The organism is Meridianimarinicoccus aquatilis, assembly GCF_004358675.1.
In the GTDB taxonomy this organism is placed as follows: domain Bacteria; phylum Pseudomonadota; class Alphaproteobacteria; order Rhodobacterales; family Rhodobacteraceae; genus Meridianimarinicoccus; species Meridianimarinicoccus aquatilis.
The window spans coordinates 113085-170049 of sequence record NZ_SMZO01000001.1; the positions used below are offsets into that span (position 1 = coordinate 113085).

Here is a 56965-nt window from a genome sequence, read left to right on the forward strand (position 1 = left end):
CGCCAGTCACGAGTATGCGAACATCCATGTTCATTTGTTTTCTTCTCAAAACCGTCTGCGGCGATCTACCGTCACATTGATCGCTTTGCCCTGCGCGTTAGTAAAGCAGTCATATTTGGTCCCGAAACTACCCGACGCACTCACGATACCGCGCTGTTGCTCAAAGATGGTCACGTTTGTTATCCGTGCCCCGCCGCCACCGCGACGCCAAATTTCGCGTTCGCAATTGGCTTTTGCTGTGCCGGCAGGCGCAGGTGGGCCTGACGGGGCTGCGACCGGCTCGCACGCGGCAAGAACCGCCAGGAGCACGGCACAACATCCGTACAGACGCGCTCGGCCCGTCATAGAACGCCTGGCACAACTTGATCCGGTGGGCGATGCCCATCGGCGTAGGTCTTGATGTTGATGATGACCTTTTCGCCCATTTCGATCCGGCCTTCTTCGGTGGCTGACGACATATGCGGCAGCAAGACTACGTTGGGCAATTCACGAAGCGTCGGGTTCACATCGACACCGTGTTCATACACGTCCAGCCCTGCGCCCGCCAATTCGCCCGCACGCAGCATCCGCACCAACGCGTTCTCGTCAATTACCTCGCCGCGCGCTGTGTTGACGACCACGGCGGTCGGCTTCATCAGCTTAAGGCGCCGCGCATTCAGCAGATGGAACGTGTCAGGTGTGGAGGGGCAGTTGACCGACAAGATATCGACGCGTTTGATCATCTCGTCGAGGTCTTCCCAATAGGTCGCACCAAGTTGTGTTTCCGTCTCGGCCGCAACCCGGCGACGGTTGTGATAGTGGATTTGCATACCAAAAGCGGTCGCGCGTCGTGCCACAGCCTGACCAATCCGGCCCATGCCCAATATGCCCAACCGGCGCCCGCTGATCCGCCCCCCCAGCAAGGCGGTTGGCGCCCAGCCGCTCCATTGGCCGCGCTGCATCATTGCAAGGCCTTCGGGGATACGGCGCGTCACGCCAAGCATCAGGGCCATGGCCATATCGGCGGTGTCTTCGGTCACGACGCCGGGCGTATTGCTGACCAGCACACCGCGCTGGCGGGCAGAGGCGATGTCAATGTGATCAACCCCGGCGCCGTAGCTGGCGATCAGGCGCAACTGATCGCCGGCCTGCGCCAGCATTCCGGCATCAATATGGTCTGTCACCGTGGGCACCAGAACTTCGGCATCCTGCATCGCCGCGATAAGTTCGGCTTTGCTCATGGGGGTATCATCTTCGCGCACTGAGACATCGAACAAATCCCGCAGGCGGTTTTCCACCGGTTCAGGCAAACGTCGCGTAACAACAACACGCACGGGTTTCGCTGGCATTCGATAGCTCCTCGTCTTCACCTCAGTGGTCTTGTCTGGCAAAATGTCCTATAGTCATTGGGCGCACAAGCATAGGCGAAGAACAGCGACAAAAAAGCCTTATGCGAAGTGCAGATAGAGGCGAGCAGAGCTATGACGATGTCGATCCTTCGGCGAGCGGGCCTTTCTGGCCTGATTTTGGCCGCTGTTCTGGCCGCAGCGTGCGGCACAGCACAAAGCGTTCCAACAGACACCCCAGAGACCAAGCAGGCAATTGGCCCCTCCACCGGGCTTCCAATGCCCCGCTTTGTGTCAATCAAGGCAAGCGAAGCGAACGTACGGCGTGGCCCATCGACGACTCACCGGATTGATTGGGTCTTTCAACATCCGGGGCTGCCGGTCATCGTGACGGGCGAATATGGGCATTGGCGACGTGTGGTGGACCGGGATGGGCTTGGCGGTTGGGTACACTACGCCCTGTTGTCTGGGAATCGCACTGTGATTGTCGATCTCGACATGCTGAGCATCCGGCGCAAACCGGAACGGAACGCCGAAGTCGTTGCGCAACTGGAACGCGGCGTGATCGCGCGACTTGTCGAATGTGTCGACGACTGGTGCGAAATTCGCGCAGACGGATATGAAGGCTGGGCAGAGAGCGCCGCACTTTGGGGCGTTGAATTGCGCTGATATGCGTTCCAGCGCCGGACAGCTTGCGCGAATTTCACACGAAAACACGCCGGGGCTGTGGATCGACGACCCGCCAGAGCTTAAACCCGGATCATGATCAGCCGCCACGATTCCCGCCTGAACTTGTCTGCAACCGCCGCCTCTGTGGCTGTCGCCTTGGTGCTGAGCGGCGCAAAACTTTGGGCACTGTCACAAACCGGTGCCCTGTCCGTTGCGGCATCGCTCGCCGATAGCGGGCTTGATCTGATGATGTCGCTGGGCGGTTTGGCGGCCGTTCTTTATGCTGCGCGGCCCGCCGACGATGACCACACCTTTGGCCATACCTCGGTTGAGGACTTGGCGGCGCTGGCACAATCACTGTTCATACTGGTGGCCTCGGTGGTCATTGGCATTTCTGCCGTGCAACGGCTCACCGGGGATGCCCCCTCGCCCGTCACGGCAGAGGGCGCTGGGATCGCTGTGATGGTGTTGTCGATGGTCCTGACCCTTGCATTGGTGCTGTGGCAGGGACGCGTAGCAAGGCAGACCGGCAGCCGTGTGGTGAAAGCGGACCGTCTGCACTACCTCGGCGATCTGGTGCCCAATGTAGGGGCGATCGCGGCATTGGTTGCGTCGCGTTGGTTTGGGCTGGGTCTGATCGACGCGATTGTCGCTTTGGCGGCCTCTGGCCTGTTGGCGTTTGGTGGCGTTCGTATCGGTGCCGGGGCGTGGCACGCGCTGATGGACCGCGCCGCCGACCCGGACACGGTCGCAGGCATCGAACAGCTTGCGCGTGATTGGCCCGGCATTCAGGGATTTCATGACCTTCAGACACGGCAAGCGGGATCTAAGACCTTCGTCAATCTTCATGTGGAAATCGACGGGGACCTTCTATTACGAGACGCCCATGACATCGGTGCGGGGCTACGCGCTGCGATCCGCAAGAAGTACCCCCGCTGCGAGGTGATCATTCACAAGGATGTCGCCGGGCGCGGCAACCGCTAGGTCGCCGCCGCCCAGTCGTTTCAGGCCGCTGTGTCCAGACCACGCCCTTTGAGCAACGCGTCCACTTCGGGCAACTTGCCGCGGAACTTGGTATAAAGCTCTTTAGGGTCCTCTGACCCTCCTGCCGACAAGATGAACTTTTCAAGCTTGGCCGCCGTATCGCGATCAAAGGCACTGCCCGCTTCCTGGAACGCGGCAAACGCATCTGCATCCATGACTTCGGACCACATGTAGCTGTAATAGCCAGAAGAATAGCCATCGCCGGTAAAGACGTGCGCGAAATGAGGGGTCGCATGGCGCATCCGTATGGCACGTGGCATGCCCAAACCGTCCAGGATTTCGGCCTGCCGCGCCATGATATCCTTAGGGACCGGGCCGCTGTGAAATTCCAGATCCACCATGGCTGATGCGACATACTCCACCGTTGCGAAACCCTGATCTGCGTTCTGCGCCGCCAAAAGCCGCGTCAAAAGTTCTTCAGGCATCGATGCACCGGTATCAGCATGCACTGCAAATTCTGACATGACTTCAGGTACTTCCAGCCAATGTTCGTAAAGCTGGCTGGGCAATTCCACAAAATCACGTGAAACTGACGTTCCGGAAATGGATCCATAAGTTACGTCAGACAACATCTGATGAAGCGCATGGCCAAATTCGTGAAACAGCGTCCGCGCGTCGTCATAGGACAGCAAGGCAGGGTCGCCAGGCGCTGGCTTGGAAAAATTGCAAACGTTCACAACAATCGGCTGCACATCACCGCCCAGCTTTTGCTGGCTCCGCATGGCCGAACACCAGGCGCCAGAGCGCTTTGATCCCCGCGCGAAATAGTCCGCCACAAAAAGCGCCAGGGGCTTTCCGTCCCGGCTGACATCCCACGCACGGGCATCCGGGTGGTGCAGCGGCACATCCACGGGCTTGAACGACAGGCCAAACAGCCGGGTCGAACAGGCAAAGGCGGCCTCGATCATCTTATCAAGCTGCAAGAATGGCTTGAGTTCGGATTCGTCCAGATCATGCTCTGCCTTGCGGCGCTTCTCGGCATAGTAATGCCAGTCCCACGGCTCCAGATCGCCATTGATCCCGTCTTGGCGCATCAGATCGGTCAGGGCCACTGAATCAGCCTCGGCCTTGGCGCGGGCCGGGGTCCAAACCGCCGTCAACAAATCGCGCACGGCCTGCGGCGTCGCGGCCATTTCCGTTTCCAATTTATAGGCGGCGAAGCTGTCATACCCCAACAGGCGCGCGCGCTCTTGACGCAAGGCCAGAGTCTCAAGCGCGATCTCGCGATTATCGGTCTCGCCGCCGCCAGCTCCGCGCGCCACATAGGCCTCGAACGCCTTTTGCCGCAGATCGCGGCGCGGCGAGAATTGCAGGAACGGCGTGATCAGCGAGCGGGACAATGTGATGACTGGCCCGTCCAAGCCGCGCTCTGCTCCCGCCGCACGGGCCGAAGCCTTGACGAAATCGGGCAGACCTTCCAAATCGGCTTCGGCCAAGTCCATGTGCCAAGTCCGCTCGTCCGCGAGCAGGTTCTGACCGAACTGGGTGCCCAGCACGGCAAGCCGTTCCTTTATCTCGCTTAGCCGGTTTGCGTTATCGCCTTCCAGTTCCGCCCCGGACCGAACAAATGCGCGCCGCGTCAGCATCAGCACGCGGTCCTGTTCCGCCGTGAGATTCAACCCCTCGCGTCCTTGCCACAGCGCATCTATCCGAGCGAACAGCTTGGCATTCATCGTGATTTCAGACCCATAGGCCGCCAATTTTGGCGATATATCCCGCATCAGCGCCTCGCGCGCGTCGTTGGAATCCGTGCCGGACAGGGTGAAGAATGCCCCAAGGATCTTGTTAAGCTGCGTGTCGGCCAACTCAAGCGCCTCGATCGTGTTCTCAAAATCCGGCGCGTCGTCCTGCTCGGCAATCGCTGTGATCGCAGCGCGTGCATCGGTCAGCGCGGCATCAATGGCCGGGGCAAAATCATCATCCTTGATCTCTGCAAATGGCGGCAATTCATAGGCAGTCGTCCAGTCGGCAAGCAACGGGTTGGTCATGTCAGCTCCTGTCATTTCGCCTGATATAGGTATCAAGATGCCTTGCCGCAAACGGCACACTCCGGACGCCGGGCAACGGCAATGCGGCGGCTCTCTCCTTCGAGCGCGTCATGTATCAGCAGCGTTCCGCGCAATGACGTCCCTGCCCCGACAATGATCTTCAACGCCTCGGCAGCCATCATCGACCCGACAATGCCCGGCAGTGGGCCGATGACACCGGCTTCGGCACAGCTTGGCGCAAGACCCGGCGCTGGCGGCTTGGGAAAGACACAAGCAAAACACGGCGCGCCATTTGCCGGGTCATAGACGCTGATCTGCCCCTCCCACTGGGCAATCGCGCCAGATACCAATGGAACACCCGCACCCACGCACGCTGCGTTGACCAAGTAGCGCGTTTCAAAATTGTCGGACCCGTCGAGAACAAGATCATATTCCGACATCAGATCAGCCGCGATCTCTTCGGTCAGGCGGCGATTATAGGGCCGCACGAATATGTTGGGGTTCAATGCCATCATCGCCTCGCGGGCCGAAAACACTTTCGGCCTCCCGATATCGGCATCACGGTGGATCACCTGACGTTGCAAGTTCGACGCCGACACAACGTCATCGTCAATTACACCAATCGTGCCAAAACCCGCGCCAGCCAGATATTGCAACACAGGCGCGCCCAGCCCACCTGCCCCAATCACCAACACTTTTGACCGTTTCAATGCGCGCTGCCCCGGTCCGCCAAGCTCACGCAGAATGATGTGGCGCGCATAGCGGTCCAATTCCGCGTCGTTCAGCGGGGCCTCCGGGTCAGGCGCATCCCGTGTTTGAGTTGTTTGGTTTTCGGGTCTCACCCGGGTCTTGAGACGCCGCAGGAGAATTGAATATCCAAACCCAACAGCCCCAAGAACACCCACGGCCAGCCACTCTCGCGCCGATCCGCCAAGTGTTTGCCGAAGCGGCGCATCTTGCGGCAGTGCAACAAGCAGACCAATCACCAGCACATACAAAATGCCGATGAGCAATATGCGCGCTTGTGGAGGGGTCTTCATCAGACGGCCAAGGCCCCATATCAGCGCCGCCAAGACAAGAAACAGAACCATTATGAAACCCCGGTCGACCCAAACCCACCATCGCCGCGTGCGGTCTTGTCCAACGCATCCGTCATCTTAAAGGCCGCCTGTATGACAGGGGCAACTATCATCTGGGCGATCCGGTCCCCGTGGGATATGGTGTAAGGCATGTCGCCTCCATTCTGGATGATCACACCAAGCGGACCGCGGTAATCGCTGTCGATCGTTCCGGGGCTGTTCGGCAATGTCAGCCCGTGCTTGAGCGCCAGACCAGACCGCGGCCGAAGCTGGACTTCAAAGCCCATAGGGATGGCCAACCGCAGCCCGGTTGGCACCAACGCGCGCTCACCAGAAGCAAGCGTAACGCCATCAACGCGTTGGTCTGGCGGAAAATTTGCACGTAGATCAGCTCCGGCTGCCCCCGCCGTTTCATAGGCTGGCAACGGCAGACCCCGGTCTGCGTCGTCAGTCCATGCAAGTTGAACAATCGGCGCAGTCATGCCAGAGCCTCTGCAATGCGGGCGGCGAGTTGACGGGCAACGTCAGTCTTTGACATGTTCGGCCACGCTTCTGTGCCCTGTTCGGTGATCAGCGTGACTGTGTTGTCAGGCCCCCCCATGATCCCGGTTTCCGGGGAAACGTCATTGGCCACAATCCAGTCACAGCCCTTTCGCGCCCGTTTGGCCGTCGCATGAGCCGTCACATTTTCCGTCTCAGCCGCAAAACCAACCACCAGATCCGGGCGCCCCTGTGTCATCTGCGCGACGGTCGCAAGAATGTCGGGATTTTCCGCAAATTGCAGAACTGGCAAGGTGCCGTCGGGCTTTTTCTTTATCTTCTGCTCTCGCGACTCGGCCAAACGCCAATCTGCGACTGCGGCGGCAAACACCGCCGCAGACGCTGGCAACGCAGTTTGCACTGCCGACAGCATTTCATTGGCTGTTTCGACCTGCACAATGCGAACACCTTGCGGTGGCGGGACGCGTGCCGGGCCCGTCACAAAGGTCACGTCGGCACCCAGAGCTGACAACGCCCGCGCCAATGCAGTGCCCTGCGCCCCCGAAGACCTGTTGGCGATGTAGCGAACCGGGTCTATGGGCTCATGAGTTGGCCCCGATGTGACGATGATATGCCGACCCTGCAACGGTCCTTCTTTCAATATCGTAGCCGTCGCGGTGACGATCTCTGACGGTTCCGCCATTCGGCCCGGGCCAAACTCGCCACAGGCCATCTCACCGCTGTTTGGGCCAACCATGGCAATGCCGTCAGCGTCCAAGGTTGCAATATTTCGTTTCGTTGACGGATGATCCCACATGCGCACGTTCATCGCCGGGGCGATCAAGACCCGCTTGTCGGTGGCCATCAAAAGCGTTGTAGCAAGATCATTGGCCAGCCCAGAGGCCATTTTCCCAATCAGATCCGCAGTGGCCGGAGCAACAACAACGATATCCGCTGACCGAGAAAGCTGGATATGACCCATTTCCGCCTCGGCCGTTAAATCGAACAGGTCCGTGTGAACGGCTGATCCAGCCAGCGCCGACACAGACAGAGGCGTCACAAATTCTGCGCCCGCACGCGTCAGTACCGGCACAATAGCAGCGCCTGCCTTTTGATACTGACGGATCAGATCCAGCGATTTATAGGCGGCAATACCCCCGCCAATGATCAACAGAATCCGTTTCCCCGCCAAGTTGGATAAACCCATGAGCCGCACCTCCGCACCGCCTGATTAGGCGGCAGCGCGCCGGAACTCAACCGTTCTGACCACCACCACCGGCGAACCCGGCGCAAGGGTCAGGTCGCGGCGCGGGTTGCGTCGCCAACCAAAGGTCAAAAGGCGGGTCCGACGGCAACTCTCCATGATCTTCCAACTGACCAACGGATAAAACGCGCAGTTGAGGAGCGGCTTTGCGCAACGCCGCAGGAATACCCCAATCATTGCGTGCATGGCCTGAGCCGGTGATAACTGCAACAGGGCCGCCCACATCCGCAATCGCTTGAAGAATGGTTCGTGCAAATGAAGCATCGCGTAATCGCTGTGCATTCACCATGCCCGCGAGCATTTCTGTCGGAAGGGCGTTGCAATGCGCTTCCAGTTGCATCTGTTCTCGGTCCGCCTGTTCTTGGCCGCCCAGCGCCTGATCTAATCCATAGCGACCTGCATCTGGTCCGAAAACGCTTGCAGGCCCAGTCTTGAAAGCTTCCGTCACATCCCCGCGCGGGACGGCCATACCATATATTTGAGCCAGACCAGCCGCATCGAAAACGGGAAGGTACATTGAGAAGGGCGGCCATCCCCCATCGACCCACTTTAACGCCAGTCCTAACGCCTCACCAACCCGCGTGCGACGATTCGCGATAGCTGCCTGTTCTGGACTGAGCATCTCGAAAACCACCGCGGCCGGTTCAATCGCGCGCAAAGCCAGTGCTTGGTTGAGGTGATGGCGAGGGTTGTCATGCACTTCGCCCAAGATAACAACGTCCACAGGTGGCAACAAGGTCAAGGCTTCTTCGGTTATTTGACGCGCGGCGGCCGGGACTGCAGCGGCCCAACAGATGAGGGCCGCCATAACTTTAAACAAGGAACGACTGAACCTCAGTTGACTGATTGGAAAGGCTTTTACGCATCTTGCCAAACGCAGCCGCTTCAAGCTGGCGCACACGCTCTTTCGAGAGACCAAGCTCTTTTCCCAAACTTTCCAGAGTGCGCGGCGCGTCCCGCAATTTACGTTCCCGAACAATGAAGCGCTCACGTTCATTCAACTCCTGCATGGCAGATACGAGCCACCCGCGCAGTGTATCCATATCGCGGTCGTGTTCCACGATGTGTTCCGCCTGCTGACCGTCGTCTTCCAGTGTTTCGATCCATTCGCGCCCTTCGTCTTCTGACGATTGGGTGGCATTCAACGAATAGTCCGATCCGGACAAGCGCCCTTCCATCATCTCTACATCGTGAAGCGGCACACCCACTTCGATAGAGATCATCTGACGAAGCTGATGCCTGTCGAGCCGTTCGCCCCGACCATCCGCCTCGCGTTCCAGCCGCGCCTGAACGCGTCGCATGTTGAAGAAAAGCGACTTTTGGCTGCTGGTCGATCCGGTCCGAACCATCGACCAGTTCCGCATGACGTAGTCTTGGATCGACGCTTTGATCCACCAAACTGCGTAGGTAGAAAATCGTACTCCGCGATCCGGGTCGAACTTGTCTGCGGCCTTCATCAACCCCAGCCCTGCTTCCTGAACCAGATCGTTCATGGGCGCACCATAACGCTTGAACTTGGCGGCCATCGAAATCGCGAGGCGCATGTAGGCCGTTATGAGCCTGTGCAACGCCTCTTCGTCGCGCTGATCGCGCCACGCATATGCCAAACGCAATTCCGTCTCCGCGTCCAAAATTTCGGCCTTCATCGCGCGACGCGTCAGTGATTGATCTGCGTATCCGTCCAATGCCATAGGTGCTGCTCCCGGTGTGAACAAATGACGTCATTTTGTCGTCCTTATGCCGAGAGTTACGGGCGTCCTTAAAAACCGGATCACAGATAATGAATAATTTTTTCTTACCTGCCTTGACCCTTGTGACCGGAGGTGCAGCGTCTGGGAAATCACGATTTGCGGAAAAACTTATAACTGACAGTGAATTGCCGCGCGTTTACATCGCCACCGCGCAGGCTTGGGATGACGAAATGCGCGAAAAAATCTCACAGCACCGTGATCGCAGAGATGGTTGGCGCGACGTTGAGGCCCCGCTGGATGTCGTCAGCGCACTCGCCACTGTCGGCCACGGCGAGGCTGCTCTTCTGGATTGTCTAACAATGTGGCTGACCAACCACCTCTTGGCCGAAAGCGACCTCGGCCGCGAAACACGCCGCTTATGCGATGCGCTTACCAAATGTGCCGGGCATGTCGTTGTTGTGACAAATGAAGTCGGGCAGGGAATCGTGCCAGATAACGCACTGTCCCGGCAGTTCCGCGAGGCGCAGGGTCGCTTGAACCAACACGTCGCCGCACAGGCGCAAGCAGTGACTGTCGTGATGTCAGGCCTACCCCTTACGCTGAAGGCTCCGGTATGACCGAGACGACGTTCTGGTGGGTGCGTCACGGCCCAACGCACGCAAAAACCATGATCGGCTGGACTGATTTACCGGCGGACCTGTCGGACCGGGCAGCAATCAAGCGGTTATCAGATTACCTTCCGGCAGACGCTCCCGTCATTTCGTCCCCCCTGAGCCGTGCTGTGAAAACCGCCGACGCGCTGCAAGATGGACGGGGTCGACTCACTCATGATCCTGACTTGCGCGAAATACACTTCGGACAGTGGGAAAATCGCACTTTTGCCGACATCGACGCATCCGAGCCTGCTTTGATCCGCGCATTTTGGGAAACCCCCGGCGCCGCGCGCGCGCCGGGCGGTGAGGGTTGGCACGATTTGTCAAAGCGCGTCTGCCGGGCGGCCGACCGGCTGTTGGGACATGCCCCAGAGGTCATAGTTGTGGCGCATCTCGGGGCCATCTTGACGCAAATCGAACGCGCGACCGGGATGACAACAACCGAGGTTTTCGGTCACAAAATCGACAACCTGTCAGTGACATGCGTGGTACATGGGCGATCGGGCTGGCGCGCAGAGACCATCAATCATTTGCCCTGAGTTCCACGCCCCATCGCGCATTAAGGAATCCTAAACCATATTTGGCACAGGCTGATCTGGGTAATTGGGGTTGAACTTGCATGATCGCGCGATCCTTCACGGTAGCGTTCGAAGGGCTCGAAGCGCGCATGGTCGAAGTGCAGTGCGCTGTTACGCCCGGCCTGCCTGCCTTTTCAATTGTCGGGCTGCCGGACAAGGCCGTCTCAGAAGCGCGCGACCGGGTGCGCACCGCCCTTGGGGCCATGTCGATCGCGCTGCCATCGAAGCGGATAACAATAAACCTTTCCCCCGCTGATCTTCCCAAAGTTGGGGCGCACTTCGATCTCCCGATCGCTTTGGCTTTGATGGCCGCTTTGGAAATCCTGCCTGCCGAGGAAATCGCAGACACCGTCGCGCTCGGGGAACTGTCTCTGGACGGAGTGCTGCACCCGGTCATCGGCGCACTTCCTGCGGCTTTGTCTGCCGCAGCAGAGGGTCGTGCACTGCTGTGCCCGCGTGCTTGCGGGCGCGAAGCGGCTTGGGTGGGGGCGGCCCGCGTGCTGGCTGCCAATTCTCTGGCAGAGGTCGTGCGCCATTTCACCGGGCAAACCCTGCTTGCCGATGCGCAACCAGGCGAAGTTCACGTTGCGGAAGACAGCGGCGATTTGCTCGACGTGAAAGGGCAGGAACGCGCCAAGCGCGCAATGGAAATTGCAGCTGCAGGTCGTCATCACCTGCTTATGACCGGGCCACCGGGATCAGGCAAAAGCATGCTAGCGGCGCGTTTGCCTGGCCTTTTGCCCCCGCTCAGCGCTTCAGAGGCGCTGGAAACATCAATGGTGCATTCTTTAGCAGGGCTATTGGACGAAGGGGGGATTTCGCGCGTACGCCCTTTTCGACGCCCACACCATACGGCATCTGTGCCGTCTATCATTGGGGGCGGAAAAGGGGCGAAACCCGGCGAAGTGAGCCTTGCCCATAACGGTGTACTATTCCTGGACGAACTGCCGGAGTTTCCACGAAGCGTTTTGGAAACTCTTCGCCAGCCAATTGAAACCGGCGACATCGTTGTGTCGCGCGCAAACGCCCATTGTCGATATCCCGCCCGGTTCTTGCTGGTTGCGGCAGCCAACCCCTGTCGCTGCGGGTACATGGCCGACCCGAACCAGGCATGCGCGCGGGCCCCCAAATGCGGGGCTGATTATATCGGCCGCATTTCCGGCCCGTTGATGGACCGGTTCGACATCCGCATCGATGTGCCAGCCGTCGCGTTCCACGATCTCGACCTACCGGCGTCGGGCGAGACAAGTGCGCAAGTGGGCGCCCGCGTGGCCCAAGCGCGCGCCGTGCAGTCCAAGCGTTTTGAAGGCATGCCCGGGCTTCGTGTCAATGCCGATGCCGAGGGCGAAACGCTCGAACAGATCGCCGCGCCCGATAGCGACGGGCGGGTCTTGTTGACACGCGCCGCCGACAAGTTCGGGCTAACCGCGCGCGGTTATCACCGGGTGCTGCGCGTAGCCCGCACTATTGCTGACCTCGACGGCGCCGACGCGGTGGAGCGCATCCACATCGCGGAGGCGCTCGGGTACCGGCTGACCCATACGGGTTAGTGACCCGACGCGGCGCGCTTGGCCTCGATCACCTCCCAGATTCGGGCAGTGACATTCGTCCCATCGAAACGCTCCATCTCTTGCAATCCTGTGGGCGAGGTCACGTTTATTTCGGTCAAACGGTCACCGATCACATCAATACCGACAAAGACCTGACCGTTTTCACGCAGTGTCGGACCGATTGCCGCGCAAATCTCGCGATCCCGCTCGGTAAGCTCGACCTTTTCGGCACGTCCGCCCACATGCATGTTCGACCTCGTTTCACCCGACTGCGGCACACGGTTGATCGCGCCAACTGGTTCGCCATCGACGAGGATCACCCGCTTGTCGCCCTGCGTAATCGCAGGAAGATACTCTTGCGCGATGATTGGTTCGCGGTTCATGGCCGAAAAGGTCTCGAACAGCGAATTCAGATTCCGGTCATCAGGTCCAAGGCGGAACACGCCCGCGCCGCCGTTGCCGTACAGCGGCTTGACGATGATATCACCATGCTCCTGCTTGAATGCCTTCAGTGCGTCCAGATCACGCGTGATCAGCGTCGCCGGGATCAAATCAGGAAACTTCAAGACCAGCAGTTTTTCAGGGAAGTTGCGCACCCAGAACGGGTCGTTCACCACGAGGGTCTTAGGATGCACGAGATCAAGAAGATGCGTGTACGTGATATACCCCATGTCGAACGGCGGGTCTTGACGGAGCCAGACAACATCAAAGTCGGTCAGATCGTGCGTTTCTTCCGGGCCCAGGGTGACATGGTTGCCAACCTCACGGCGCAGCGTGAAAGGCTGGCCCGTGACGCGCACGGTTCCATGCTCAAACCTAAGCCGATCCGGCAGATAGAAAAACAAGTCGTGCCCCCGGGCTTGCGCTTCTTCGGCCAAGCGAAAGGTGCTGTCTGCGTTGATATCGACTGTCTGGATCGGATCCATTTGAAACGCGATGCGCATGCGGATGCCCTCGTGATGCCTCGTTTGACGCCCTGCATGGCGCAAACGGCGGGGCACTTCAATCTGCCCAATCAGGCCAGCGCGTTCTCAATTACGTCAACACGGCCCAAATCATCGACCAGAGCAACGTCGAAACGGCATTCAGTCAAGGAACTGCCCCCCACAGAGCCAAGGTATTCTTCGGCCGCCTGCCACAGACGCATCACCTGCCTTGGACCAAGGCGCGCGGCTGCACTTGTGAAACTAGCGGATTTCTTTACTTCGACAAAAACTGCCGCGTCCCCATCGGCGAAAATCAAATCAATCTCACCGCCCTGCCCGCGCCACCGACTTTCCCTGAGTTTGCACCCCAGCCCTTCATAGTGGCGGGCAACGATGTCTTCAGCGGACATGCCCGCGCAATGGGCCATCCGGCCGCGATGCACCTTAGTCGCCGCCTGGCCCGGCCTCACGGTTTTTTCCGCGCAAAAGCGCCATTTGATAGACTTGCTTTCGTGGCACCCCGAAAGCTTCGGCTATCTGCGCAGCCGCGTCTTTCACGCTGTGTGTTTCCAGCGCTGTATCGAGCGCTGCCGAAAGCGTACCTTCCGAAACTTCGCGCACTCCCGGCGGCCCAACCACAATGACGCATTCGCCCTTGAGGGTTCTGTCGGAGAGCGCGTGCGAAAGCTCCGCCAACGGCGCGCGCAGGATCTCTTCGAAGCGTTTGGTCAATTCCCGGCACAGCGCAGCCTCCCTGTCTGGGCCCAAGACTGTCACGAGATCTGCTAACAATGCCTGAACTCTGCGCGGCGATTCGTACAAAACCAGCGTTGCCGGGGTTTCGGCGAAGGCCGCGATAGCCTTTTGACGCGCCGCAGATTTCGGCGGCGCAAACCCGAGAAAAGCGAATTTATCGGTTGGCAAACCGGCCAAGGTCAGCGCCGCGATGGCCGCCGACGGTCCGGGCGCAGACGTCACCAAACCGCCTTTTTCCGACACCGCACGCGCCAGATCAAAGCCGGGGTCAGACACCATCGGCGTTCCCGCCTCGGATGCATATGCGACGCTCCGCCCTGCCGCGACCTCGGCCGCGATACTGCCGCGCGCGCCTGCATCGCTGTGATCGTGATAAGCCCAGACCGGGCGCTCGCCGAGGGGCACGCCATGAATCGCCAAGAGTTTCTTCAGACTTCTTGTGTCTTCTGCCACCAGAATATCCGCGGATGCCAGAATATCGAGAGCGCGCAAAGTGATGTCCCGCGCCGTGCCGATAGGTGTGGCAACAATGTAAAGCCCGGGTTGAAGCGGAACGATCTGGTAATTCAAGGTTGGCCCCGCTTGCAGAGATGCGTAGGGTCTGCGTAGTGGAGCGGGGGAGTTCCCGCAAGACCGCGCCCTGCGCGGCATGGGTATGGATGGCACGTCTTCAGGAGTGCCAAGGCGACGGAAAAGGGCAGTCATGGCAAGCACCACGCGCAAAATCGGCCGCAGAGCAATGATCCGGTCCCTCGGGGCTTTCACCGCAGTAAGTGCACTCGCCGCTTGCGATCCCGGCGCGCTTGGCAATGTCGGCGGTGGCAGCGGGTCGGTGCAAGTCGCACTCTTGGTACCCTCCAGCGCAGGCGACGGGAATGTGCAATTCCTGGCACAGAACCTAGTGAACGCAGCCAAACTCGCGGTTGCCGATTTGGAAGGCGTCAGCGTCGATTTAAAGATTTACGACACCGCAGGCAGCCCGGAACGCGCAGGGCAAGTTGCGGCACAAGCCGTTGCCGAGGGCGCCGACGTAATCGCCGGGCCGCTTTTCGCCGGTGCCGCCAATGCCGCAGGACTGGCCGCAGCCCCCAAGGGCATTCCGGTGTTGAGTTTTTCAAACAATCCAACCATCGCAGGCGGCAATGTCTTTGTGATGGGCCCGACGTTTGAAAACACCGCGCGGCGGATCTTGGGCTATGCGCGTCAGCAGGGTAAATCCAATGTGCTGATTTTCTACGGCGAAACCGAAGCTGAACGTTTGGGCCGCGACGCCATCATGCGCGCTGCGCAGGATTACGGCATGTCGATTGCCGGAACGACGGGCTTTGCCATGTCACAAGAAGGCGTGGTTGCCGCAGTCCCGAGTGTCGCTCAACAGGCGCGTTCAACAGGCGCAGACTTGTTGTTCCTGACCTCGAATACGGACACGGCCCTTCCCATTGTCGCCCAGCTTTTGCCCGAGAACGGTTTGCCACCGGAGCAGATCCAATATGCAGGCCTGACGCGCTGGGACGTTCCCGCGTCTGCGTTGTCTTTGCCCGGCGTTCAGGGCGGATGGTTTGCGCTTCCCGATACAACGGCCGTCAACAGCTTCGGATCGCGTTATAGCGCAGCCTATGGACAAGCCCCGCACAGCATTGCGGGCTTGGGGTATGACGCGATTGCCGCAATTGGTGCCCTTGTTGGGTCTGGTCAGAAAATCACGCCCGCCAATCTGACGCAGGGGCGTGGCTTCGCTGGGGCCAGCGGGGCATTTCGTTTTCTCGCCAACGGCAGTAACCAGCGGGCCTTGTCCATCGGGACCATTGAGAACAAATCGCTGCGGATCATTGACGCGGCCCCAAGCAGTTTTGGCAGCGCCGGATCATAACCTGGCGCGGCCTCGTCCAGCAGGAGTGTAGATACGCTTGACCGAGCTTTACCTGCCCGAAAACGCAAGGGCACTCACGGACGGTGCCGGCGCATTGGCACCCGACCTTATCCGTCCCGCCGAAGATATTTTCGATTTTCCTGCGGTGATTGCAGACCTTGATCAAACTGCACGTGAGACCACGGAAGCAAAAGCGCTTCGGGCGGCGACCGTCGCGTGCCTGTCGGTGCATCGCAAAGCGGGGATGGCAACCATTGCCCGCGGCATTGCCGAGCATCCGTTTGAAGCCAAGCCCGCTGTGCATGCCTATGCCTATCTGACCGATTGCCTGGTCCGCGCGTGTTTTCACGTCGCGATACAACACCTGCACCCCGCACGTTCTGCCGGTACGGCAGAGCAAATTTCCGTTGTGGCGGTCGGCGGCTATGGCCGTGCCGAGATGTCGCCGCAATCCGATGTAGATCTGCTGTTTCTCACCCCTTGGAAAATAACCCCTTGGGCTGAAAGCGTGATTGAATCCATGCTATACATGCTGTGGGATTTGCGCCTGAAAGTTGGCCATGCGAGCCGCACAGTGAATGACTGTCTTCGCCTCGGCCGGGAAGATTATACAATTCGCACCGCGCTAGTGGAAAAGCGCTACCTCGATGGTAATGCCGCGCTGGCAGAGGATCTTCGCACCCGCCTTCGTGATGAACTGTTCAAAAATACCGCCGCCGATTTTATCGAAGCGAAACTAGAAGAACGCGCCACCAGGCACCGAAAGCAGGGCGGCCAACGCTATGTGGTGGAACCGAATATCAAAGAAGGCAAAGGCGGCCTGCGCGATCTGCAAACCCTGTTCTGGATTGCCAAATACGTTCATTCGGTTGATGATCCGGCTGATCTGGTGAACCTCGGCGTCTTCCGGGCCGAAGAGTACCGCTACTTCGAGCGGGCGCAGAACTTTCTTTGGGCTGCACGCAATCAACTGCATCTGGTGACCGGGCGGGCCATGGACCAGTTGACCTTTGATCTACAGGTCGAAGTGGCCGAAAGGCTAGGCTATGTGGACCGGGCCGGCCGCCGCGCGGTCGAGCACTTCATGCAAGACTACTTCCGTCACGCGACCCGAGTGGGCGATTTGACCCGTGTCTTTTTGACGTCGTTGGAAGCCACTCACATCAAACGCATGCCCACATTGCGCGGCCTTTTCACCCGCCGCAAGAAGGTCAGGCAGGGCTTTGAAGTCGTACAAAACCGCTTGTCCGTGCAAAACGAAACCGAATTTCTCGCAGATAAGCTGAACATCTTGCGACTGTTCGACGAAGCCCTGCGCACGGGATATCCGTTGCATCCAGATGCCACACGGATGATCGTCGCAAACCTGAACCTGATCGACGACACGATGCGCCGAGATCCAGAGGCGAACAAGATTTTCCTCAATCTTCTTCTGAAGCACCGGGAACCTTCACGCGCGTTGCACAGGATGAAGGAAACAGGGGTGCTTGGGGCATTTCTGCCGGAATTTCAGCCCATCGTGGCGATGATGCAGTTCAACATGTACCATCACTACACCGTGGATGAGCACACGATTGTCTGTATGAACGTGCTCGAACGGATTGAACGCGGTGAACTTGTCGAAGAGTTGCCCCTGTCCTCGCGGATCATGAAAGCCGGGGTCAATCGGCGGGTGCTGTATCTGGCCTTGCTCTTGCACGATATCGGCAAAGGACGACCCGAGGATCATTCGGTTCTGGGCGCGCGCATTGCACGGCGCATCGCACCACGGCTGGGGCTGAAACCGCAGGAATGCTCGACCGTTGAATGGCTTGTGCGGCACCATCTGCTCATGTCTGACATGGCCCAGAAACGCGACGTTGCCGACCCCCGCACGGTGCGGGATTTTGCCAAAGCCGTCAAAACGCAAAAGCGGCTCGACCTTCTGCTTGTGCTGACGTCTTGCGACATCATGGGCGTGGGCCCCGGCGTGTGGAACAACTGGAAAGCGATGCTGTTGCGCAACCTGTATCGTCAAACCAGCGAAGCACTGTCGAACGGGCTTGAGGACGTGAACCGTGAAGCCCGCGAAAGCGAAGCCAAGCGCCACCTCCGCGAGGCGTTGGAAACTTGGGACAAGGCCGCCTTGCGTCAAGAACTGTCGCGTCACTACGGCCCCTATTGGCAAGGCCTTCAAACCGAAACGCAGGTGGTTTTTGCCGGATTACTTGTTGATCTCGAAGACGACGAGATCCGCGTAGATCTGAAAGAAGACACCGATCGCGATGCGACACGTGTCTGTTTTGCGATGGCCGATCACCCGGGCATTTTCGCACGGCTCGCGGGATCGCTGGCTTTGGTCGGTGCGAACGTCGTCGATGCGCGAACTTACACGACAAAAGATGGGTATGCGACGGCCGTCTTCTGGGTTCAGGATGCGGACGGCGCCCCCTACGACTCGCACCGTATGGACCGCCTGAAAGCAATGATCCGCAAGACCTTGCACGGCGAAGTCGTGACAGGCGACGCAATGGTCCAGCGCGACAAAATCAAGAAACGTGAACGCGCCTTCCGCCATCCGACGACGATCGATTTCGACAACGAAGGATCGGATATCTACACCATTATCGAGGTGGATACCCGCGACCGTACCGGGCTGATCTATGATCTTGCGCGGACGTTGGCGGCAAGCAATATCTATATTGCGTCGGCGCAGATCGCGACCTACGGCGCACAAGCCGTCGACACGTTCTACGTCAAGGACATGTTTGGTCTCAAGATCATGGGTAAAGGCAAACTTGACACTCTGGATCGCAAGCTGAGGGACGCTATCGAACGCGGGGCGAACAAGGCCGCCGAACAATGAAGCCGATCAGATTGCTGTCTGGCCTGCTGACCGTGGGCGGTTGGACAATGGCCAGCCGTATCCTTGGGTTCGTGCGGGACGCAATGATTGTCGCTCTGCTGGGCACTGGGCCCGCCTACTCCGCCTTCATCGTCGCGTTTTCGCTGCCAAACATGTTCCGCCGCTTCTTTGCCGAAGGCGCGTTCAACATGGCCTTCGTGCCGTTGTTCTCGAAGCGGCTGGAGCAAGACGACCGACCACGAGAATTCGCGCAAGAGGCGTTCTCGGCTTTGGCTGCGCTGCTCACTGTGCTGACGATTGTCGCCAGTATAGCCATGCCCCTGCTGGTGACGGCGATGGCCAGCGGCTTTGTGGGCGGGCCGGAATTTGACTTGTCGGTCGCCTTCGGTCGCATCGCCTTTCCCTACATCCTGTTCGTGTCTCTGGCGGCAATGCTATCCGGGGTTCTGAATGCTTCGGGCCGATTTGCGGCAGCTGCCGCCGCACCGGTGCTTCTGAACGTGGTGTTCATTGGCATGATGGCAGGTGCACTATGGCTGGGCGGTGATGTGGCTCGTGCATTGATTTGGGCCGTTCCAATTGGCGGCGTCCTGCAATTGGCCCTGCTCTGGCGCGCAGCAGACCGCGCAGGGTTCACAATGCGGCTGAGCATGCCGCGCCTGACGCCGGACATCCGAACCCTTGCTGTCGTTGCGGCCCCCGCCGCGCTGGCGTCGGGCGTTATCCAGATCAACTTGCTGGTCGGTCGACAAGTCGCCAGCTATTTCGACCGGGCCATCGACTGGATGTACACCGCTGACCGTCTGTACCAATTGCCGCTTGGCGTCGTTGGCATCGCTGTCGGCGTCGTATTACTGCCAGATCTGTCGCGCAGACTGGCAGCAGGAGACGGTGCAGGCGGCCGGGCGGCCCTAAGCCGGGCCGGCGAAATTTCACTGGCCCTGACTTTACCGGCGGCGGTGGCCCTTTTGGTGATCCCCGAAGCGTTGGTTTCGGTTCTTTTCGAAAGAGGGCGGTTCACCCCGGAAGATACACAAGCCACGGCATTGGCCGCTGCGATTTATGGCGCAGGCCTGCCCGCTTTTGTGCTACAAAAGGTTCTTCAGCCCCTCTATTTCGCCCGCTCAGATACGCGCACGCCATTCCGATTTGCGCTTTGGGCGATGGTCATCAATGCGGCTTGCGCGCTTGGCCTCGCCCCGTTCATCGGGTGGCCCGCAGCTGCGCTGGCCACGACACTGGCCGGCTGGGCCATGGTGATTTTGCTGTGGCGCGGCGCACGGGCGATGGGCGACGTGGCCACATTCGACGACCGTTTCTTTCGCCGCGTACCGCGGATCGCGCTGGCTGCCGCTTCGATGGGGGCGGCGTTATGGGGCGGCGAGGCGTTTCTGGGCAACGCGTTGCACACACCCGGCTTACGCTATGGTGCGCTTGCCGTTTTGGTCGGCGGCGGCGGCGCGGTCTTTTTCGCAGCCGCCCATCTGCTGGGCGGGCTGCCCCTTTCAGATCTCAAGGCGGCGTTCCGGCGTCCCCGAAATGGCGCCGCCGGGTGACGCCGCGGGCGTGTTACCGCCCCTTTTTTGCGCTGGTCGGCCCTGTCGGGATCTTGCCCGCAACACCCGGTGGCACCGCCGGTGCTTTTGGCTTGGCAGTTTTCGGTTTCTTGACTTCGCGGTTTCCGCGTTGCTTGTCGCCCTTGCTCATATTCACGCCTTTCAGACAGGAGCTCCCGCAGGGCTAATGCCCAACAGGTCGGGAGAAGCGCCCACAGAGAGCGCGCCGGAAGCAGACTCGCATCACCCCGGCTGATCAGCGTTGCGCTTGTTCGGGCAGCCTTGCAAGAGCAATATGGATCAACGGTTCCGCAAGACGTCGCGCAAACGCGCCCAACCGCCGGGGACAAGCAAAAAGCACAGCGCAAATCCAACGGCGAACCCCGACAAATCGGCCAGCCAGTCGTTGCGCGAGCCAAACAGCAGCCCGAACAGCAGTTGCACCCCCAGCAGCATCCCGATCAACCGAAAGGCCATGACCTGGCTTTGCTGCAGCAACCGCGCCTGAACCCAACTCAGGAAGGTATACCCCCCAATGAGCCCGTAGACGCCCGGATACCCGCCAACCAACGGGAACTGATCGTTCAAGAGCAGCCCATACACCAGCGCCCCGCCAATGGACGACCCGAAGAAGATGGTCACCACGGCAAGATCGCCCAGTGCTTCGCCAACCATCTTGCCCATGGCCAAAACGAAGACGCAGACAAACAGCGCATGGGTGAAGCTGAAATGCAGCAGCGGATACGTCACGAACCGCACCAAAAGGTCCAACGGGAATTGACCGTTGGCCAACATCCATTTCAAAGCGTCGCCATAAAACCCGTAATCGCGGATTGCGCCTGCCCGCAGACCAATTCCAGATGCACCGCCCAGTATGCCGCGATCCGCAAGGTTGAACAGCAATTCGACCCCCACGATGACAACAGCAAGCGCGATCACCGATTTGGGCAACGGATTGACCGGCCCTTGCGGCGGGTTCGGGCGGATTGGCTGTGGTGTTGGCATGAGGCTCCCCTGATTGACGGCACCCAAGGCCCCGGTTAAGCGAACTGGGCCAGAACTTCCAGACGGAGAGACCAGATGACGGATGCGGTCCAAACGCACTCCACCCCAAGCGATGCCAACGCGGCGTTCAAACCGCGTGTATTTTCGGGCATCCAGCCAACCAATCACCTGCAACTGGGCAATTACCTTGGGGCGGTCAAACGCTTTGTCGACATGCAAGGTAGCGGTATTGAAACGCTGTATTGCATCGTTGATCTGCACGCGATCACTGTCTGGCAAGATCCGGCGGACCTGACCCGCGCCACGCGCGAGCTTGCGGCGGGGTACTTGGCCAGCGGCCTTGATCCGGCCAAATCGATTCTGTTCAATCAGGCCCGCGTACCAGAGCACACCCAGCTTGCTTGGGTTTTCAACTGCGTCGCCCGCATGGGATGGCTGAACAGAATGACCCAGTTCAAAGACAAGGCTGGTAAAAACCGCGAGAATGCTTCGGTGGGCCTGTTTGCCTACCCGAACCTGATGGCGGCTGACATTCTGACCTATCACGCAACCAAAGTGCCTGTCGGCGAAGATCAGAAACAGCACCTGGAACTTGCCCGAGATATCGCCATCAAGTTCAACAATGACTTCGGCGTTGATTTCTTTCCCGTGCCCGACCCGATCATTGAAGGTGTGGCCACACGGGTCATGAGCTTGCGCGACGGGTCCAAAAAGATGAGCAAATCAGACCCGTCTGATATGAGCCGGATCAACCTGACCGACGATGCCGACACCATTGCCAAAAAGTTCCGCAAGGCAAAAACCGACCCGGAACCCTTGGCCGAGACGGTCGAAGGTCTGGCCGGCCGTCCAGAGGCGCGCAACCTTGTGAATATCTACGCGGCACTTGGTGACAGCACCGCCGAGGCCGTGATTGCAGAATTTGGTGGGCGCAGCTTTTCCGAATTCAAGCCCAAGCTCGCCGATCTGGCCGTAGCCAAGCTATCGCCGCTATCGTCAGAGATGAGCCGCCTCATGCAGGACCCCACCGAGATTGATCGCGTCCTTGAGGCCGGGGCTGAACGCGCCCGCACTATCGCCGCCCCGATCCTGAAGCGAACATACGATATTGTCGGCATCGTCACCTGATTGCCGAAGCGAAACATGGGGGCGGTCAATGCGCACCGCCCCCACTCTTTCTGATTAGGACCGGAAATTCTGCAAGCCGCTTGCCTAAAGTGTCGGCGTGGTGTCATCGTAACGACCGGAGGGTCCAACCATGCGCACATTTCTTGTTGTTCTCGATGACACACTCGAATGCCTGAACGCCATGCGATTTGCCGCCATGCGCGCCGCTAAGACGGGCGGCGGTGTCGAAATCCTGTCCGTGATCCCGCCAGAAGAATTCAACCACTGGATCGGCGTTGGCGACTTGATGCGCGAAGAGAATCGGGAACGGATCGAAGCGCATTTTGAAGTGTTCGCCAAATGGATGCGCGACCGTCAAGGGATCAACCCCTCTTTGGTTATCCGCGAGGGCGATCTTTATCGCGAGGTCATGGCCCAAATTACTGACAACCCTGAAATCGGCGTGCTGGTTTTGGGCGCTGGGGCGGACAAGTCCGGCCCCGGCCCGTTGATAACGCAAATCACCAAATCTGCTGCTACTTTGCCCATTCCGTTTACCGTCGTTCCGGGGAACCTGTCGAAGGAACAACTGGAGCTGGTCACCTGATCACAGATTTGGAATCGTTCTAAATATTGACTTCGCCCCCTGCCATCCGCATATCGGTTGAAACGGAGGTTACCGCCATGTTCATCCAAACCGAATCCACACCGAACCCCGCGACCCTGAAATTTCTGCCCGGCATGACCGTACTGGAAACAGGCACCGCTGATTTTCCATCGTCCGATGTTGCGGGCAACTCGCCATTGGCCAAGCGGATCTTCGCGGTTGAGGGTGTGACCGGGGTGTTTCTGGGCACCGATTTCGTTACGGTTACAAAGACCGAAAGCGTGGAATGGGACCATGTGAAGCCCGCAATTCTTGGCGCTGTGATGGAACATTTCCAGTCCGGCGATGCGGTGCTGGATGGCGAAGGTCACTCTGCAGGACACGCAGATCACGACGGTCCTGATAGCGAAATCGTTGGCCAAATCAAAGAACTGCTCGACACGCGGGTACGCCCGGCCGTGGCGCAAGACGGCGGTGACATTACGTTCCACGGATTTGATCGCGGCGTTGTCTATCTGCACATGCAAGGCGCGTGCGCCGGGTGCCCATCTTCAACCCTGACCCTGAAAATGGGGATCGAAAACCTGCTGCGCCACTACATCCCAGAGGTGGTGGAAGTCCGGCCCGTCGCGGTTTGACCGCCTCGTGACGACTGACCCTGCGCCCATCGTTTTGGCGTTTGACACGTCGGGCCCACACGTAAGCGCGGCCATTCTGGCCGGTGATACCGTTCTGTCCCATCGCACCGAAGCTTTGGCGCGGGGGCAGGCAGAACGGCTGTTCCCGCTGCTTGAAGAGTCGCTTGCCGAGGCTGGGCTGTCTTGGGATGCAATTGATTTGATCGGCGTTGGCAAAGGACCGGGTAACTTCACAGGCATCCGTATTTCGGTGTCCGCCGCGCGCGGTCTTTCCCTGTCGCTTGAACGGCCCGCCATTGGCGTGAGTTCCCTGGAGGCGCAAGCCGCTGGCGCGCTTCGCCCCTGTATTGCCAGCGTCGCAGGTCGGCGCGGGGCCGTTTTTGCCCAACTGTTGGGGCAAGATGGCGATGAACCACCGCGCCTGATGGACCATGAAACGCTCAACGCTGCCGGGTTCGCAGCAGCGTTGCCCGCAATAGGGGATGGCGCTGAAATCGTCGCCGGCGTGACGGGCGGTGCGATTTTACCTTCGACCCCAATGGCCATCGGAATTGCGCAGGTTGCCCTGTCGCGCCGCCACCAAGAGACCTCTCGCCCGACACCGCTTTACCTGCGTGCCGCAGATGCCGCCCCAGCCCGCGATCGCCCGCCGCCGAGGTTGGAGTGACGCCCGCAGCGCTGGCCGCCCTCCACCAATTGGGTTTCACCACGCCACGCCCATGGTCGGCCGAAGAGTTTGCGCAGTTGCTGGAACAATCCGGCGTTACCCTGCTCACCGGACCATCGGCCTTTGCCCTTTGTCGCGTGGTCGCTGACGAAGCCGAATTGCTGACCATAACCGTTGCCCCCAACGAGCGGCGCAAAGGTCACGCAAAGCAGCTTGTGGCGAAAGTGCTTGAAACAGCGCACCAGGCGGGGGCGGTCTCGTGTTTTCTGGAGGTAGCGGCCACAAACACACCGGCGCAGGCACTTTATACGTCAGCCGGATTTCGCAAAGTCGGGTTGCGCCGCGCGTATTATCAGGCCCCCGCCGGCGAAGCCGTGGACGCCGTGATCATGGTCTGCGAATTGCCTAACCCCGTTCAGAACGCCTGATTTCCAACCAGTTCCCCACCGGCAAGGCTGTGCGGTGCCAGAAAGCTATTGACCCTGCTGCGTCGGTACGGACTTATTCCAGTCAGAAACAGGCCAAAAGGCCACGCGTTTTTGAACGGTGCGCAACCATTCGGAAGCACGCAACAAAGGGAGCACCCTATGACCATCATGAAAACTCTTCTTGGGGCCACAGCCATCACCGCATTCAGTGCACTGGCCGCAAGCGCAGAGCCGGGACTGATCATCGATCTGGGCGGTAAGTTCGACAAGTCATTCAACGAAAGCGCCTATAACGGGGCACAGCGTTGGATGGAAGAAACCGGTAAAAGCTATCGTGAAACCGAACTGCAATCCGAAGCGCAGCGCGAGCAATCCATGCGGCGTATGGCCGAGAGTGGCGCAAACCCGGTGATCGTTCTTGGTTTCGCGAACGCCTCGACCCTTGAAAAGGTCGCGCCCGATTATCCCGAAGTGAACTTCACCATCGTGGACATGGTTGTCGACCAGCCCAACGTGCAATCCGTGGTGTTCAAAGAGCATGAAGGCAGTTTCCTTGTGGGTGTGCTGGCGGCGATGGCGTCAGACTCCGGCACCGTCAGCTTTGTCGGCGGTATGGACGTTCCGCTGATTTCCAAATTCGCGTGCGGTTACGCGCAGGGCGTGAAAGCCTTCAATCCCGAAGCGAATGTGATCGTGAACATGACGGGCACGACGCCAACAGCATGGAACGACCCGGTGAAGGGCGCGGAATTGACGCGTGCGCAGATCAGCCAAGGTTCCGACGTGGTCTATGCCGCAGCGGGCGGCACGGGGATTGGCGTTCTGCAAGCCGCCGCCGACGAAGCCATTCTTTCCATCGGCGTGGACAGCAACCAGAACTATCTGCATCCGGGTTTCGTTTTGACCTCCATGGTCAAGCGCGTCGACAACGCGGTCTATGAGGCGTTCGCAGCTGGCGAAGATGGCTCGTTTGAGCCGGGCATCAAGGTCATGGGCCTCGACAATAATGGGGTTGGCTGGGCACTGGACGAAAACAACGCACCACTGATCACCGAGTCGATGAAGGCCACCGTTGAACAGACCCGTGCCAAGATTATTGGCGGTGAAATCGCCGTGCATGATTACACCACCGACGGCACCTGCCCGGCTTACTGACCGGCATGGCAACAGTCACACAAACAGAGGGGCGGCCATCAGCGGCCGCCCTTTCGCAAACGGCACCGGCGATCGAATTGCGTGGGATTTCCAAAGCGTTCGGCGCGGTGCAGGCGAACAAAGATATCTCAATCCGGGTGGAGCGTGGCACGATCCATGGGATCATCGGCGAAAACGGCGCCGGGAAATCCACGCTCATGTCCATTCTCTACGGGTTTTACAAGGCAGATGCAGGCGACATCCTGATCGGCGGCACCAAGACCGACATTCCTGACAGCCAAGCCGCGATCCGCGCTGGCATTGGCATGGTCTTTCAGCATTTCAAGCTGGTCGAGAATTTCACCGTCTTGGAAAATGTCGTGCTGGGTGCCGAAGAAGGGGCCTTTTTGCGACCCTCTCTGGCCAAGGCGCGTCGGCTTCTGGTGGATTTGGCGCGCGAGTACGAGTTGAACGTCGATCCAGACGCTAAGATTGAAGATCTGGGCGTTGGCATGCAGCAGCGTGTCGAGATCCTGAAAGCGTTGTACCGCCAAGCCGATATTCTGATCCTTGATGAGCCGACCGGCGTATTGACCCCGTCCGAGGCGGATCACCTGTTCCGAATCCTTCGCGGGCTGCGCGACGAAGGCAAAACGATCATCCTGATCACGCACAAGCTGCGCGAAATCATGGATGTGACCGACAATGTCAGCGTCATGCGCCGAGGCGAGATGACAGCAACCGTAAAGACAGCCGAAACATCGCCAACCGAACTCGCAGAGTTGATGGTCGGGCGGAAGGTTCTGCTGCGAGTGGACAAGACCCCCGCTCAACCCGGCCCCGTGGTCTTGAAGGTCGAAAACCTGAGAGTGACCGACGAAAATGGCGTCGAACGATTGCGATCAATCAATCTTGAGGTGCGCGCAGGCGAAATTCTGGGCGTCGCCGGCGTTGCTGGCAACGGTCAGTCCGAGTTGCTGGAAGTGCTTGGGGGCATAACCGAGGCCACAGGAACCGTGACCTTGAACGGCCACCCGTTGCAATTATCCGGGCCAGAGTCAGACGGGCGGTCCCGTAGGCAGGCAGGCATCGCACACGTGCCCGAAGATCGTCACCGTCTGGGCCTTATTCTTGACTTCACAGCGTGGGAAAACACGGGTTTTGGCTATCAGGACCGGCCCGACTATACGAACGGCGCGTTGATGAACCAGCACGCTCTGCGCACCGACACCGAAGGCAAGATGGAGCGGTTCGACGTCCGCCCCGCCAATTGCTGGCTACATGCCAAAAGCTTTTCAGGCGGCAATCAACAGAAAATCGTTCTTGCTCGGGAAATCGAACGCAACCCTGACTTGCTGTTGGTTGGTCAACCCACCCGCGGCGTCGACATTGGGGCCATCGAGTTCATCCATCAGCGTCTGATAGAACTGCGTGATGCGGGGAAAGCCATTTTGCTGGTCAGCGTCGAGTTGGATGAGATTTTCGCGCTGTCTGACCGCATTGCCGTGATTTTCGACGGCCGCATCATGGGGGAACGCACCCCGGACCAAACGGACGAGACGGAATTGGGCATGATGATGGCCGGTATGGACGGAAAGGCCCGCTAGATGGATACAATGCCCCGTTGGGCCGATATAGCCCTGATCCCTCTCATCAATCTGGCCCTTGCGCTGCTGGTTTCCGCACTGGTGATTGCCGCCATTGGCGAAAACCCGGCCGAGGCCATGGGCGTGATGATCCGCGGCGCGGTTGGGTCCGCCTATGGCTGGGGCTATACCCTGTATTACGCCACCAACTTCATCTTCACCGGGCTTGCCGTGGCCGTTGCCTTCCATGCACGCCTTTTCAACATTGGCGGCGAAGGACAGGCAGCGCTTGGGGGCCTTGGCGTCGCTCTTGTATGTCTCATGGTTCCTTGGCCGCATTGGTCGCTGGCCTTGCCCGCGGCAGTCATTGGCGGCGCGCTGTTCGGCGCTGCATGGGCGGCCATCCCGGCTTGGCTTCAGGCCAAGCGCGGCAGTCACATCGTCATCACGACAATCATGTTCAACTTCATCGCGTCCGCACTTTTGGTCTATCTTTTGGTCAATGTTCTGAAGGTGCCTGGATCCATGGCGCCCGAAACCGCGCGGTTCCCAGAAGGGGCGCGCCTTCCGTCTGCCTATGACTGGGGCGCGTGGATGGGGTTTGGCCGTTCGGCACCTTTGAATGTCGCCTTCTTCGTGGCGCTGGCCTGCTGCGTCTTGGTATGGGTGTTGATCTGGAAAACACGACTTGGGTATGAAATCCGCGCCTTCGGGCAGTCGGAACCCGCCGCGAAATATGCCGGTATACGGCCCGTACGCATCATCATGATCACGATGCTGGTCTCGGGTGCATTGGCGGGCCTGATGGCGGTCAACGCCGTACAAGGCGAGGCGGAACGCCTTGTTATAGACAGCGTACAAGGGGCGGGCTTTGTCGGGATCGCGGTCGCGTTGATGGGCCGCTCGCACCCGGTGGGTGTGTTGCTTGCAGCGCTTCTATTCGGGGCTCTCTATCAGGGAGGGGCCGAGCTGGAATTCGAGATGCCCGCCATTTCCAGAGAGATGATCGTCGTGATCCAAGCGCTTGTCATTCTTTTCACCGGCGCCCTCGACAATATGGTGCGCGGTCCCGTCGAAGGGTTCTTCCGCCGCCTTCGCAGAGGGGCTGCGTGATGGATTACGCCACACTTATCCAACTGCTCGACAGTACGCTGCGCCTTGCAACACCGCTTCTGTTTGCATGCCTTGCGGGTCTGTTTTCGGAACGCGCCGGTATTTTTGACATCGGGCTGGAAGGGAAGATGTTGGCCGCTGCCTTCTTCTCCGCAGCCGCAGCCGCCATGACTGGCAATGTCTGGATCGGGCTTTTGGCCGGAACAGCGGCATCCCTGAGCTTGGCAGCGCTACACGGGCTTGCGTCAATCACGTTCAAGGGAAACCAGCTAATCTCAGGCGTGGCAATCAACTTCCTGGCCTCGGGGCTGACCGTTCTTGTTGGGCAAACGTGGTTCCAACTGGGCGGCCGCACCCCATCTTTGACGGGACCGTCGCGGTTTCAGGAAATCACCTTGCCGTTTGCCGATGCCTTGGAACCTGTGCCCGTCATTGGGCCGCTTTACGCAACCGTCCTGTCTGGCCACACGATCCTTGTTTACGTTGGCCTGCTGGCAGTGCCGGTCACTTGGTATATCCTGTTTCGCACCCGGTTCGGGTTGCGCCTTCGCGCGGTTGGTGAAAATCCCGGCGCCGTTGATACGGCAGGCGTATCGGTGGTGCGGCTGCGCTACTCGGCAGTTCTTATCTGCGGGCTTTTGTGCGGACTTGCAGGGGCCTATCTTTCAACAGGCCTGTCCGCTGGCTTTGTTAAGGAAATGAGCGCCGGACGTGGGTTCATCGCACTGGCAGCACTTATTTTTGCAAAGTGGCGACCGTGGTATGCGTTATCGGCGTGTCTGCTCTTTGGTCTGCTCGAAGCCCTTGGCAACCGGTTTCAAAGCCTTGAAATTCTTGGCGTGACGCTGCCAACTCAGTTCATGCAGGCCCTGCCCTATATCCTGACCGTGGTTATTCTGGCCGGGTTTGTCGGCAAAGCGATCCCGCCGCGTGCCGGGGGCGAAGCCTATGCGAAGGAACGTTGACGCCCTAACCCAAAAGGACGGAGCAGCTATTTACAGCAACGCCTTAGCCGGTTCCGGCTGACGGCAGGAATGGTTCGGGACGCATGCAGATCTACCTTCCCATCGCCGAGGTTTCCGTCAACGCCTTCCTGCTGTTGGGGCTTGGCGGGTTGATTGGGGTGCTCTCGGGACTGTTCGGCGTTGGCGGCGGGTTCCTTATGACCCCGCTTTTGTTCTTTATCGGCATTCCGCCCTCGGTTGCGGTGGCAACAGGCGCAAACCAGATCGTTGCGTCGTCTTTTTCAGCCGTGCTTGCACATCTGCGCCGCAAGACCGTTGATCTTCGCATGGGAACGGTGCTTCTGGCCGGAGGTCTGTTTGGGGCCGGAATTGGTGTGCAGGTCTTTGCCAGGCTCAAGGCTATGGGCCAGGTCGATCTGCTTGTAACCCTTTTTTACGTGGTTTTTTTGGGGGCCGTCGGTGGGCTGATGTTCATTGAAAGCCTGCGTGCTTTGCGCCGGGCGCGTTCGCCAGGAGGACCAGTTCCAAAACGCAAGCGGCACAACTGGGTCCATAACCTGCCGTTGAAGATGAAATTCCGCACATCGGGGATGTATATCTCGGTGATCCCGCCCTTCTTTATCGGCGCCGGGGTCGGCGTGCTTTCGGCAATAATGGGCGTTGGTGGCGGGTTTATCATGGTGCCCGCTATGATCTATTTGCTTGGCATGCCCACAAAGGTCGTGATCGGCACGTCACTGTTTCAGATCATCTTTGTGACGGCGTTCAGCACGCTCATGCATGCCATCACAACGCAATCTGTGGATGTTGTTCTGGCGGTCATGCTGATCCTGGGCGGCGTTTTGGGCGCACAGATCGGAAGCCGAATGGGAACCAACCTGAAGGCGGAACAGTTACGGATTTTGCTGGCTATGCTGGTGCTTCTCGTATGCGGAAAGCTGGCGCTTGACCTGCTCTTGCAACCCTCTGAGCTTTACAGCATCGGGGTATCCGAATGATCCGGCTGGTGCTTGCCCTTGTTCTCGCGCTTGCGTCGTCTGCCGCGTCGGCAGAACGGATTGTATTGGGCTTGTCGCAAGACGAGGTCGCCATCACGGCGACGTTTGACGGATCATCCTTGTTGATCTTTGGGGCGGTCAGCCGGGAGGCTCCTATCCCGGACGCATCGGAGCTGGACGTTATCATCACCGTGACCGGCCCCCCTGGCCCGGTGGACGTGCGGCGCAAGGAACGTCAGTTCGGCATCTGGGTCAACGCAGACGCTGTGCATTTGTCGCGTGCGCCCAGCTTCTACGCCGTGGCCAGCACCGCGCCGGTCGACAGCATCCTGAGCGCGGTTGAAGATTTGCGATACGGCATCACGCTTGATCAGGTCGTGCGCACCGTTGGGGCCAGCGAAACGGTCGAAGATGTCGCCAACTTCACCGAAGCGTTGGTGCGCATTCGGTCAGACGAAGACCTTTACCAGATAGGCAAAAGCACGGTTTCTCTGGATCAACAAACGCTGTTCCGTACCGGGATGCACCTTCCCTCAAATCTTGTGGAAGGGAGCTACCTGGCACGGATCTTCCTGCTGCGCGACAGGCAGGTCGTGGACCAGTTCGAAACCGGAATTGAGGTGCGCAAAGTTGGGCTGGAACGCTGGCTCTACTCCCTCGCGCAGAACCAACCGATCCTTTATGGTCTGATGTCCCTTGTGATCGCGATTGCAGCAGGCTGGGGCGCGTCAGCCCTCTTCCGCAGCCTTCAACGCTAGGGCCGGATCCATTTCCCGGATGAGATCCGGCGCGGGCGGCACGGTCAAATCGTCAGTGCCCAATGGCTCCAACGGTTTTCCAAGTCGGTAGCGTGTGACCCAGTGCAGCCGGTTCTCGGCGCGGGTTATGGCGACATAAGCCAACCGCTTCCACAGCGGCAGTCCCGCTTCGGTGCGCCCGGCCCGTGCGGCGGCATAAAGGTCGGGTGCAAAGACCTGAACCTCTGGCCATTGCGACCCCTGCGCCTTGTGGATCGTCACTGCGGCACCATGCAGGAACGCCGCCCCCATCCGAGCCGCCGATGGGATGAAAGGTTCTTCTTCGTCAGGATGTTCTATCTTTATGATCGACGCTGCCGACACTTGGGGCTCGGGCGCGCCAAGGACATGTAGCCGCGAAAAACCCGGCCGCCGACCCGGCCCCAAATATACGACCTGCGCCCCTTTGATGAGGCCCCGCGCCTCCAGGTCCAGCCGCTTCTTGCGGTGTTTCAATGGCAATTCCAGCCCATCACAGATCAGCGGCTCGCCCGGCAGCAGGCTATCAACCGGCGCGCCATGTGCCCCGCGAAACGCTTGGATCAAACGGATGCGCGTGGCGTTTCGCCAGACCAAAACGGGGGAGCGCGCCATCAGGTCCGCCTCAACCCGCCCTGCCAGCACAACACGGTCGTCGCGCCGCGCGGCGTCTTCGACCAGTTGCTCGAACTCTTCAAATCCAACGGCCGGATCACCCAATGCATGCGCCAGATCCAAGATTGGGTTATCCTGCTGCTGTCGATGAATGCGCGACAGGGTGACCCGCTGGCTTTCTGGCAGGGTGTCAAACACCATCTCACCCGACTGCCCAACCGGAGCAAGCTGCGCCGGGTCACCGAACAAGACAAGCGTCGGAAAAATCTCGGTCAGGTCGTCAAGCTGCCGCTTGTCGAGCATGGAGCTTTCATCGACGAACCCAATATCGAGAGGTTCATCCCGGCGTTTCCACCCAGTGATAAAGTCCGACCCGCGCAGCCCCGCCGACGCAAGCGCGGCGGGAACCGACGCGTGCAGCGCATAAAAGGCGACCGCGCGGTCCAAAGCGTCATCCGTCAGGATTTCAGTATCTGGCTTGTCCCCACGGCCAGCCAGCCATTCAGCAATTTTCTCGTATTCGGGATCATAGACCGGCGTGTACAGAACGCGGTGTATTGTGGTTGCCGGAACGCCGCGCATGCGCAGAACACTGGCCGCTTTGTTCGTCGGGGCCAAAATGGCAAGCGTCCGGCGGTCCCGCCTGCGCCGCCCCTCATAGTCCCCCGAAACAATATCAACACCCGAAGCCTTCAGCGCTTCGTACAGTTGAGCCAGTAGCAGCGTCTTCCCGGACCCGGCCTTGCCCAAAACCGCCAGAACCGAGTTTTCGACCAAGGGCGGCTTAAAAGTCTGCTCAGCAAGATTCACCCCGGCATCCGCAAGAAGTTTGTGCAATCTCGCATTGGCGAGTTGCTGATCTTCGGACAGGGTCAGGGGTGTACTGTTCGCCATAGCAGGACCCTAAACGTTGACCCGGCGCTGTGCCAGAGCGTCACGCGGTTTGGACCAGTCTGACAGGCGGCTTTTCCATCGCGCGATGATACCACAGACGGGACAACCCACGCGGAATATCAGCCTTTTCACACAACGCTTGCGCACGGGTTTCGGAAAAGGCCCACAGGCCCGCACTAATTGCGTCACGCCCTTCGCCAATGGTGCCAAGGATCATGGGCGCCCATCCAAGACGACTATAGATCCGCACCATGCGCGCATCGAAAACGCCGATGGTAAAACTGAGTTTCCTTGCAAGGCCCAGCTCTGCCCCGCCCAGCATCAATGCCGCAGACACGCGCGGGCCAGAATTGCGGGCCAGACAAAAGCGGGTGCATTCGAAAATTTGGCCGTTGCGAACCGGGTTTCCGTCCAAAAGGTCCAGAAAGTGATCATTGATCATGGTTGGGCCAGTGGTGGGCAAGAACCGCATTGACCCGCCATGCGTGCCATCATCATTTTCCCAAATGACATAAAGAGCGTCTGCCCCGTCGTACTGGTCATACTCTTTGCCATCTTCGTTGACCGTAACTTCCCAGCCCAATCGCGTATGAAACTGGTCCGCCCTGTCCCGAAACATCGAATCGCGAAGCACCGGAAATTGATCGAGTTGATGGCCGTATATGTATCTTAGCATGGCTTTCCCCTTTTGCCGCTCATCAGAGGCTGGGGGGGACTCGGTTAAACCTTCGATCAAACAGCGCACGGTCAATTAAGGATTTCTTCAGACGACGATGAGACCGTGCGCAATAGCCTTTGCAACGGCGTGCGTCGTATTTTGCGCACCAAGCTTGAATCTGGCCGATTCGATATAAACCCTGAGCGTATGCTCTGAAATGCTTAGGCTGTCTGACGCCTGTGCGCGAGAATACCCCATGGCCAGAAGACTAAGAGTATCGATTTCACGCGGTGAAAGGCTTGCTGACCGTTGCACATCCGTGCCGTTGTCCAACTCCAACGCCTTTTGATTGATGAAATGAGCGACCAGGATTAGATCACCGACATTGCTGCGCGAGTACTTTTCCCATGTGCTGTCAGAGCTTCGGCTACATGCAGTGAAAAGAGCAAACTGCCCATTGGGGCCACGAATTGGAACGGACAGGCCTTGGTTTCCAACTCCGGCGTCCGCGGCTTCACCCATGAAGTTACGCGCCTTGGGGCTAGACCAATCCAATCGTTTCCAATCCACCGGGTGAAAGCGCTGATAGCACCCTTGCACTACCGGATCGATACGCGCGTAGTCCTGTTCAATATAGCGGTCGACCCAATCTACATTGTAGGTAAGCGCCGCATACTGCTCGCCGGTGCGATTGACCGAGTGATAGATCACATGATCCACATCGTAGAGATCTCTGAGCTTGAAAATTATACCCTGAAGATCGCTATGTGATTTCGCTCCCTCCAGCCCAGATATGAGCGCTTCCAGCTTGTCTTTCATGGCTGTCGGTTTGCCCCGCCTTAAAGTGTCTATCGCCGCTCTTTAATTCTGACGCTGCGACGATGAGAGTGTCGTCAAGCTGCTCGGCCAATGCGGAATACGAGTTCTGCCTTGCAAAGGTTCTAAGGTCCGCCAGAACATCCAAAATCCAGTCCTGCCTCATGACGGTGCCTCCATCTCATTAAGAATATGTTAACTTACCATATCTCAAACCTCCGGTTGCATACACTCACAGCAATCACCTTCCCCAAAATGGTGAGGGCGATATCTGCAATCTATTGAATACTCTAATTTCAAGTCCGTCAAAAAGAAAACGGCCGCCTGAAAGCTTCAGACGACCGTCAACTTGAAATTGTTTCTCGGATCAGGCTTTGACGCTTGCTTCCAAAGTATCTTCAAACGTGCGCAAACCAGTCTGCGTGGCCTGAACAAGAACAGCCATATTGCCCGGCTTATGCTCGTTGCGCATCATCTTGGTGTGCGCATCGGGGATCTCGGCCCATGGGAAAACTTCTGACATGCACGGATCAATGCGGCGTTCGATCACCAGTTGATTGGCCGACGACGCCTGCTTCAGGTGCGCAAAGTGGCTGCCCTGCAAACGCTTTTGATGCATCCACATATACCGCACGTCGAAGGTACAGTTGAACCCGCTTGTGCCAGCACAGATCACGACAATGCCGCCTTTTTTGCACACCAGGGTGGACACAGGGAATGTCGCTTCGCCAGGGTGTTCGAACACCATATCGACATTGTTACCCTTGCCAGTGATGTCCCAGATCGCCTTGCCGAACTTGCGCGCTTCTTTGAACCACTCCGCGTATTCAGGCGTGTTCACGGTCGGCAGCTGACCCCAGCATTTGAAATCTTTGCGATTGATGACGCCTTTGGCTCCAAGGCCCATGACGAAATCGCGCTTTTCTTCGTCTGAAATCACCGCGATGGCATTGGCACCCGCTGTGTTCGCCAACTGAATCGCGAACGACCCCAGACCACCCGATGCACCCCAGACCAAAACGTTCTGGCCGGGCTTCAACTCGTGTGGGTGGTGACCGAACAGCATGCGATATGCAGTTGCCAACGTCAGCGTGTAACAGGCCGACTCTTCCCATGTCAGGTGGCGCGGGCGTGGCATCAACTGCTGCGCCTGCACGCGGGTAAACTGCGCAAAGGATCCGTCGGGCGTTTCATAGCCCCAAATACGTTGGCTGGTCGAGAACATCGGGTCGCCGCCGTTGCACTCTTCATCGTCGCCATCATCTTGGTTGCAGTGGATCACGACTTCGTCGCCCACTTTCCAACGCTTTACCTTGTCGCCAACCGCCCAGATGATGCCAGACGCGTCAGATCCAGCGATGTGGTACGGCTCGCCGTGACCATCGAACGGCGAGATCGGCACGCCAAGGCCCGCCCAAACGCCGTTGTAGTTCACACCTGCTGCCATCACGAGGACAAGCACTTCGTGGCTGTCCAAAGTCGGCGTATCGACGACTTCTTGCTGGAACGACTTATCAGGTTCGCCGTGCCGCTCGCGCCGGATCGCCCACGCGTACATTTTCTTGGGCACGTAACCCAGCGGCGGAAGCTCCCCTACCTCGTAAAGGTCTTTCTCCGGGGCGTCGTAATCCACAATCGCCGGATCTGTATCGAGTGCCATGGAAGCCTCCTTTGTGGCCAATAATGCCGCATCGCAGAATATTGGATGGGTCAGTTGGCGGAATAAGTGGGTTTGCGCAACTTAGCAACCCAAAATGGGTAGCGCCTTGAAACTTTATGTCTCAGCTATCTCATTTTCTTCTCATCTAAGCGGCAGCGCAGCACGACTAACGCGCCGCTGCCGCGCTGAACAAACCCCTTAAACAAAGAAAGAAATCCACCAATTGCGTCAGTGCGGCGCTTGCATATGTACCAGTTTTGCGCCCCAATTATCATGAGAGCGCCGCATTGCAGCGAATTGACATGGATCGATTGTTTCAAGTATGGCCGTTCCAACGCAAAAAAATTACCGGACCTTCCAAAGCGAGGTGAAACATGACTGACGTGCAAAAAGACCGGCCTTGGCTGTTCCGCACCTATGCGGGCCATTCTACAGCAGAGGCGTCTAACGCGCTCTATCGTGGCAACCTTGCCAAGGGGCAAACCGGCCTTTCGGTCGCTTTCGATCTGCCGACCCAAACGGGGTATGACAGTGACCATCAGCTTTCCCGCGGTGAGGTTGGCAAGGTGGGCGTGCCTGTCAGCCACCTTGGCGATATGCGCACGCTGTTCCGCGATATTCCGCTGGAGCAGATGAACACGTCGATGACGATCAATGCCACGGCGCCTTGGCTTTTGGCGCTGTATATCGCCGTCGCCGAAGAACAGGGCGCGGACGTCGCCAAACTTCAAGGCACGGTCCAGAACGACATCATCAAGGAATACCTGTCGCGCGGCACCTATATCTGCCCGCCCAAACCGTCGCTTCGGCTGATCACAGATGTCGCGGCATTCTGTTATACAAGCGTGCCGAAATGGAACCCGATGAACGTGTGTTCCTACCACCTGCAAGAGGCAGGCGCGACGCCCGAACAAGAACTTGCCTTCGCACTGGCCACGGCCTGCGCCGTTTTGGATGACCTGAAGGGCAAAGTCCCCGACGAAGACTTCCCGATTCTGGTGGAGCGCATCAGCTTTTTCGTGAATGCCGGCATTCGATTCGTGACCGAAATGTGCAAGATGCGCGCCTTTGTTGATCTGTGGGATGAAATCGCCCGCGACCGGTATGGCGTTGAGAACGAGAAATTCCGCCGCTTTCGGTATGGCGTCCAGGTCAACAGCCTGGGCCTGACCGAACAGCAGCCCGAGAATAACGTCTACCGCATCCTGATCGAAATGCTGGCCGTGACCCTGTCCAAAAAGGCCCGTGCCCGCGCCGTGCAGCTTCCCGCGTGGAACGAAGCGCTTGGGCTTCCCCGGCCATGGGACCAACAGTGGTCCCTGCGGATGCAGCAAATCATGGCCTATGAAACCGATTTGTTGGAATACGAAGACCTGTTCGACGGCAACCCGGCGATTGACCGCAAGGTCGAGGAGCTCAAGGACGTGGCGCGCGCGGAACTGGCAAACCTCGACAGCATGGGCGGCGCCGTCGCCGCAATCGAATACATGAAAGGCCGCTTGGTCGACAGCAATGCAGACCGGGTCAATGGCATCGAAAAAGGCAGCACCGTCGTCGTCGGCGTGAACAAGTATGTCGAATGCGAACCCTCGCCACTGATGGACGAGGATGGCGGCATCATGACCGTGGACCCGGCCGTCGAAGCCGAGCAGATCAATCGCCTGAACACATGGCGTGCAGAGCGCGACGCAGACGCGGTCAAGGCTGCGCTGGAAGGGCTGCGCGCGGCGGCACTTGACGGCACCAACATCATGGGCCCGTCGATCATCGCTGCAAAAGCCGGCGTGACCACCGGCGAATGGGCCGAAACCATGCGTCAGGTGTTTGGCCAGTTCCGCGGACCAACCGGCGTCAGCCGCGCGGTCAGCAACAAGACCGAAGGGCTGGACGACATCCGCGACGCGGTCAACGCTGTGTCCGACCGGCTGGGTCGCCGCCTGAAATTCATGATGGGCAAACCCGGCCTTGATGGCCACTCCAACGGGGCAGAGCAAATCGCTTTCCGCGCACGCGACTGCGGCATGGAAATCGACTATGAGGGCATCCGCCTGACCCCGGACGAAATCATTTCCGGTGCAAAGCGCGAAGAGCCGCATGTCATTGGCCTGTCCATCTTGTCAGGCAGTCACTTGCCCTTGGTCGAAGATCTGATGACCAAACTGCGTGCAGAAGGGCTGGACCACATCCCGGTTCTGGTTGGCGGAATCATCCCGGATGATGACGCGCGCAAGCTTCTGTCGATGGGCGTGGCACGCGTCTATACGCCCAAGGATTTTGAACTGAACCGCATCATGTTCGACATTGTCGAACTCGCTGATCCAGAAGCCGTGGCTGCGGAATGAAAATTCTGGCTACAATATTGGCGCTGATCGCGGCGCCTTTGCTGGCAAGCGCAGATGAAATGCCAACGACACTTTCGTCACACCTGGAGGATTTACGCGCCCTTTGCGCGGATTTCGAAAACGGCACACTGGCTGTTTCAGATGATGCGATCAGCCGCCCAGACCTCAACGGCGACGGAACGCCCGATTGGGTGCTGGATGAAGGGCGCCTGTCCTGTTCCAGCATGGCAAGTATGTCTTGCGGCACGGGCGGGTGCGGGCTGACGCTGGTGGTGGACAATGTGCTGACGGACCGGCTTTCCAAGGGTTGGAAGCTTGTCAGCTTTGACCCGCTGACCGTACTTCTGATTCAGGTCCACGGCGCAAATTGCGGTGGAACCAACCTAAACCGGTGCGTCGAAGCCTTGGTTTGGGACGCCGAGTTGAAACGCTTCCTGACGATCGCCCCACCCCCACCGCAGTAGTGGGGCTTTTCCCCGCCGGTGCGCAGCCTATAGTGGCTGGGACTCAAGGGGACACATGACATGACAATCCATATCGGCGCCAAGCCGGGCGATATCGCGGAAACCGTGCTGATGCCCGGCGATCCGCGCCGCGCCAAATGGGCAGCGGAACAGTTTCTAACCGACCCAGTTTGCGTGAACGATCTGCGCGGGATGCTTGGATACACCGGCACATGGAACGGCAACCGCGTGACGATTCACGGGTCGGGCATGGGCATGCCGTCGCTGTCGATCTACGCCAACGAATTGCTGCGCGACTACGGCGCAAAGACACTGATCCGCATCGGGTCGACCGGTGCGATGCAGCCCCATGTGGGCCTTCGCGATCTGGTCATCGCCATGACCTGTTCCAGCGTCTCCACCCCATCCTCCACAATCTTCCGCGAGCTGAGCTTTGCGCCCTGCGCCGATTATGGCCTGCTGCGCGCCGCCGCAGATGCCGCGGCTGACAAGGGCGTCGCGACCCATATCGGCGGGATTTACTCGTCGGATACCTTCTATGACGAACGGCCGGACCTGAACGAACAGATGACACGCCACGGCATCTTGGCGGTCGAAATGGAAGCGGCTGAACTCTATACGCTTGCCGCACGTCACGGTGCCCGCGCCTTGGCGGTTCTGACTGTCAGCGACCACCTGATCACCGGCGACGCTCTTGAGGGACGCGAACGAGAAAGCAGCTTTGCCGATATGGTTCAGATCGCGCTCACTGCGGCATTCCCCACATGAAGCGGCGTCAGCTTGGCCAAGATGGCCCAATGGTTGGCGCAATCGGCTTCGGTGCCATGAGCTTCGGGGGCCTGTTCGGGGCGACAAATGATGACGCATCCATGGAATGCCTTGATGCAGCGCTGGCAGCCGGGATCGACTTCTGGGACACCGCCAACATCTACGGCATGGGCATTTCCGAACGCGTGATCGGCGAATACCTGAGCGCCCACAACCCTGACGTGGTACTGGCCACAAAATGCGGGATCGTGCCCGGCCCCCCACGTCGCTTTGACAATTCCGCCGACCACATCCGGGCCGAATTGGAAAGCTCGCTCAAGAAGCTGAACCGCGACAAGGTCGAACTGTACTATATCCACCGCCGCGAGCAGGAGCGCCCGGTTGAAGATGTGGTCGAGACCCTCGCAAGCCTGATCGAAGAAGGGTTGATCGGCGGGTATGGCCTGTCTGAAGTCGCACCCTCAACCATTCGGCGCGCCCACGCGGTGCACCCGTGTCGCGCGGTTCAAAATGAATACTCCCTTTGGACGCGCCAGCCAGAGCTTGGGGTGATCCAAACCTGTGCCGAGCTGGGCATCGCTTTTGTCGCCTTCTCGCCTCTTGCGCGGGGCATGTTCGGTGACCCGCCCGTTGACCCCACGGCGATGCATGGCGGCGACTGGCGGCGAACGAACCCACGCTTTGTCGAACCGAACCACACGGCCAATCGCGCCGCTATCGACACCTTCCGCAACTTTGCGGCTGCCAAGGGCTGGACCACGGCGGCGGCTGCGCTGGCATGGACTTTGCAGCAGGGGGAGCACATCCTGCCCATCCCCGGCACTCGGACGGCGGCGCATCTCAACGAATGGATCGGGGCCGACGAGATCACCTTCAGCGACGCGGACAAGACCGAAATCACGCGCCTTCTGCCCGCAGGTTTCGCCCATGGCGACCGCTACAGCTATGAGCAACTGGTCGGGGTAGAACGCTACAGCTAGGTCCCGTGCCCGCCGATATAAGGGTTGCCGGTGGAGGGGTGCCAGCCATCCATGCTGCCGGGGGCAGGATCAAACACCTCGACCAAAAGGGGATAGCAAGGGGCGACATCACTGGAATGCTCGCCCCCGCAATCACCGCCCGGACAGGCGGACAGGCCGCCCAGAATGTCGATCTCGGCCATGAAATCCAGGTGATCGCCGGGCCGCACCGGACTGGCCTTCATGAAATACTGGCCGGTGTCGCGGGTGAATCCCGTGCACATGAACACGTTCAGCACGTCATGCACATGGGCTTCGGCCTCGTTCAATGGCAGCCCGGTTTCAGCGGCCAAAGCGCGGGTCAGGTTGGAATGACAGCAGTAGTGATAGTCATTCCCGGACAAAAGCCGCCCGGTATAGGGATCACAGCGCGTGCCGATCACGTCATGCACCGACCCGCCAAATTCGTCGAACCCGTACCAGTCCAGACTGTCACCAATGATCGTCGCCATCGGGCGCATATGCGGAAAGCTCGTCCATAACCGGTCTCCCGTTGACACATGCGTGCCATGTAGCGCCCGGGTTTTGCCGGAATAAAACCGCTCGGTCAGGTCATTCGCGTTCCACAGATTCAAATCCCCCACCTGCGGGCCGTCAACCGATACGATGCGGAATATCTGACCCGCTTTCACGGAAAAACACGCCGCATCGCGGGGCTGCACCAGCACTTCATCACGCTTTATCATGCCTTTGGCTGCAGCCCGATACCGATCCATCTGCGGCGGCGCAAGCGCGTCTGGCGGATAGCAAATGATCGGTCGCACCTCCCGGCGTTCTTGCGCGTCCAACGGCGGCGCCGTTTCTGGTGTGTCGAGCTTCATGTGGATGTCCTATCCGGCTTCAGGCAGATTTGCGGTGGCATATTATTATCGCTGAACGTCTCTGTCCCACATGTCATGCAGATAAAATAACGCCCCTCGGGCGTGTCACGACTATGATTTTCGCGCCATCGGCAATAGCGCGTTCGCTGACGTGCTTTGAATGTAAAGAACATCCAAATCAGAACCAGAATACCAAGTATGGGCAAGATCATGACGATGTGCAGCCATTGGGCGCCGCGTCAAAACCGGGGTCATCCCGATCGCCAAACTTGCAGAAGACCTGTACCATCATGCCACCATTCCGACCTTTTTCGACATTCCCTTCGTCAACGCACAGGTCCGCCATGTCAAATGCAAGCATCTTCGATATCCTCAAAATGCGGCGAATGGCACTTGGCTCACGGTTCAGCCAATGACGCCCTTGTACACTCAGTGATCGACGCAAGCTTGGACCTTATTCAACCGAAGATCGCACCGCACATGTGTTCGCATTCCGGCCCGAAATTGCCCTGAAATTAATCCGGGTACGCCGCAGGATAGCTCGTGGAAGCGGCTTTTGGTCCAGTGATCGGCCTGTCTATGACGTTCACTCAAAAAAATTGCGCCGGAGTTTGGCGCACGAAACTGGGGGCAATCTCTGCACCTTCCAGGGAACCTGACCACCGAGCTTACCGTGCAATGGCTGCGTCAGTCGTAACACCGCGTGCGCGCCATCTCGACCGATGGCGTTCTCGATTATCTCACCGCGTTGTGGCCAGTTTCCGAAAACCTGACCTGTCAAAACAGTCAGGCGAGCTCTTGCGGCGTTGCGGTGCGCATATCGCGCGATTATGAACAGGACGCGTTGCTCAAGCCGACGCGCCGCGTATCAGGGCACCGCGAGAAGCGCTGCAAAGACGCAAGCATCTTGAACTCCGGCAGGCCAAAACTGGCTTTCATACGCCGTTTCCCCTCCTGCCTTCGCTGCGAAGACCCTATCTGCATCGGTACCGTGATTGATGACTGCGGTCGGGCAGGAGACGCAGTGCTGGAGGATCAGATCATCAGATATCGCAAAAGCCGTACCACGTTGGCCAACTGCTTTTCTGAGATGCGCAAGCAGATCAACGAGAGAATGTAACACAAGTCATCTTCCGCGCAGCATTTCACAGCAATGTTGCCTGCCGCACTGGAGCTGATCAAAACTGTCGTGCCTTACACCCTGAAAACACGCACAAAATTGACTTCGCTGTAAGCGGGCTTGGGTCACAACCGGTCACATCTCGGCATGTCGGGAAAGCCACCGATCACTTGACCCAGCCATTCGTTTACCCCTGAAATCACGCTTTCCAGTTTTGGCAAATCGTTAACGCAAAGGAATTTTATCTCTGGGCTGGCAGCGCTTTGCAGAAGCGACATTGTTTCGGACAAAGATTGACCAAGACCTTGGCCGCTCCTGATATGACGATGATCATCAACCGTATGAATTACAGCATCCTGAGCCAGGATGCAGGCGTGATTGTGCAGTCCTTGAGGCAGGAACTGGCTTAGGTCCCGAAAACGATGCCCGATATTGTCTATAAATGCCTCGCTATACTGAACAAACAGTCTGGCCATCACCGAGCGACGGAGCGGATGAACCACATGCGCTGAGCAAAAAAGCGTACTTTCGTCAAACCCCATCAGGCTTGCGGCGTTCAACTGCATGTAATGGTTGAATTTCGAAGGGTCACGTCGCACGGTCGGATCCCGCAATATATCGCTGTAATCCACCCATTTCCCGCGCAATACAGGAGAAAAGTCTCTGAATACATCATTCGGATTCAATGGAGCCGTTAGAAATACATCGTCGTTGAAATACATGAAACACTCACTGAGGCCATCAATTCTCCAAATGAGGCTTTCAATCGCCAGAGAATTGAAAGTGGGCAGCACAGTATTGAATTCTTTGAAGATGTCACGATGAAGGACAAAGCTCACTTTAGCCCGCAATTCATCGGAAAGCCTAGATAGGTCTGGGGTTTCACCGTCAACGACAATCCAGATGTTTCGCGTCCAGGGTGCAAAGTTGTGAATTGATTGCAGGCAATATAGGATTTCGTTGTTGCAGGCCCATCGGTGCGGATTAATCGCGTTCTCATGCAGCGGGCGACGTGCCTCGACCATGTACTTGTGGCGCGCGCTACGATGCGCCTCCGAACTTCCGTTGACCCAAGTAATGACGGCGTCGATCGGCTCTTCGTTCTGTTGTCTCATTTAGGTTGAGTTTCTATGTATACTTGGTCTGAGCTTCTCAAACGCAGGTGTGGTGACGATCGCTTGAGACCAAGTAACCTTGCGATCGTTTAAGTCGCGTTTTTTTTGCGTTTATGTTGGGATTCAGCAAATCGCCCGCTCCCGAGGCCCGACACCAATTCGCGCCGGAATCGACAGCCTCGACAGACTGGCCGCTCAGGGCACGTGATTGGCCCGCGTCAGCCGCCTGTTGCCATGTGGCCGGCCAATCCCAAGGCAAAGCCAGCAACCGCCCCGAAAGGCGGTGCCCAAACGTCTTTGAGCGGCACCAGCGGCGCGACATCTTCGAACAGAAGGTAAAGTATGCCCCCGGCGGAAAAGAGCATCAAACTGCCCAAAAGCGCCGAGTCCGCATCGATCACCGCCATGCCAATAAAGGCCATAATCGGCCCAAGTGGCACCATCGCGGTGAACAGCAGCAAAAGTCGCCGGTCAGACCACCCGCTGCCCTCTTTCATTTCCCGAAACGCGTTGAACCCTTCGGGCAAGTTTTGCATCGCAATCAGCATGGCCAACAAAACCGCCACGGATGGGTCCCCTGCCAGCATCGCCCCAAGAGCCAAGGCTTCAGGCAGATAATCCAGCATCATCGCAAGGAATTGGGCAACATGCCCACCCCGCCGCGCCAGCGCCCGATCAACAAAAGCAAATGCGACGCCCCCCGCCACAAAGATCAGCGGTACAGCAACAGGATGAACCCGTTCAGCACCCTCAGGCACCAGTACCAAGGCAACGGCCGACAAAAGCGCCCCTGCCCCAAACGCCACGATCCCGTGCCGGAGCGCCACCGCATGGGGCGTCGGACCGGCACGGCGAAATGTGCCAAGCCAGGCTCCAAACGGAATCGCCGCCCCGGCAAGGGCGGCGAGTGCAAGTCCGATCAGCATATGCGGGTTACACGTGCCGCTCCACCATCATTTTCTTGATGGACCCGATCGCTTTGGCCGGGTTCAGCCCCTTTGGACAGGTCTTGGCGCAGTTCATGATCGTGTGGCAGCGATAGAGTTTGAAGGGATCTTCCAACTCGTCAAGACGCTCGCCAGTCGCCTCATCACGGCTGTCGATGATCCAGCGATAGGCATGCAGCAAGGCTGCTGGCCCAAGGTAACGATCACCGTTCCACCAGTAGGATGGGCAGGATGTGGAACAGCACGCGCACATGACGCATTCATAAAGACCGTCAAGCTTTTCGCGATCTTCGACCGACTGCTTCCATTCTTTGGCAGGCGTGTTGGTCTTGGTCTCAAGCCACGGCATGATTGACGCGTGCTGCGCATAGAAATGCGTCAGGTCAGGGATCAGATCCTTGACCACCGGCATATGCGGCAGCGGATAGATCTTCACGTCACCCTTAACCTCATCCATGCCATAGATACAGGCAAGCGTGTTGATCCCGTCGATGTTCATCGCACAGGATCCACAGATGCCTTCGCGGCAGGACCGGCGGAAGGTCAGCGTCGGGTCAATCTCGTTCTTGATCTTGATCAGCGCGTCCAAAATCATCGGGCCGCATGTATCAAGATCGACGAAATATGTGTCGACGCAGGGGTTTTTGCCATCATCCGGGTTCCAGCGATAGATCTGGAACTTGCGAACGTTCTTGGCGCCCTCGGGCTTGGGCCAGGTCTTGCCTGTCGTGATGCGCGAGTTTTTGGGCAGGGTCAGTTGAACCATGTCAGTTGCTCCTTAATAAACCCGCGCCTTGGGCGCGATCTTGGCAAGGTCGATGCCACCTTCGTTATGGCCCATCAGCGGATTCAGGTGGACCGGACGATAATCCAGCGTCACCTCGCCATTGACATAGCAAAGCGAATGCTTGCGCCAGTTTTCGTCGTCGCGGTCGGGATAGTCCTCGTGTGCGTGGGCACCGCGGCTTTCCTTGCGCGCTTCGGCAGCGTGGATCGTGGCAAGCGCGTTGGGCATCAGGTTGGTCAGCTCAAGCGTTTCCATAAGGTCGCTGTTCCAGACAAGTGACCGGTCGGTGACGGCGATGTCATCCATTTTGCCAGCAACCGCATCCATCTTGACGCAGCCTTCGGCCAGCGTCTTGTCGGTACGGAACACCGCCGCATCCGCTTGCATGGTTTTTTGCATTTCAAGCCGCAGTTCGGCAGTGCCGATGGCGCCTTTCGCATGACGCAGCCCGTCGAACCGGTCCAGCGCCTTTTCGACCGACGCCATGTTGATCCGTGGGTTTGCCGCCTTCGGGTCCACAACTTCAGCCGCCTTGATCGCAGCCGCGCGGCCAAACACCACCAAGTCGATCAAGCTGTTCGACCCAAGCCGGTTCGCACCGTGAACAGAGGCGCAGCCCGCTTCGCCAACAGCCATCAGGCCCGGCGCAATCGCATCTGGGCTTTCAGCGGTCGGGTTCAGAACTTCACCCCAATAGTTGGTCGGAATACCGCCCATGTTATAATGTACGGTCGGCAAAACCGGGATCGGTTCCTTGTTCAAGTCCACGCCTGCGAAGATGCGCGCGCTTTCCGAAATACCGGGCAACCGCAGGTGCAAAGTTTCAGGCGGCAGGTGGTTCAAGTGCAGATGAATGTGATCGCCATTCTCGCCCACGCCGCGCCCTTCGCGGATTTCCATCGTCATACAGCGTGAAACCACGTCGCGCGACGCCAAATCCTTGTAGGTCGGGGCGTAGCGCTCCATGAACCGCTCGCCTTCTGAGTTGGTCAGATACCCGCCCTCGCCGCGTGCGCCTTCGGTAATCAGGCAGCCCGCACCGTAAATGCCGGTCGGGTGGAACTGAACGAACTCCATGTCCTGCAACGGCAGACCTTGCCGCGCGACCATGCCGCCGCCATCGCCAGTGCACGTGTGCGCCGACGTCGCCGAAAAATAGGCCCGACCATAGCCGCCCGTCGCCAGAACTGTCATCTTGGCGTTGAAAAGGTGCAGCGTGCCGTCATCCAGTTTCCACGCCAGAACGCCTTGGCAGGACCCGTCTTCGGACATGATCAGATCAATCGCGAAATACTCGATATAGAATTCCGCATTGTTCTTCAGGGACTGACCGTAAAGCGTGTGCAAGATCGCGTGCCCTGTCCGGTCCGCCGCAGCACAAGTGCGCTGCACGGGGGGGCCTTCGCCATATTGCGTGGTGTGACCGCCAAACGGACGCTGGTAAATCTTGCCTTCTTCAGTGCGCGAGAACGGCACACCATAATGTTCCAGCTCATAAACGGCCTTGGGGGCTTCACGTGCGAGGTATTCCATCGCGTCGGTGTCGCCCAGCCAGTCCGACCCCTTCACCGTATCGTACATGTGCCATTGCCAGCTATCGGGGCCCATGTTGCCAAGCGACGCCGCGATGCCGCCCTGCGCCGCAACGGTATGCGACCGGGTCGGAAAAACCTTGGTCACGCAAGCCGTGCGCAGCCCCTGCTCAGCCATCCCAAGCGTCGCCCGCAGACCGGCACCGCCAGCGCCAACCACAACGACGTCAAATTCATGCGTCTCGTATTCGTAAGCAGCCATTCGTGTTACTCCGTCAAATCACAGCGCAAGGCGCACGAGCGCGAAAAGCCCGGTGCCGATTGCAGCATAGCTCAGGCAAATCATCGCGATGATCCAAACCTTGCGCGCCATGCCATGCACGTAGTCCTCAATCAGCACCTGGACACCGCCTTTGAAGTGCAAAAAGCTGACAACGATGGTCAGACCCGCGATAATGGCGGGGAAAGGACGCGCGTAATAGGCCGCGACCTCTTCGTATGGGGCGCCAATCATCGGGCCCACTGTAAAGACGAACAGCGGGATCAGGATCAAAAGCGCGACGGAGGATACCGTCATGGACCAAAGATGCTCTGTGCCGGTCTTGGCAGCGCCCATGCCCCGGGCGCGCTTGCGGTCGGTCAAATATGCCATGGGTGCCTCCTTAAACAGCGATCAGGGTGATGAGCGTCAGCAAAACCGACCCGCCCAGACACGCCCAACCAAGCTTTTCGGCGGTTTCAATCTCGAAGCCGCGACCAGTATCCCAGATCAGGTGACGAACACCCGCCAGCGTGTGATACCAAAGACCCAGCACCGAAAGCGCCAGAACAAGGTCACCGAACCACGAGGTCAGTACACCGTCAGCGGTCGCAAAGGCTTCGGGGCCATAGCTGGCGGCAAGGAACCACCAAACGATCAACAGACCCGAGATCAACAGGGCATTCCCTGTGATCCTTGTCAGGATCGATGTGATCGAAGTCAGCTGCGGGCGATAAATTTGCAGGTGCGGAGAAAGCGGGCGGTTCCCGCGGTTAACGTCGGCCATGGACCATCCTTTCACGAGAAACGTGCTGGTTGGGCATGTGATAGCACTTTTCCGCGCCCTGTCAGTGGGCCAGACACCCACAAAGGCGCGGTGTTTTGGCGCAAGACACCGGAAAAATCATGAATGTGATCACACGTCTGAAAAGTGTTATCACAAAATCGCACTGCAAAAGGAAACATGCAAAATTTTAAGGCAGAGCCGCGACTCAGCCCGCGAAGCAATTGTTTCCGCTACCATTGCCAAGCACACGGCGCAGCCCACGAATGAGCAGCGCCGCTCAAGAAATGATGCTTTGACGGAATTCCCGAACAAAGGGCAGATTTGCGGTGCATCCGCGCGTCTGCCCTTCGTCTTCAAGGCCAGTTAGATTGGCATAAGGGCCCAATAGTCGAGGTCCAGCAACACGTCAGGCAGGTATTTCCCGTCCTCGCCGCGCAGTTTGCCGGGCTCCGCCCCAGCCTTCACAGCCACCAGCCGCAAACGAATGGCGCCCACGCCGGGTGCATCCGTTTCTGCCTTGTCCAAGACCTCGGACCACGCCTTGACCGTCAGCCCCGAAAACGCAGGGTTTGCGTGGGCACCAGAATTCAGACCGGCAATCATCTGCGCATTGGCCAAGCCATTGAATGACAAAGCGCGGGCCAGCGAGATGATGTGCCCACCATAGATCAGCCGTTGACCATCCGGCCGGAACGTGGCGTCGAAATGCACCTTGGCCGTGTTTTGCCAAAGCCGCGTGGCCAACATGTGCTCGGCCTCTTCCAGCGTGACACCGTCCACGTGGTCGATGACCTCACCGACCCCATAATCGCCCCACCGATGCGCTTCACCAGCCTGCACAAAGTCATACCCGGTGAAATCCAAACCTTCGGGGATGGAAAGGTCCGTAACGTCAAGTGCCGATTTCAGATCAGGAACAACCGTTTCCGGCGCAGGCGCGTCCAGATCGTTTTTGCGCACCATAACCCAGCGGACATAGCCCATCACAGGCTCGTCTTGCTGGTTCAGGCCCGTTGTCCGAACCCAGACGACACCGGTCTTGCCGTTCGAATTCTGCTTAAGGCCAATGACCTCGGACACCGACCGCAGCGTATCGCCCGGCCAGACCGGGCGCAAAAATCGCCCCTCGGCATAGCCAAGATTGGCCACCGCGTTCAGGGAAATGTCCGGCACCGTCTTGCCAAAGACCACGTGAAACGCTGCCATGTCGTCAAGCGGCGAACTTTCCAGCCCGCAGTCCTGCGCAAACATGTCCGATGAATACAGGGCATGCCGCGCCGGATAAAGCGCGTGATAAAGTGCCCGCTCCCCTTCGGCGACGGTCCGCGGCACCGCGTGGGCAATCACCTCGCCCACTTTATAGTCTTCAAAGAAGCGGCCCGGATTGGTCTTGGCCATTACTGCTCTCCTAATTTCATCTCTGACGTGTAAGGCACCGCAACCGGCTTTGTGACAGCCTGACCGCACCGCATCACGCCGCGGGCCGCATCAAATGCATAGGTGGGCGAGCCATGCAGCACCCAACCCTTCGCCAGCGCCGCGCTGACCTTGTGGCAAAACTCGGATGTGTCATCGGCACTCAGGAATCGGTACAGCGTCGTGCCATCAGCCAAAGGGGTACACTCCCAACAAGACGTGGATACCGGCAACGATGACATACAAAACCGCCGAAATGATCGCGTTCTTCACGTCACCATTGGGCCGGATTTCCGAAGGTTTTTCCCAAACAGGCACTGCCTTGTTGATCAAGATAACTTCGGCAACCGCCCAGCCCAGCATACTGCCAAACAGCACAATCGACGCCAGATCACCGTTCGCGATCAGGTGTGCGACGGCCCAGATCTTCACCGCAGTCAATTGCGGGTGGCGGATCTTCTGCGCGTGCCTGCCCTTGGACGCGCCGATCCCGAACGAGTAAAAGGCAAACAACATCAGAACGTTGTTGATGTGCACCATCCACTCGGGCGGGTACCAGACGTTGATGAACCCCGCTCCGCGATACCCGAGAATAATCAGCAACAACGACAGCCCAAGCAGTGCCGCAATCACGCCCCGCCCCTTGTCGCCCATCGCTGCACGCCGCTCTGGGGCGACGCGTTTGAAGACATGCGCGCCAATCCACAACGCGATCCCGAGTATCAGCAGAAGAAATCCCATATCAGCCCTCCAAGGCGGCTATAGCCTCGGCTTTTGCCAAGGTCTGTCTCGCTGTTACGATATGCAGGTTTTCAACAATCTTTCCATCCACGACCGCGACACCCTTGCCTTCGGCTTCTGCCGCCTCGAACGCGTCGATCTGGCGGCGGGCAAGCTCAATGTCTTCCTCAGACGGCGCGAACACCTCGTTTGTGGCCGCCACTTGGGCAGGGTGAATCAACGTCTTGCCGTCGAACCCCATGTCACACCCCTGCTCACATTCGCGGCGCAGGCCGTCTTCGTCTTTGAAGGCGTTATAAACTCCGTCGACGATCGCAATATTGGCCGCGCGAGCAGCGAGAAGGCAAAGTTGCAACGATGTCAGCATGGGCAGACGGTCGCGGGTGTATCGGGTCCGAAGTTCCTTGGCCAAATCGTTGGTGCCCATCACGAACCCGCCCATACGCGGCGCCGCAGCAATCTCCGCCGCATTCAAGATGCCGCGTGGCGTTTCCATCATGGTCCAGATTTGCGTGTCGGCGCAGGCCGGAATGGCATCAAGCTTGGCCGCGACGGCCTCTACCTCTGCTGCGCTTTCGGCTTTCGGCAGCAAAACAGCCTGCGGCCCAATCGCGGTGATGGCGTCAAGATCGTCCGCCCCCCACTCGCTGGACATTCCGTTTAAACGAACGATTTGAAACCGTTGACCATAGCCACCTTCACCAAGAACCTTGGCGAGCAATGCACGGGCGTCTGCCTTTGCCTCCATGGCAACCGCATCTTCCAGGTCAAAGATAATCGCATCAACCGGCAGCGTTTTGGCCTTTTCCAAGGCGCGGGCATTAGAGCCGGGGATATACAGAACGGAGCGGAACGGGCGGGCGATGGCTGTCATGATTCCCTCATTGGTTTTCGCTGCAATCGCACAATAATCATGCGCTGGGAACCCCGCAGCCGAAATAATGCTGCGCCGCAATATCGACACCAGTGGGCGCAAGATGTGCCCGATCAGGCGAATTCCCCTGCACCGCTTAGGTCAACGCGTCCCAAACCAGTTTCAGCCCCGCCCCGGCAAGCAACACATATGTCAGGCCGAAAAACACGCGTTCCGGCACCAATCTGTTGGCCTTCACACCCAAAAGGACGCCGATCAAAGCAACAGGGGCAAGCAACAAAGCCAGTTTGAGCGTTTCGAAATTGAAGAACCCAAGCGCCCCATAAATCCCGACTTTGCTCAGGTTCATGACCGAAAACACGGCAACCGTCGTCGCCTGAAAAGTGACCTTCCCCAAGCCAAGCGATAAAAGATAGATCAGCGCGGCAGGACCGCCCGCATGGGCAACGAAGCTGGTAAATCCCATGACCACACCGCAACCGGCTCCCACTTTCGGCGATAACGGCACAGTGCGCGGCGCCCACCAGCGGCGTTTGAGTCCAAGCTGAAACACCACAAACCCCAACGAGATCGCGCCGATCAGAAAGCGGAACACGTCGGGATCGGTGAATCGATACACAGCAGCCGCCAAAATAACGCCCAGCACACCGCCAGCGATAAGCCGAAGGGACGCTGACGGCGACCACTTGCCCCAGTAGGCGCGCAAACCGGCCACATCCATGACTATCAAAAGCGGCAGCATCAAACCCAGCGACATTGCCGGATCAATGACCAATGCAAGGATCGGGGTTGCGACAAAAGATGCCCCGCCCCCAAACCCCCCTTTGGATATACCCGCGATCAATACGCCGGGGATCGCAACACAAAGAAACAACAGGTCGATTTGCATACCGCGCCTTAATTTATCATTCCGAAAATAGCGCCGGAATATCTCGCTTCTTGCCACATGGGGGCGCTAACGTTGCCCGTCCTCAGAACTGCGGACCTTGCTTCAAAGCCTCAATCGGACTACGCACCCCGTCACAATCCACTGTGATCGGAGATCAATGACCATGGCCAGACCCAAAATCGCCCTCATCGGTGCGGGACAAATCGGCGGAACACTCGCCCACCTTGCCGCGCTGAAGGAACTTGGCGACGTTGTGCTGTTCGACATTACCGAAGGCATCCCGCAAGGCAAAGCGCTGGACATCGCTGAAAGCGGCCCTTCCGAAAAATTTGATGCGACCATGGTCGGTACCAATGACTATGCCGACATCGCTGGCGCAGATGTGTGCATCGTGACCGCAGGCGTGCCGCGCAAGCCGGGCATGAGCCGCGATGACCTTCTGGGGATCAACCTGAAAGTCATGAAATCTGTCGGCGAAGGCATCCGCGACAATGCCCCCGACGCGTTCGTGATCTGCATCACCAACCCGCTTGATGCGATGGTTTGGGCGCTGCGCGAATTCTCCGGCCTTCCGCACAACAAGGTTTGCGGCATGGCTGGCGTGCTGGACAGCGCGCGTTTCCGCCACTTCCTTGCCGATGAATTCAACGTGTCCATGAAGGACGTCACCGCGTTTGTTCTGGGCGGCCATGGCGATACGATGGTTCCATTGGCGCGCTACTCGACCGTTGGCGGCATCCCCCTTCCCGATCTGGTAAAGATGGGTTGGACCACGCAAGAGAAACTGGATGGCATCATCCAGCGGACCCGTGATGGCGGTGCGGAAATCGTTGGCCTGCTCAAGACTGGATCGGCTTTCTACGCCCCAGCGACCAGCGCGATCGAAATGGCCGAAGCCTATCTCAAGGACCAAAAGCGTCTCTTGCCATGCGCCGCCTATTGCGACGGCGAATTTGGCCTGAAGGGCATGTATGTGGGCGTTCCGACTGTGATCGGCGCCGGCGGCATCGAACGCATCGTCGAGATTTCCATGTCGAAAGACGAACAGGCAATGTTCGACAATTCGGTCGACGCCGTGAAGGGCCTCGTAACGGCCTGTAAAGGCATCGACGAGTCGCTGGCATAATCCGCCACGTCCGCAAGATTTGGGCCGCTCCTGAGAACATCAGGGGCGGCCTTTTTTTGTTTCCCGGTGATTCGATTTCAAGGAATTACGTTACGTTAGCGATCACAGCACACATAATTCTGACACCAGAGTAGCGCCGCGCCCGATAAATGTGATCACACGTTTTTTTCGCGTGATCACAAAACCCGATTATTTGGCTGAAACTGACCTACTGCGACCATATGGTATTTTCTAGGGCGGGGTACGTGTGTTTTAGACAAGTCATAACATGCACTAAGGACGGGACAGCTTCATGAACATTCATGAATACCAGGCGAAAGCCCTTCTCCGCGACTACGGCGCGCCGGTTTCTGACGGGCGGGTCGTTCTCAAGGCAGAGGACGCGAAAACCGCTGCGGGCGAACTTGACGGACCACTTTGGGTCGTAAAGGCACAGATCCACGCAGGTGGCCGCGGCAAAGGCAGCTTCAAAGAAGCGTCAGCCGGCGAAAAGGGCGGTGTTCGTCTGACCAAATCGGTGGAAGAAGCCGCTGAAGAAACCGCGCGCATGCTGGGCCGCACTCTGGTCACGCATCAATCCGGTCCGGCCGGCAAGCAGGTCAACCGCGTCTACATCGAAGACGGCTCCGGCATCGAGACGGAACTCTACCTGGCCCTGCTGGTGGATCGTCAAACATCGCGCGTATCGTTCGTGTGTTCGACCGAAGGCGGGATGGACATCGAAGAAGTCGCCGCAAACACTCCTGAAAAGATCCTGTCCTTCGCGGTTGATCCCGCAACAGGGTATCAAGGCTTCCACGGTCGCCGCATCGCGTTCAACCTCGGCCTGAAGGGCGCGCAGGTCAAGCAATGCGTCAAGCTCATGGGCCAGCTCTATCAGCTGTTCATGGACAAAGACATGGAGATGCTCGAGATCAACCCGCTGATCGTGACCGACAGTGGTGATCTGAAATGCCTCGACGCGAAGATGGGTTTTGACGGCAACGCGGTCTACCGCCACGCCGATATCGCCGCCCTGCGCGACGAGACCGAAGAAGACCCCAAAGAACTCGAAGCGTCCAAGTACGACCTGAACTACATCGCGCTGGATGGCGAGATCGGGTGCATGGTCAACGGTGCGGGTCTGGCCATGGCGACGATGGACATCATCAAGCTGTTCGGCGCCGAGCCTGCGAACTTCCTTGACGTTGGCGGCGGTGCCACAACGGAAAAAGTGACCGAAGCGTTCAAGATCATCACCTCTGACAAGCAGGTCAAAGGTATTCTGGTCAACATCTTCGGTGGCATCATGCGCTGTGACGTCATCGCCGAGGGCGTGATCGCCGCGGTGAAAGAGGTCGGGCTTGAGGTTCCGCTTGTTGTGCGCCTCGAAGGCACCAATGTGGAAAAAGGCAAGGAAATCATCGCGAATTCCGGCCTGAACGTGATCGCTGCCGAAAACCTTCGGGACGGCGCTGAGAAGATCGTGAAAGCGGTGAAAGGTTAAATCCATGGCAGTCCTCATCGACGAAAACACCAAGGTCATCTGCCAGGGCTTCACCGGCTCGCAAGGGACCTTCCACTCCGAACAGGCCATCGCCTACGGCACCAAAATGGTCGGCGGCGTGACACCCGGTAAAGGCGGCATGGAACATCTGGGCCTGCCCGTGTTCAACTCCGTCCACGAAGCCAAGCACGTCACCGAAGCCAACGCGACCGTGATCTACGTTCCGCCGCCCTTCGCGGCCGACTCGATTCTCGAAGCGATCGATGCCGAAATGGAATTGATCGTCTGCATCACCGAAGGCATCCCGGTGCTGGACATGATGCGCGTCAAGCGCGCCCTCGAAGGCACGTCGTCCAAGCTGGTTGGCCCGAACTGCCCGGGCGTCATCACACCTGATGCCTGCAAGATCGGCATCATGCCCGGCCACATCCACAAGCGTGGCTCGGTTGGTGTTGTGTCCCGGTCCGGCACCCTGACCTACGAGGCGGTCAAGCAGACTACCGATGTGGGTCTTGGTCAGTCGACCTGTGTCGGCATTGGCGGCGACCCCATCAAAGGCACCGAGCATATCGATGTGCTGGAGTGGTTCCTTGCCGATGATGAAACCGAAAGCATCATCATGATCGGTGAAATCGGCGGCAGCGCCGAAGAAGAAGCCGCGCAGTTCCTTGCCGACGAAAAGAAAAAGGGCCGCTGGAAGCCAACCGCTGGGTTCATCGCCGGGCGCACGGCTCCTCCGGGTCGCCGCATGGGCCACGCCGGTGCGATCGTCGCGGGCGGCAAAGGTGGCGCCGAAGACAAGATCGAGGCAATGCAAGCTGCCGGGATCATCGTTGCTGACAGCCCCGCCGGTCTTGGCGAAGCCGTCTTGAAGGCCATGGGCAAATGATCGCCTGCCGCCAAATTCTGCGCCCGGCAACGGCGCTTGCGCTTTTGTCTGTCCTGGGTTTGGCGGCATGCGACGGCGCCCTGCCCAGCCGCACGACCGAACGCGTCACAACTGCAACGTTGCGCTACAACGCAGCGGCGCACACCGACGAACAAGCACGCGCCGAACTCGTCAAGATGTGCGGCGAGGCCGAACTCAAAGAGGTGTCGCAGCCAGTCATTGGCGATGATGGCCTGTTCGAAGTCACGGCGACGTGCCTTTCAACTTATGACGGTCGGGGTAACCTGATCCCCAACAAGACCTGATTTTGGCTTCGGCGCATTCCGCGCCGACGCTCACCACACCGGCCCCGCATCCAAGCGGGCGAAGGACCAGAACCTTGGGACCAAAACAGGCAATCGCGACTTGCCTTCGCAAATACGTTACCTTCTCCGGTCGCGCCTCGCGGTCGGAATTTTGGTGGTTTGCCGGTGCTCTGTGGCTCGGGTCCATGATAGCCGCTGTTATTGATACCGTTCTGTTTGGTGGCCCGTCGCCCGACGGTGGCCCCGCACCCGGCCTTTTCGCGCCCTTGTTCAGCATCGCAACCTTTGTGCCCGGCCTTGCCGCTGGCTGGCGCCGCATGCATGACACTGGACGCATGGGTCTGTATGTCCTTTACCCCGTTACCATCATGATTGGGCTCGCGTTCTTTGCCGGCATTTTCGAAAGCACCGGACTTTTGACCTACGAGTCGATGTCTGGCTTGTTCAGATTCGTTGTCATTGCTACGGGCCTCTTGTTCTTGTCGTCGCCCTTCGTTGTGCTGTGGTGGCTGACGCGCCCCTCTCAACCCGGCACCAATTCCTATGGTCCCAACCCACACGAGGTTATGCCATGACCGACCATTCCCCGAATGACCTCTTTCACGCGTCCAGCTTTCTGCAAGGACACAATGCCGAGTATATCGAGCAGCTTTATGCCCGCTATGCGACGGACCCGGCGAGCGTCGATGCCGCATGGGGTGAGTTTTTCGACGCCCTTGGCGACGACTACCGCGATGTGAAAACCGAAGCCGCGGGCCCCTCTTGGCTCCGCAACGACTGGCCGCCGGTCCCCGATGACGATCTGACCGCCGCCCTTGATGGACAGTGGCCCGCCGCCCCCGCGAAAGAAGCAAAAGCCGCCGGCGACAAGATCAAGTCGAAAGCCGCCGAAAAGGGCGTCAGCATCAGTGATGATCAGGTACAGCGCGCTGTGCTGGACAGTATCCGCGCCCTGATGATCATCCGGGCCTACCGCATCCGTGGCCACCTGGTGGCGGACCTCGATCCGTTGGGCATGCGCAGCCAGACCCCGCACCCCGAGCTTGACCCGAAATCCTACGGGTTCAGCGACGCGGACATGGATCGCCCGATTTTCCTCGACAATGTTCTGGGTCTTCAGGTCGCGACGATGCGCGAGATCCTCGCCATCGTGAAGCGGACCTATTGCGGCACCTTCGCGCTGCAATACATGCACATTTCCGACCCCGAAGAAGCCAGCTGGCTGAAAGAACGGATCGAAGGATTCGACAAGGAAATCAAGTTCACACGCGAAGGCCGCCGCGCGATCCTGAACAAGCTGGTCGAGGCAGAGGGCTTCGAAAAGTTCCTGCACGTCA

The 56965-nt window shown here is 58.8% G+C and carries 58 protein-coding genes (2 of these 58 only partly in view); 29 read left to right on the forward strand and 29 right to left on the reverse strand.

Features of this window, described 5'->3' with window-relative positions; genetic code table 11:
* Together E2L05_RS00530 and E2L05_RS00535 are read right to left on the reverse strand one after the other, a co-directional pair.
* On the reverse strand, positions 1 to 34 hold the start of the coding sequence (locus tag E2L05_RS00530; RefSeq protein WP_243721818.1) for an asparaginase domain-containing protein. The gene continues 461 nt to the left of window position 1, outside the view; only the first 34 of its 495 coding nucleotides appear in the window; it begins with the start codon at positions 32 to 34; the stop codon falls past the left edge of the window.
* 307 nt (positions 35 to 341) lie between these two features.
* A complete protein-coding gene (locus E2L05_RS00535) occupies positions 342 to 1328 on the reverse strand; it encodes a 2-hydroxyacid dehydrogenase (protein WP_133340934.1) in 987 nt (328 codons plus the stop codon).
* Positions 1329 to 1466: 138 nt separating this feature from the next.
* Here E2L05_RS00535 and E2L05_RS00540 point away from each other — a divergent pair, with 138 nt between their 5' ends.
* Positions 1467 to 1994 carry an SH3 domain-containing protein gene (locus E2L05_RS00540; RefSeq protein WP_208016204.1) on the forward strand — a complete coding sequence of 176 codons (528 nt, stop codon included), beginning with the start codon at positions 1467 to 1469 and terminating at the stop codon, positions 1992 to 1994.
* Between the two features lie 93 nt (positions 1995 to 2087).
* Positions 2088 to 2978: a cation diffusion facilitator family transporter gene (locus tag E2L05_RS00545; RefSeq protein WP_133340936.1), complete on the forward strand. Its 891-nt coding sequence runs from the start codon at positions 2088 to 2090 to the stop codon at positions 2976 to 2978.
* Positions 2979 to 2998: 20 nt separating this feature from the next.
* Here the strand turns inward: E2L05_RS00545 and E2L05_RS00550 are convergent, their stop codons facing one another.
* The 6 genes from E2L05_RS00550 to E2L05_RS00575 are packed head-to-tail and all read right to left on the reverse strand — an operon-like array spanning position 2999 to position 9540.
* On the reverse strand, positions 2999 to 5026 hold the full coding sequence (locus tag E2L05_RS00550; RefSeq protein ID WP_133340937.1) for a M3 family metallopeptidase: 2028 nt from the start codon (positions 5024 to 5026) through the stop codon (positions 2999 to 3001).
* 32 nt (positions 5027 to 5058) lie between these two features.
* Positions 5059 to 6117: a HesA/MoeB/ThiF family protein gene (locus tag E2L05_RS00555; protein ID WP_133340938.1), complete on the reverse strand. Its 1059-nt coding sequence runs from the start codon at positions 6115 to 6117 to the stop codon at positions 5059 to 5061.
* The gene (dut, locus tag E2L05_RS00560; RefSeq protein WP_133340939.1) at positions 6117 to 6587 is read right to left on the reverse strand and encodes a dUTP diphosphatase; all 471 of its coding nucleotides are present in this window, start codon (positions 6585 to 6587) and stop codon (positions 6117 to 6119) included. Before dut ends, E2L05_RS00555 begins: the two co-directional genes overlap by 1 nt.
* Positions 6584 to 7792: a bifunctional phosphopantothenoylcysteine decarboxylase/phosphopantothenate--cysteine ligase CoaBC gene (gene coaBC, locus E2L05_RS00565; RefSeq protein ID WP_133340940.1), complete on the reverse strand. Its 1209-nt coding sequence runs from the start codon at positions 7790 to 7792 to the stop codon at positions 6584 to 6586. The genes dut and coaBC overlap by 4 nt, the downstream gene beginning before the upstream one ends.
* 46 nt (positions 7793 to 7838) lie before the next feature.
* Positions 7839 to 8657 (reverse strand): ChaN family lipoprotein, encoded by an 819-nt coding sequence (locus E2L05_RS00570; protein WP_208016201.1) that lies wholly within the window; start codon positions 8655 to 8657, stop codon positions 7839 to 7841.
* A gap of 4 nt (positions 8658 to 8661) precedes the next feature.
* Complete coding sequence (locus tag E2L05_RS00575) at positions 8662 to 9540, reverse strand: RNA polymerase factor sigma-32 (protein WP_133340941.1); 879 nt, start codon at positions 9538 to 9540, stop codon at positions 8662 to 8664.
* An 89-nt stretch (positions 9541 to 9629) separates the two neighbouring features.
* Here E2L05_RS00575 and cobU point away from each other — a divergent pair, with 89 nt between their 5' ends.
* The 3 genes from cobU to E2L05_RS00590 all read left to right on the forward strand — a co-directional run bounded on the left by cobU (position 9630) and on the right by E2L05_RS00590 (position 12321).
* A complete protein-coding gene (cobU, locus tag E2L05_RS00580; RefSeq protein WP_133340942.1) occupies positions 9630 to 10157 on the forward strand; it encodes a bifunctional adenosylcobinamide kinase/adenosylcobinamide-phosphate guanylyltransferase in 528 nt (175 codons plus the stop codon).
* Positions 10154 to 10732, forward strand: a complete 579-nt coding sequence (locus E2L05_RS00585) for a histidine phosphatase family protein (protein WP_133340943.1) — start codon at positions 10154 to 10156, stop codon at positions 10730 to 10732. Before cobU ends, E2L05_RS00585 begins: the two co-directional genes overlap by 4 nt.
* Positions 10733 to 10812: 80 nt before the next feature.
* A complete protein-coding gene (locus E2L05_RS00590) occupies positions 10813 to 12321 on the forward strand; it encodes a YifB family Mg chelatase-like AAA ATPase (protein ID WP_133340944.1) in 1509 nt (502 codons plus the stop codon).
* Here the strand turns inward: E2L05_RS00590 and gshB are convergent.
* The 3 genes from gshB to rsmI form a co-directional block, all read right to left on the reverse strand.
* Positions 12318 to 13265, reverse strand: coding sequence for a glutathione synthase (gene gshB, locus E2L05_RS00595; RefSeq protein WP_394346525.1), 948 nt, complete (start codon positions 13263 to 13265; stop codon positions 12318 to 12320). The genes E2L05_RS00590 and gshB overlap by 4 nt on opposite strands.
* 71 nt (positions 13266 to 13336) lie before the next feature.
* Positions 13337 to 13657, reverse strand: a complete 321-nt coding sequence (locus tag E2L05_RS00600) for a YraN family protein (protein ID WP_341776719.1) — start codon at positions 13655 to 13657, stop codon at positions 13337 to 13339.
* Between the two features lie 34 nt (positions 13658 to 13691).
* The gene (gene rsmI, locus E2L05_RS00605; protein ID WP_133341009.1) at positions 13692 to 14573 is read right to left on the reverse strand and encodes a 16S rRNA (cytidine(1402)-2'-O)-methyltransferase; all 882 of its coding nucleotides are present in this window, start codon (positions 14571 to 14573) and stop codon (positions 13692 to 13694) included.
* 133 nt (positions 14574 to 14706) lie between these two features.
* Between rsmI and E2L05_RS00610 the strand changes: the two genes are divergently transcribed.
* From E2L05_RS00610 to murJ, 3 genes are all read left to right on the forward strand, one after another.
* The gene (locus tag E2L05_RS00610; RefSeq protein ID WP_133340945.1) at positions 14707 to 15873 is read left to right on the forward strand and encodes a penicillin-binding protein activator; all 1167 of its coding nucleotides are present in this window, start codon (positions 14707 to 14709) and stop codon (positions 15871 to 15873) included.
* Between the two features lie 94 nt (positions 15874 to 15967).
* Complete coding sequence (locus E2L05_RS00615) at positions 15968 to 18718, forward strand: [protein-PII] uridylyltransferase (RefSeq protein ID WP_243721822.1); 2751 nt, start codon at positions 15968 to 15970, stop codon at positions 18716 to 18718.
* The gene (gene murJ, locus E2L05_RS00620; protein WP_133340946.1) at positions 18715 to 20274 is read left to right on the forward strand and encodes a murein biosynthesis integral membrane protein MurJ; all 1560 of its coding nucleotides are present in this window, start codon (positions 18715 to 18717) and stop codon (positions 20272 to 20274) included. Before E2L05_RS00615 ends, murJ begins: the two co-directional genes overlap by 4 nt.
* A 300-nt stretch (positions 20275 to 20574) precedes the next feature.
* Here the strand turns inward: murJ and E2L05_RS00625 are convergent, their stop codons facing one another.
* The gene (locus E2L05_RS00625; RefSeq protein ID WP_133340947.1) at positions 20575 to 21279 is read right to left on the reverse strand and encodes a rhomboid family intramembrane serine protease; all 705 of its coding nucleotides are present in this window, start codon (positions 21277 to 21279) and stop codon (positions 20575 to 20577) included.
* A 75-nt stretch (positions 21280 to 21354) separates the two neighbouring features.
* Between E2L05_RS00625 and trpS the strand changes: the two genes are divergently transcribed.
* From trpS to E2L05_RS00680, 11 genes are all read left to right on the forward strand, one after another.
* Positions 21355 to 22407 carry a tryptophan--tRNA ligase gene (trpS, locus tag E2L05_RS00630; protein WP_133340948.1) on the forward strand — a complete coding sequence of 351 codons (1053 nt, stop codon included), beginning with the start codon at positions 21355 to 21357 and terminating at the stop codon, positions 22405 to 22407.
* 130 nt (positions 22408 to 22537) lie between these two features.
* Positions 22538 to 22993 (forward strand): universal stress protein, encoded by a 456-nt coding sequence (locus E2L05_RS00635; protein WP_133340949.1) that lies wholly within the window; start codon positions 22538 to 22540, stop codon positions 22991 to 22993.
* A 77-nt stretch (positions 22994 to 23070) separates the two neighbouring features.
* Complete coding sequence (locus E2L05_RS00640) at positions 23071 to 23631, forward strand: NifU family protein (RefSeq protein WP_133340950.1); 561 nt, start codon at positions 23071 to 23073, stop codon at positions 23629 to 23631.
* A gap of 7 nt (positions 23632 to 23638) precedes the next feature.
* Positions 23639 to 24298, forward strand: a complete 660-nt coding sequence (gene tsaB / locus E2L05_RS00645; RefSeq protein ID WP_133340951.1) for a tRNA (adenosine(37)-N6)-threonylcarbamoyltransferase complex dimerization subunit type 1 TsaB — start codon at positions 23639 to 23641, stop codon at positions 24296 to 24298.
* The gene (locus E2L05_RS00650; protein ID WP_133340952.1) at positions 24295 to 24726 is read left to right on the forward strand and encodes a GNAT family N-acetyltransferase; all 432 of its coding nucleotides are present in this window, start codon (positions 24295 to 24297) and stop codon (positions 24724 to 24726) included. The genes tsaB and E2L05_RS00650 overlap by 4 nt, the downstream gene beginning before the upstream one ends.
* 159 nt (positions 24727 to 24885) lie before the next feature.
* Positions 24886 to 25881, forward strand: a complete 996-nt coding sequence (locus E2L05_RS00655; RefSeq protein ID WP_133340953.1) for a BMP family lipoprotein — start codon at positions 24886 to 24888, stop codon at positions 25879 to 25881.
* A gap of 5 nt (positions 25882 to 25886) precedes the next feature.
* Entirely contained in the window at positions 25887 to 27467 is a 1581-nt protein-coding gene (locus E2L05_RS00660; RefSeq protein WP_133340954.1) for an ABC transporter ATP-binding protein, read from the forward strand.
* Positions 27468 to 28559 carry an ABC transporter permease gene (locus E2L05_RS00665; protein ID WP_133340955.1) on the forward strand — a complete coding sequence of 364 codons (1092 nt, stop codon included), beginning with the start codon at positions 27468 to 27470 and terminating at the stop codon, positions 28557 to 28559.
* Positions 28559 to 29524 carry an ABC transporter permease gene (locus E2L05_RS00670; protein WP_133340956.1) on the forward strand — a complete coding sequence of 322 codons (966 nt, stop codon included), beginning with the start codon at positions 28559 to 28561 and terminating at the stop codon, positions 29522 to 29524. The genes E2L05_RS00665 and E2L05_RS00670 overlap by 1 nt, the downstream gene beginning before the upstream one ends.
* Positions 29525 to 29607: 83 nt before the next feature.
* Positions 29608 to 30522: a sulfite exporter TauE/SafE family protein gene (locus tag E2L05_RS00675; RefSeq protein ID WP_133340957.1), complete on the forward strand. Its 915-nt coding sequence runs from the start codon at positions 29608 to 29610 to the stop codon at positions 30520 to 30522.
* On the forward strand, positions 30519 to 31280 hold the full coding sequence (locus tag E2L05_RS00680; RefSeq protein WP_133340958.1) for a TIGR02186 family protein: 762 nt from the start codon (positions 30519 to 30521) through the stop codon (positions 31278 to 31280). Before E2L05_RS00675 ends, E2L05_RS00680 begins: the two co-directional genes overlap by 4 nt.
* On the opposite strand, the gene E2L05_RS00685 is transcribed toward E2L05_RS00680, so the two are convergent.
* The 4 genes from E2L05_RS00685 to ccrA form a co-directional block, all read right to left on the reverse strand.
* Positions 31251 to 32807, reverse strand: a complete 1557-nt coding sequence (locus tag E2L05_RS00685; RefSeq protein ID WP_133340959.1) for an ATP-dependent DNA helicase — start codon at positions 32805 to 32807, stop codon at positions 31251 to 31253. The two genes, E2L05_RS00680 and E2L05_RS00685, sit on opposite strands and share 30 nt — an antisense overlap.
* 40 nt (positions 32808 to 32847) lie before the next feature.
* Positions 32848 to 33483: an acyl-homoserine-lactone synthase gene (locus tag E2L05_RS00690; RefSeq protein ID WP_133340960.1), complete on the reverse strand. Its 636-nt coding sequence runs from the start codon at positions 33481 to 33483 to the stop codon at positions 32848 to 32850.
* 87 nt (positions 33484 to 33570) lie between these two features.
* Complete coding sequence (locus tag E2L05_RS00695) at positions 33571 to 34284, reverse strand: helix-turn-helix transcriptional regulator (RefSeq protein ID WP_133340961.1); 714 nt, start codon at positions 34282 to 34284, stop codon at positions 33571 to 33573.
* A gap of 364 nt (positions 34285 to 34648) precedes the next feature.
* Positions 34649 to 35941 (reverse strand): crotonyl-CoA carboxylase/reductase, encoded by a 1293-nt coding sequence (ccrA, locus tag E2L05_RS00705; RefSeq protein WP_133340963.1) that lies wholly within the window; start codon positions 35939 to 35941, stop codon positions 34649 to 34651.
* Between the two features lie 374 nt (positions 35942 to 36315).
* Between ccrA and E2L05_RS00710 the strand changes: the two genes are divergently transcribed.
* The 4 genes from E2L05_RS00710 to E2L05_RS00725 are packed head-to-tail and all read left to right on the forward strand — an operon-like array spanning position 36316 to position 40495.
* A complete protein-coding gene (locus E2L05_RS00710) occupies positions 36316 to 38283 on the forward strand; it encodes a protein meaA (protein WP_133340964.1) in 1968 nt (655 codons plus the stop codon).
* A complete protein-coding gene (locus E2L05_RS00715; RefSeq protein ID WP_133340965.1) occupies positions 38280 to 38747 on the forward strand; it encodes a hypothetical protein in 468 nt (155 codons plus the stop codon). Before E2L05_RS00710 ends, E2L05_RS00715 begins: the two co-directional genes overlap by 4 nt.
* A gap of 60 nt (positions 38748 to 38807) precedes the next feature.
* Positions 38808 to 39515 (forward strand): purine-nucleoside phosphorylase, encoded by a 708-nt coding sequence (gene deoD / locus E2L05_RS00720; RefSeq protein ID WP_133340966.1) that lies wholly within the window; start codon positions 38808 to 38810, stop codon positions 39513 to 39515.
* A complete protein-coding gene (locus E2L05_RS00725) occupies positions 39512 to 40495 on the forward strand; it encodes an aldo/keto reductase (RefSeq protein WP_133340967.1) in 984 nt (327 codons plus the stop codon). The genes deoD and E2L05_RS00725 overlap by 4 nt, the downstream gene beginning before the upstream one ends.
* Here the strand turns inward: E2L05_RS00725 and E2L05_RS00730 are convergent.
* The 13 genes from E2L05_RS00730 to E2L05_RS00785 form a co-directional block, all read right to left on the reverse strand.
* Positions 40492 to 41355: an urea carboxylase-associated family protein gene (locus tag E2L05_RS00730; RefSeq protein ID WP_133340968.1), complete on the reverse strand. Its 864-nt coding sequence runs from the start codon at positions 41353 to 41355 to the stop codon at positions 40492 to 40494. The genes E2L05_RS00725 and E2L05_RS00730 overlap by 4 nt on opposite strands.
* A 208-nt stretch (positions 41356 to 41563) precedes the next feature.
* Complete coding sequence (locus E2L05_RS20655) at positions 41564 to 41716, reverse strand: hypothetical protein (protein WP_165971659.1); 153 nt, start codon at positions 41714 to 41716, stop codon at positions 41564 to 41566.
* 884 nt (positions 41717 to 42600) lie between these two features.
* Entirely contained in the window at positions 42601 to 43590 is a 990-nt protein-coding gene (locus tag E2L05_RS00735) for a Stealth CR1 domain-containing protein (protein ID WP_133340969.1), read from the reverse strand.
* A gap of 218 nt (positions 43591 to 43808) precedes the next feature.
* A complete protein-coding gene (locus E2L05_RS00740) occupies positions 43809 to 44516 on the reverse strand; it encodes a ZIP family metal transporter (protein WP_133340970.1) in 708 nt (235 codons plus the stop codon).
* A 7-nt stretch (positions 44517 to 44523) separates the two neighbouring features.
* Complete coding sequence (locus tag E2L05_RS00745; protein ID WP_133340971.1) at positions 44524 to 45303, reverse strand: succinate dehydrogenase iron-sulfur subunit; 780 nt, start codon at positions 45301 to 45303, stop codon at positions 44524 to 44526.
* Between the two features lie 12 nt (positions 45304 to 45315).
* A complete protein-coding gene (sdhA, locus tag E2L05_RS00750; protein WP_133340972.1) occupies positions 45316 to 47118 on the reverse strand; it encodes a succinate dehydrogenase flavoprotein subunit in 1803 nt (600 codons plus the stop codon).
* Positions 47119 to 47136: 18 nt separating this feature from the next.
* The gene (gene sdhD, locus E2L05_RS00755; protein ID WP_133340973.1) at positions 47137 to 47508 is read right to left on the reverse strand and encodes a succinate dehydrogenase, hydrophobic membrane anchor protein; all 372 of its coding nucleotides are present in this window, start codon (positions 47506 to 47508) and stop codon (positions 47137 to 47139) included.
* Positions 47509 to 47518: 10 nt separating this feature from the next.
* Entirely contained in the window at positions 47519 to 47902 is a 384-nt protein-coding gene (gene sdhC / locus E2L05_RS00760) for a succinate dehydrogenase, cytochrome b556 subunit (protein WP_133340974.1), read from the reverse strand.
* Positions 47903 to 48265: 363 nt separating this feature from the next.
* Positions 48266 to 49300 (reverse strand): MaoC family dehydratase, encoded by a 1035-nt coding sequence (locus E2L05_RS00765; RefSeq protein WP_133340975.1) that lies wholly within the window; start codon positions 49298 to 49300, stop codon positions 48266 to 48268.
* Complete coding sequence (locus E2L05_RS00770; protein WP_243721819.1) at positions 49300 to 49515, reverse strand: DUF1737 domain-containing protein; 216 nt, start codon at positions 49513 to 49515, stop codon at positions 49300 to 49302. Before E2L05_RS00770 ends, E2L05_RS00765 begins: the two co-directional genes overlap by 1 nt.
* Positions 49508 to 50059 (reverse strand): NnrU family protein, encoded by a 552-nt coding sequence (locus tag E2L05_RS00775; protein WP_133340976.1) that lies wholly within the window; start codon positions 50057 to 50059, stop codon positions 49508 to 49510. The genes E2L05_RS00770 and E2L05_RS00775 overlap by 8 nt, the downstream gene beginning before the upstream one ends.
* Before the next feature lies 1 nt (position 50060).
* Positions 50061 to 50933 carry an HpcH/HpaI aldolase/citrate lyase family protein gene (locus E2L05_RS00780; protein WP_133340977.1) on the reverse strand — a complete coding sequence of 291 codons (873 nt, stop codon included), beginning with the start codon at positions 50931 to 50933 and terminating at the stop codon, positions 50061 to 50063.
* A gap of 136 nt (positions 50934 to 51069) precedes the next feature.
* The gene (locus E2L05_RS00785) at positions 51070 to 51822 is read right to left on the reverse strand and encodes a sulfite exporter TauE/SafE family protein (protein ID WP_133340978.1); all 753 of its coding nucleotides are present in this window, start codon (positions 51820 to 51822) and stop codon (positions 51070 to 51072) included.
* A gap of 163 nt (positions 51823 to 51985) precedes the next feature.
* Between E2L05_RS00785 and mdh the strand changes: the two genes are divergently transcribed.
* The 6 genes from mdh to E2L05_RS00815 all read left to right on the forward strand — a co-directional run.
* Positions 51986 to 52948: a malate dehydrogenase gene (mdh, locus tag E2L05_RS00790; RefSeq protein WP_133340979.1), complete on the forward strand. Its 963-nt coding sequence runs from the start codon at positions 51986 to 51988 to the stop codon at positions 52946 to 52948.
* A gap of 292 nt (positions 52949 to 53240) precedes the next feature.
* Positions 53241 to 54434, forward strand: coding sequence for an ADP-forming succinate--CoA ligase subunit beta (sucC, locus tag E2L05_RS00795; protein WP_133340980.1), 1194 nt, complete (start codon positions 53241 to 53243; stop codon positions 54432 to 54434).
* Between the two features lie 4 nt (positions 54435 to 54438).
* Positions 54439 to 55323, forward strand: coding sequence for a succinate--CoA ligase subunit alpha (sucD, locus tag E2L05_RS00800; RefSeq protein ID WP_133340981.1), 885 nt, complete (start codon positions 54439 to 54441; stop codon positions 55321 to 55323).
* Positions 55320 to 55628: a hypothetical protein gene (locus E2L05_RS00805; protein WP_133340982.1), complete on the forward strand. Its 309-nt coding sequence runs from the start codon at positions 55320 to 55322 to the stop codon at positions 55626 to 55628. Before sucD ends, E2L05_RS00805 begins: the two co-directional genes overlap by 4 nt.
* A 74-nt stretch (positions 55629 to 55702) precedes the next feature.
* The gene (locus tag E2L05_RS00810) at positions 55703 to 56203 is read left to right on the forward strand and encodes a DUF805 domain-containing protein (protein WP_133340983.1); all 501 of its coding nucleotides are present in this window, start codon (positions 55703 to 55705) and stop codon (positions 56201 to 56203) included.
* Positions 56200 to 56965, forward strand: partial view of a 2-oxoglutarate dehydrogenase E1 component gene (locus E2L05_RS00815; RefSeq protein ID WP_133340984.1) — the start only. Its footprint extends 2201 nt past the window's final position; the window shows 766 of its 2967 coding nt (coding positions 1-766); its start codon is at positions 56200 to 56202; its stop codon lies beyond the right edge, outside the window. Before E2L05_RS00810 ends, E2L05_RS00815 begins: the two co-directional genes overlap by 4 nt.

Coding starts and splice junctions, on each gene's coding strand:
- E2L05_RS00745 (WP_133340971.1), bottom strand. CDS start 45,303: ATGGTTCAACTGACCCTGCCCAAAAACTCGCGCATCACGACAGGCAAG.
- E2L05_RS00715 (WP_133340965.1), top strand. CDS start 38,280: ATGAAAATTCTGGCTACAATATTGGCGCTGATCGCGGCGCCTTTGCTG.
- trpS (WP_133340948.1), top strand. CDS start 21,355: ATGACGGATGCGGTCCAAACGCACTCCACCCCAAGCGATGCCAACGCG.
- E2L05_RS00725 (WP_133340967.1), top strand. CDS start 39,512: ATGAAGCGGCGTCAGCTTGGCCAAGATGGCCCAATGGTTGGCGCAATC.
- E2L05_RS00575 (WP_133340941.1), bottom strand. CDS start 9,540: ATGGCATTGGACGGATACGCAGATCAATCACTGACGCGTCGCGCGATG.
- coaBC (WP_133340940.1), bottom strand. CDS start 7,792: ATGGGTTTATCCAACTTGGCGGGGAAACGGATTCTGTTGATCATTGGC.
- E2L05_RS00545 (WP_133340936.1), top strand. CDS start 2,088: ATGATCAGCCGCCACGATTCCCGCCTGAACTTGTCTGCAACCGCCGCC.
- E2L05_RS00785 (WP_133340978.1), bottom strand. CDS start 51,822: ATGCAAATCGACCTGTTGTTTCTTTGTGTTGCGATCCCCGGCGTATTG.
- E2L05_RS00640 (WP_133340950.1), top strand. CDS start 23,071: ATGTTCATCCAAACCGAATCCACACCGAACCCCGCGACCCTGAAATTT.
- gshB (WP_394346525.1), bottom strand. CDS start 13,265: ATGCGCATCGCGTTTCAAATGGATCCGATCCAGACAGTCGATATCAAC.
- E2L05_RS00710 (WP_133340964.1), top strand. CDS start 36,316: ATGACTGACGTGCAAAAAGACCGGCCTTGGCTGTTCCGCACCTATGCG.
- sdhA (WP_133340972.1), bottom strand. CDS start 47,118: ATGGCTGCTTACGAATACGAGACGCATGAATTTGACGTCGTTGTGGTT.
- sdhC (WP_133340974.1), bottom strand. CDS start 47,902: ATGGCCGACGTTAACCGCGGGAACCGCCCGCTTTCTCCGCACCTGCAA.
- E2L05_RS00585 (WP_133340943.1), top strand. CDS start 10,154: ATGACCGAGACGACGTTCTGGTGGGTGCGTCACGGCCCAACGCACGCA.
- E2L05_RS00680 (WP_133340958.1), top strand. CDS start 30,519: ATGATCCGGCTGGTGCTTGCCCTTGTTCTCGCGCTTGCGTCGTCTGCC.
- deoD (WP_133340966.1), top strand. CDS start 38,808: ATGACAATCCATATCGGCGCCAAGCCGGGCGATATCGCGGAAACCGTG.
- E2L05_RS00780 (WP_133340977.1), bottom strand. CDS start 50,933: ATGACAGCCATCGCCCGCCCGTTCCGCTCCGTTCTGTATATCCCCGGC.
- cobU (WP_133340942.1), top strand. CDS start 9,630: ATGAATAATTTTTTCTTACCTGCCTTGACCCTTGTGACCGGAGGTGCA.
- ccrA (WP_133340963.1), bottom strand. CDS start 35,941: ATGGCACTCGATACAGATCCGGCGATTGTGGATTACGACGCCCCGGAG.
- E2L05_RS20655 (WP_165971659.1), bottom strand. CDS start 41,716: ATGCTTGCATTTGACATGGCGGACCTGTGCGTTGACGAAGGGAATGTC.
- E2L05_RS00765 (WP_133340975.1), bottom strand. CDS start 49,300: ATGGCCAAGACCAATCCGGGCCGCTTCTTTGAAGACTATAAAGTGGGC.
- E2L05_RS00735 (WP_133340969.1), bottom strand. CDS start 43,590: ATGAGACAACAGAACGAAGAGCCGATCGACGCCGTCATTACTTGGGTC.
- E2L05_RS00730 (WP_133340968.1), bottom strand. CDS start 41,355: ATGAAGCTCGACACACCAGAAACGGCGCCGCCGTTGGACGCGCAAGAA.
- E2L05_RS00655 (WP_133340953.1), top strand. CDS start 24,886: ATGACCATCATGAAAACTCTTCTTGGGGCCACAGCCATCACCGCATTC.
- E2L05_RS00690 (WP_133340960.1), bottom strand. CDS start 33,483: ATGCTAAGATACATATACGGCCATCAACTCGATCAATTTCCGGTGCTT.
- E2L05_RS00535 (WP_133340934.1), bottom strand. CDS start 1,328: ATGCCAGCGAAACCCGTGCGTGTTGTTGTTACGCGACGTTTGCCTGAA.
- E2L05_RS00625 (WP_133340947.1), bottom strand. CDS start 21,279: ATGCCAACACCACAGCCAATCCGCCCGAACCCGCCGCAAGGGCCGGTC.
- E2L05_RS00660 (WP_133340954.1), top strand. CDS start 25,887: ATGGCAACAGTCACACAAACAGAGGGGCGGCCATCAGCGGCCGCCCTT.
- E2L05_RS00670 (WP_133340956.1), top strand. CDS start 28,559: ATGGATTACGCCACACTTATCCAACTGCTCGACAGTACGCTGCGCCTT.
- dut (WP_133340939.1), bottom strand. CDS start 6,587: ATGACTGCGCCGATTGTTCAACTTGCATGGACTGACGACGCAGACCGG.
- murJ (WP_133340946.1), top strand. CDS start 18,715: ATGAAGCCGATCAGATTGCTGTCTGGCCTGCTGACCGTGGGCGGTTGG.
- E2L05_RS00805 (WP_133340982.1), top strand. CDS start 55,320: ATGATCGCCTGCCGCCAAATTCTGCGCCCGGCAACGGCGCTTGCGCTT.
- E2L05_RS00550 (WP_133340937.1), bottom strand. CDS start 5,026: ATGACCAACCCGTTGCTTGCCGACTGGACGACTGCCTATGAATTGCCG.
- E2L05_RS00570 (WP_208016201.1), bottom strand. CDS start 8,657: ATGGCGGCCCTCATCTGTTGGGCCGCTGCAGTCCCGGCCGCCGCGCGT.
- E2L05_RS00685 (WP_133340959.1), bottom strand. CDS start 32,807: ATGGCGAACAGTACACCCCTGACCCTGTCCGAAGATCAGCAACTCGCC.
- E2L05_RS00675 (WP_133340957.1), top strand. CDS start 29,608: ATGCAGATCTACCTTCCCATCGCCGAGGTTTCCGTCAACGCCTTCCTG.
- E2L05_RS00600 (WP_341776719.1), bottom strand. CDS start 13,657: ATGTCCGCTGAAGACATCGTTGCCCGCCACTATGAAGGGCTGGGGTGC.
- E2L05_RS00665 (WP_133340955.1), top strand. CDS start 27,468: ATGGATACAATGCCCCGTTGGGCCGATATAGCCCTGATCCCTCTCATC.
- E2L05_RS00590 (WP_133340944.1), top strand. CDS start 10,813: ATGATCGCGCGATCCTTCACGGTAGCGTTCGAAGGGCTCGAAGCGCGC.
- sucD (WP_133340981.1), top strand. CDS start 54,439: ATGGCAGTCCTCATCGACGAAAACACCAAGGTCATCTGCCAGGGCTTC.
- E2L05_RS00635 (WP_133340949.1), top strand. CDS start 22,538: ATGCGCACATTTCTTGTTGTTCTCGATGACACACTCGAATGCCTGAAC.
- sucC (WP_133340980.1), top strand. CDS start 53,241: ATGAACATTCATGAATACCAGGCGAAAGCCCTTCTCCGCGACTACGGC.
- E2L05_RS00775 (WP_133340976.1), bottom strand. CDS start 50,059: ATGGGATTTCTTCTGCTGATACTCGGGATCGCGTTGTGGATTGGCGCG.
- E2L05_RS00540 (WP_208016204.1), top strand. CDS start 1,467: ATGTCGATCCTTCGGCGAGCGGGCCTTTCTGGCCTGATTTTGGCCGCT.
- E2L05_RS00740 (WP_133340970.1), bottom strand. CDS start 44,516: ATGCTGATCGGACTTGCACTCGCCGCCCTTGCCGGGGCGGCGATTCCG.
- mdh (WP_133340979.1), top strand. CDS start 51,986: ATGGCCAGACCCAAAATCGCCCTCATCGGTGCGGGACAAATCGGCGGA.
- E2L05_RS00610 (WP_133340945.1), top strand. CDS start 14,707: ATGGCAAGCACCACGCGCAAAATCGGCCGCAGAGCAATGATCCGGTCC.
- sdhD (WP_133340973.1), bottom strand. CDS start 47,508: ATGGCATATTTGACCGACCGCAAGCGCGCCCGGGGCATGGGCGCTGCC.
- E2L05_RS00555 (WP_133340938.1), bottom strand. CDS start 6,117: ATGGTTCTGTTTCTTGTCTTGGCGGCGCTGATATGGGGCCTTGGCCGT.
- E2L05_RS00695 (WP_133340961.1), bottom strand. CDS start 34,284: ATGAAAGACAAGCTGGAAGCGCTCATATCTGGGCTGGAGGGAGCGAAA.